We start from the raw sequence: 56,929 nt of genomic DNA on the forward strand, positions 1-56,929 counted from the left end.
TACACGATGCGCGGCGAACCGTCCATGCGCGCACCCCTTGCGCGCATCGAACGGCGATCTGGTTCACACCACGCCCCCGGCCGCGTGGCCGCTGGCCCAGGCCCACTGGAAGTTGTAGCCGCCCAGCCAGCCGGTCACATCCAGCACCTCGCCAACGAAATGCAGGCCGGGCACGCGCTTGGATTCCATCGTCGAGGACGACACCTCAGCGGTATCCACGCCGCCCAGGGTGACTTCGGCGGTGCGATAGCCCTCGGTGCCGCTGGCCACCAGCGGGAACGCGCCCAGCAGCTGCGCGGCCTGGCGCAGCACCGGCTCGTCCAGCTGGCGCACGGGCCGGTCGGGCAGCCAGTGTTCGCACAGGCGCTGCGCCAGTCGCTTGGGCAGCACCTCACCCAGTACCGTGCGCAGCTCGGCGGCCGGGCGCTCGCGCTTCATCTGGCGCAGCCACTCGCCGGCATCCTGGCCGGGCAGCAGGTCCAGCTCCAGCGCGTCGCCGGGTTGCCAGAACGAGGAGATCTGCAGGATCGCCGGTCCACTCACGCCGCGATGGGTCAGCAGCATGAAGTTCTGGAAGCTCTTGCCGTTGCAACGCGCCTCGATCGGCAGGGCGACACCGCTCAGATCGGCCAGCCGCTCCTGGTGCTTGCCGCTGAGTGTCAGCGGCACCAGGCCGGCGCGGGTCGGCAGCACCTGATGGCCGAACTGGCGGGCAATTTCGTAGCCGAAGCCGGTGGCACCCATGCTCGGAATCGACAGGCCGCCGGTGGCCACCACCAGCGAGGCGCAGTGGAACAGGCCATCGGTGGTGTGCACGCGGAAACCGTCGCTGCCGTGCTCGATGCGCTGCACGCTGCACCCGGTGCGGATCTGCGCGCCGGCCGCCTGGCATTCCTCCACCAGCATCTTCACGATCTGCTTGGACGAGATGTCGCAGAACAGCTGGCCCAGTTCCTTCTCGTGATAGGCGATGCCGTGCTTGCTGACCAGCTCGATGAAGTGCCAGGGCGTGTAGCGCGCCAGCGCCGACTTGCAGAAGTGCGGGTTGGCCGACAGGAAGTTGGCCGGGCTGGTGCCGGTGTTGGTGAAGTTGCAGCGGCCACCGCCGGACATCAGGATCTTCTTTCCGACCTTGTTGGCATGGTCGATCACCTGCACCTGGCGGCCGCGCTGGCCAGCCGTGATCGCGGTCATCAGCCCGGCCGCGCCGGCGCCGATGACCACCACGTCGCAGCGGGTCGTGCTCATGCCTTGGCGCGCTTGCGCCAGTTCGGGATCACGTCGAGCTGCATCTGATCGTTGAGCAGCTGCACTTCACCGTCCTGGATCAGCACGCTCCAGCGCATCGCGCGCTGGACCTGCTGGCCCCAGCGTTCGACGAACTCACCGTCCAGATCAACTACCGACAGGTTGTCGAAGCGCGCCAGGCTCTTGCCCTGCTTGCCCCACCAGATGTCCGAGGCATTGCCGCCGTAATTGATCACCTGCACCTGGCGGCTGCGGTTGCTGGCCTTGCGGATGCGGGATTCGTCGGGATGGCCCAGGTCGATCCACTGCAGGATGTCGCCGGTGTAGTCGTGTTCCCACAGGTCCGGCTCATCGTCGGTGCTCAGGCCACGGCCGAACTCCAGGCGGTCTCCCGCATTGAGGGCGAAGGCGAGCAGGCGCACCATCAATCGTTCGTCGGTCTCGGACGGGTGCTGGGCCAGGGTCAGGTTGTGGGTCGCGTAGTAACCGCGATCCATGTCGCTGATCTGCAGCTCGGCCTTGCGGATGGTGGCGGTAAGAGCCATGGGGGATCCGTGGACTAAAGACGACAATGATAGAGGTTTGATCCTGGGGTGTCCGTTGCAGGGCTGTCTGCGCGACGTCAACGTGGCACGCTTGCATGCTTTCCCGCCGCAGGAATGGACCCGATGACCCTGCCCAGCCGCCTGCAGCTGCCGCCCGGCCACTGGCCCAGCCTGCTCGAAGGCCTGTGCGCACGTTTCCCACGCATCGACCGTGCGCAGTGGCAGGACCGCTTCGCGCGTGGCCGCGTGCAGGACGTGCAGGGCAGGGCGCTGTCGCCGGACATGCCCTGGCAGGTGGGGCTGGAGATCCAGTACTTCCGCGAGGTGGCTGACGAACCGGTGATTCCCTTCGCCGAGACCATCCTGCATCTGGATGAGCACCTTCTGGTGGCCGACAAGCCGCACTTCCTGCCGGTGACGCCGGCCGGACGCCATGTGCGTGAAACCCTGCTGGCGCGCTTGATCGCACGTACGGGCAATACCGGGCTGGTACCGCTGCACCGGCTGGACAGGCTGACTGCTGGCCTGGTGCTGTTCTCGGCGAAGGCGGCTACGCGCGATGCCTACCAGCGGCTGTTCCGCGAGCGCCGCATTGAAAAGATCTATGAGGCGCTGGCACCGGCGCTGCCGGGGCTGGAGTTCCCGCTGCAGCGGCACAGCCGGCTGGCGCCGGACGAGCCGTTCTTCCGCATGGCCGAAGTGCCGGGCGAGCCCAATGCGCGCAGCCTGATCGAGCCGATCGAGGCCGAGGGGCCGATCTGGCGCTACCGGTTGAAGCCGGAAACCGGCCGCAAGCACCAGTTGCGCGTGCACATGGCCGCGCTGGGCGCGCCGATCGAGGGTGATGACCTTTACCCGCAGCTGCAGTCGCGGCCGGAGGGCAGCGCCGAGCCACCGCTGCAGCTGCTGGCACAGGCGCTGGCCTTTGACGATCCACTCACCGGGGAGCCGCGGCGGTTCAGCAGCCAGCGGCGCCTGCGCCGAATGGACCCGGGCGGCTAGCGCGGGTCAGCGGGCCGGGCGCCGCGCCAGCCAGCGGTCCAGTTCGGCGGCGAACAGCTGCCGGTCGCGCGGCCCCAGCGGGGGCGGTCCGCCGGTCTGCACTCCGGCACCGCGCAGCTCCTCCATGAAATTGCGCATCGACAGCCGCTCGGCCATGTTGTTCGGTGTGTACAGCTGGCCGCGCGGGTTCAGCGCCACGGCCTTCTTCTCCAGCACCAGTGCAGCCAGCGGGATGTCCTGGGTGACCACCAGGTCGCCGGCGGCCACCCGTTCGACGATGGCACTGTCGGCCACGTCCAGGCCTTGCGGCACCTGGATCGAGCGCAGCCAGCGCGACGGCGGGGTGCGGATCCACTGGTTGGCGACCAGGGTCAGCTCGATCCCGACCCGTTCAGCGGCACGGAACAGGATGTCGCGAATGACGGTGGGGCAGGCGTCCGCGTCCACCCAGATGCGGGGGAGGGCGGGTTCAGCTTGGGTTTCAGCTTCAGTCATTTACCCAGTGTAGGGTAGGAAAAACCTGAATGGGGACTCGGAGTTAGGCTTGATCGGCTGCCAAGCCTTGTCACGCCTAGCGGGCGGGGTTTGCCCATGAACGTCCGGGCTATCGCTTTTTGCAGAAAACACGCGTATCGTTCGACCCACTGTGTTTGCTAGGGTCACCGTGAATCGTGGCCTGGTGCAGTTGATCTCACGATCCGCTCATCGATCCGCTTTACCAACGCCTGCAACTCAGTCTCGGCCCCGATACCCGGTGGCTGCGATTTTTTTCAACATGTGTTTCAGGAGTTAGTCAAATGTCTGATCGTCAGACCGGCACCGTCAAGTGGTTCAACGACGCCAAGGGCTTCGGCTTCATCACCCCGGAAAGCGGCCCGGACCTGTTTGTGCACTTCCGTGCCATCCAGGGCACCGGCTTCAAGACCCTGCAGGAAGGCCAGAAGGTTACCTTCATCGCCGTCCAGGGTCAGAAGGGTATGCAGGCTGACCAGGTGCAGGCGGTCTAATCCGTCTGCTACCGTTGGGTAGCCAGAACGCCGGAAGCGAAAGCTTCCGGCGTTTTTTATTGCCTGCCGTTTTGTAGAGTCGAGCATGGCTCGACTCTACAAAGGGCATGCAGCCGCCGCGGTAGGATGAGGGCCTCCCCAAGGATCATCCTCATGCGCATCGTCCATCACCTGGAAAACTCCCGTTCCCTGCGCGTGCTGTGGATGCTGGAGGAGCTGGGGCTGGACTACGAGCTGCGCCGCTATCCGCGCGATCCAAAGACGCTGCTGGCACCGCCGGAGCTTCGCAATGTGCATCCGCTCGGCAAGTCGCCGGTACTGCAGGATGGCGGACTGGTGCTGGCCGAGTCCGGTGCCATCCTCGACTACCTCGCCGACCGCTATGACACCCAGCGCCAGCTGTCGCCGTCACCGATGCCGGCCGATGGCGCCGAGCGCATCGCCTACCGCTATTGGCTGCACTACGCCGAAGGCTCGGCGATGCCGCCGCTGCTGCTGACCCTGGTGATGGGCCGCATCCGCAACGCGCCGATGCCGTTCTTCGCCCGTCCGATCGCGCGCAGCATTGCCGACAAGGCCGAGCGTGGCTTCATCGGCCCACAGCGGCGCCTGCACCTGGACTGGATGGAGCGTCGGCTGACCGAAAGCCCATGGTTCGCCGGCGAGCGCTTCAGTGCGGCCGACATCCAGATGAGCTTCCCGATCCAGGCGGCCGCCGCGCGCGGTGGTGGCCTCGACGACAAGCCGGCACTGCGTGGCTTCCTCAAGCGCATCAGCGAGCGTCCCGCCTACCAGCGTGCCGAGGCCCACGGCGGCCACCTGCAGGCGCTCAGCGGCAATTGAGGAGGGCCGCCGTCGTCCCCATCTTCAACCCCATGGATACCGACAGCCCCCGTTTCGACAACCGCCTGCTGCATGCCTTGCCGGGCGACCCCGAATCCGGCCCGCGCAGGCGTGAAGTGCTGGGCGCCGCCTGGTCGCCGGTGATGCCGACGCCAGTGGCCGCTCCCACGCTGCTGGCCTGGGCGCCGGACGTCGCCGCGATGCTCGGCTTCAACACCACTGAGGTCGAGAGCGAGGGCTTTGCGCGCGTGTTCGGCGGCAATGCGCTGTACGCCGGCATGCAGCCTTGGGCAGCCAACTACGGTGGCCATCAGTTTGGTCACTGGGCTGGCCAGCTCGGCGATGGCCGTGCGATCTCGCTGGGTGAACTGGTTGCGCCGGATGGCCGCCACTGGGAGCTGCAGCTGAAGGGCGCCGGCCCCACGCCGTACTCGCGCGGCGCCGATGGACGCGCAGTGCTGCGCTCATCCATCCGCGAATTCCTGTGCAGCGAGGCCATGCACCACCTGGGTGTGCCGACCACGCGCGCGTTGTCGCTGGTCGGCACCGGCGACGACGTGGTGCGTGACATGTTCTATGACGGCCATCCGCGTGCCGAGCCTGGCGCCATCGTATGCCGGGTGTCGCCGTCCTTCCTGCGCTTCGGTTCCTTCGAGCTTCCGGCATCGCGCGGGGAAACCGCCTTGCTGCAGCAGCTGGTTGATGCCTGCATCGCCCGCGACTTCCCCGAACTGCAAGGGCAGGGCGAAGCGCTGTACGGCGACTGGTTCGCGCAGATCGCGGTGCGCACCGCCGAGATGATCGCGCACTGGATGCGTGTCGGCTTCGTGCATGGCGTGATGAACACCGACAACCTGTCCGTGCTCGGCCTGACGCTGGATTACGGTCCCTATGGCTGGGTCGAGGACTTCGATCCGGACTGGACGCCGAACACCACCGACGCGCAGGGGCGTCGCTACCGCTTCGGCACGCAGCCGCAGGTGGCGTACTGGAACCTGAGCCGATTGGCGCAGGCACTGTCGCCGTTGTTTGCCGATGTGGCGCCGCTGCAGGCTGGATTGGCCGCATACCAGTCGACCTTCGTGGCCTGCACGCGCCGCGATGCTGCCGCAAAGCTCGGCCTGGCCGCAGCCGACGATGACGACCTGCAGCTCTTCCTGCGCTGGCAGCAGCTGATGCAGGACGGCGGCATGGACATGACCCTGGCCTGGCGCGCGCTGATGCGCATCGATCCGTTGGCACCGGACACAGCAGTGCTGGAGGCGGTGTACTACGACGAGGCACGCCGGCAGACGGTGCAGGCACCGTTGCAGCAGTGGCTGCAGGGCTACGCGGCGCGGCTGCAGGCCGATCCGCTGTCGGCGACTGAGCGCGCGGCGAAGATGGCCGCAGCCAATCCGCTGTACGTGCTGCGCAACTGGCTGGCGCAGGAGGCCATCGATCGCGCCGAGCAGGGCGACCTTGGCGGTGTACATGCGTTGCAGGACGTACTGCGTGATCCATACACCGAGCGCGCCGGGCTCGAGCACTTTGCCGGCAAGCGCCCGGCCTGGGCCGACAATCGTGCCGGCTGTTCAATGCTGTCCTGCAGTTCCTGAGGGTGGGTTTCGGCAGGGCTGCGCCCTGCACCTGCAGAGGCCAGGTCAACAGCCAGAGCAAAAGCTGGATTCCGTGGCTTGGCGGGGCGGTGTGGGAGTGCGGGGACGCCGCAAGTACGTCCCTGTAGGCTTGGCAGCCGCATCCATGCGGCTGACACCCCGCACTCCCACACCGCCCCACCTCCGACAGATTCCCGCTGCTGTGGGTAGGTGTCGACCTTGGTCGACACGGTAGATCCACGCCATGCGTGGATGCTCTTCGTTCAATTCTTGAAATATTCGATTTCGATGGAGATTCATCCACGCATGGCGTGGATCTACGACAGATCGCAGGAAACTGTCGAAGGCGGGATGGGTCCGGTTGCGGGAGTGTCCGCGGCATGGGCCCGAGGCATGCCTCGGGCGGGTTGGGCAGGACGCCCAACCCCGGTCTTGCCGTGTGCGCAGGACAGCGCACACGAGCAAGCCGCGGCCAAGCCCCCATGGGTGAGGGCGCTTTGCTTGCGAAGCACTGCTTCGCAAGCGCCCGAACGCACAGCCGCCAGCGGCTGGGCCGGACCCCGGAGGGGGGGTTACGGCGTCTCCCGCAACCGGACCCACCCCGCCATCCCACAGGAAACCCGCTGTTGCTCTTGCTGTTGCCGTTGAAGTTGCCGGCCAGCGGCCGGCACTACCGCAGGTGCCGGGCGCAGCCCGGCCGAGCACCCCCGACAGGCAGGCGGCGCCCGGAACAGGTACCCTATGCCGCCATCAGATAGCCAACGTGACATGACCGACGCCATCGTCGCTCCGCAGTGGGCCTCACGCCTGCGCGACATCGCCGACTTCCCCAAGCCCGGCATCCTCTTCAAGGACATCATGCCGCTGCTCGCCCACGGCGAGGACTTCCGTGGTGCGATCACCGCGATGGCCGACCGTTGGCGCGACCAGAAGCTGGACGCGGTGATCGGTATCGAATCGCGTGGTTTCATCCTTGGCGCCGCGATGGCGCTGGAACTGGGTGTCGGCTTCGTGCCAGTGCGCAAGCCGGGCAAGCTGCCGGGCCAGGTGCTGCGCGAGGAATACACGCTGGAATACCGCAGCGACTGCATCGAAGTGCACGCCGATGCGCTGCCGGCCGGTGCCCGCGTGGCGATCATCGACGACGTGCTGGCCACTGGCGGCACGCTGGTCGCTGCGCTGTCGCTGGTGCGCCGCCTGGGCGTTGACGTGGTCGGTGCCGGCGTGCTGGTCGAACTCGACGGCCTCGGCGGCCGTGCGCGCTGGGAAGCAGACCTGCCGCTGCACACCGAACTGGTGTTCTGATCGAAGGGCAGGTGCCAACCAAGGTTGGCATCTACCAGAGCGAATGGCCGGGAACCGGTAGTTGCCAACCTTGGTTGGCAGCGCTTTTCGCGACTGACGCCACGGAGTGGGCCAACCACGGTTGGCCACTACCAGGTCAGATCGTTGCCAACCGTGGTTGGCAACGCTGCTTCAATCACATCATCCGCACGCGGAACCGGCGGCCCTTGATCTTGCCGGCTTCCAGCTTGGCCACGGCCTTGTTGGCCTGCTCACGCGCGATCGCCACATAGGAACGGGTCGGGAAGATCGCGATCTTGCCGATGAACTTGCTCGACAGGCCGGCATCACCGGTCAGTGCACCGAGGATGTCGCCCGGGCGCAGCTTGTCGGTCTTGCCGCCGTCGATGCGCAGCGTGCGCATTGCCGCCTGTGGCAGCTCGGCCGGGCGCGCGGTCGCCAGCGGCGTCTTCTGCCAGTCCAGCGGCTGCCCCATCTGCGCTTCGATGGCTTCGGCGCGGGTCTTTTCGCGGCCGGCCACCAGGCTGATCGCCAGGCCGCTGGCACCAGCACGGCCGGTGCGGCCCACGCGGTGCTGGTAGCTCTCCACGTCGGTCGGCAGTTCGTAGTTGATCACCGCCGCCAGTTCTTCCACGTCCAGGCCGCGCGCGGCCACGTCGCTGGCGACCAGCACGTTGCAGCTGCGGTTGGCCAACAGCAGCAGCACTTCCTCGCGGTCGCGCTGCTCCATGTCGCCGTGCAGGGCGAGTGCGGAGAAGCCGAACTGCTGCAGGGAATTCGCAACCTCGTCCACATCCTTGCGGGTGTTGCAGAACACTACCGCCGATTCCGGCGTGTACTTCAGCAGCAGGCCGGCCAATGCCTTCTGGCGGTGCGCCGGTTCCACCTCGCAGAACATATGGCGGATCGCGGGTGCCTGGTCGGCGCCCTCCACGGTCACTTCCACCGCATCGCGCAGCAGGTCACGCGCCATGGCGCGGATGCTGTCGGGGAAGGTGGCGGAGAACAGCAGGCTCTGGCGGTCCTTGTGGGTGCGGCCGGCGATCTCGCGGATCGGTTCCTCGAAGCCCATGTCGAGCATGCGGTCGGCTTCGTCCAGCACCAGCGTGCGCACCGCGCCAAGATTCAGCGCGCGCTTGCGCGCCAGCTCCTGCACACGGCCGGGGGTGCCGACGACCACGTGCGGGTCATGGCCTTCCAGCGATGCCAGCTGCGGACCGAGTGGCACGCCGCCGACCAGCAGCAACAGCTTCAGGTTGGGGATGCCGGTGGCCAGCTTGCGGATCTGCTTGCCGACCTGGTCGGCAAGTTCGCGGGTCGGGCACAGCACCAGCGCCTGCACGCGGATCACGCTGGGGTCGATGGACTGCAGCAGGCCCAGGCCGAAGGCGGCGGTCTTGCCGCTGCCGGTCGGCGCCTGTGCGATCACATCGCGGCCATCGAGGATGGCCGGCAGGCTCTGCGCCTGCACGGGGGTGAGAGTGGTGTAGCCGAGGGCATCCAGGCCGGGCTGCAGGGCCGGGCTCAGCGGCAGGGTCGAGAAGTCAGTCATGGCGCATTGTACCCGTCCGGAAGGCAGCTCCCGCCTAATGGGGCGGGGGCGCCATCCACGCGTGGCGTGGATCTACCGGAGGACATCGACGCGCGGGGCGGATCCATCGGGCGCCGTTCAGTAGATCCACGCCATGCGTGGATGACGCTGTCCAAGCGCTCAGCCCAGCACCGCCAGCACACCCTGGTGGATCGCCAGGCCGCCGAACAGCAGCCAGGCGAACAGGATCAGTGCCAGCAGCAGCGGCTTCAGGCCCGCCTGGCGCAGCGCCGAGACGTGGGTGGTCAGGCCCAGCGCGGCCATCGCCATCGCCAGCAGCACCGTATCCAGCTGCACCAGCCCCGCCTGCAGGCCGGCCGGCAGCAGATGCAGCGAGTTGAACCCGGCCACCGCCACGAAACCGAACGCGAACCACGGCACCACGATGCGCGCCTTGCTGCCGTCGGCGCTGGTCTTGCCGCCACGGGCCAGCCACAGTGACAGCGCGATCAGGAACGGCGCCAGCAGCATCACCCGCACCATCTTGGTGATCACCGCCGTGTCGGCCGCTGCTTCGTTGACCGCACGGCCGGCCGCCACCACCTGTGCCACTTCATGCACCGTCGCACCGGTGAACAGGCCGTACTGCCGCGCGTCCATCGCCAGCCAGCCGTGCGACTGCACCAGTGCATACAGCGCCGGGTACAGGAACATCGCCAGCGTGCCGAACACCACCACCGTCGAGACCGCGACGGTGACATGCGCAGCGCGGCCACGCACCACCGGTTCGGCAGCCATCACCGCTGCCGCACCGCAGATCGCGCTGCCAGCACCGATCAGCATGGCTGCCTCGCGCTCCATCTTGAACACGCGCACGCCCAGCCAGCAGGCCAGGCCGAAGGTGCTGGCAACCACCAGCACGTCCATCAGCACGCCAGTGACGCCGACATGGCCGATGTCCTGGAAGGTCAGGCGCAGCCCGTACAGCACGATGCCGGCGCGCAGCAGCCAGTGCTTGGAAAAGCCGACACCGGCCGCGCTGCTCGGTGCCAGCCGCGGGTAGAACGTGTTGCCGACCACGATGCCGGCGACGATGGCGACGGTCAGCGCGCTCAGGCCATGTGCCTGCAGCCACGGCAGCTCGGCCAGGTACAGCGACGCCGCCGCGATCAGGCCCACCAGCAGAAGGCCGGGCAGGCGTGGCTGCCAGCGTTGGCGCAGGGCGGGCAGGGACCAGGGGGAGAGGGCAGGGGCGTTCATGGCAGGAGCAGGGCTGGAGTGATGGGGCAAGCGTGCGCCAGGGACGATGACCTGTAAAACGAATAATATTGGTGAAACCTACCCATCAAGAAGGTAAGTGCCATGCGCCTGACTTTGCGCCAGCTGCAGGTCTTCGTCGCCATCGCCGATCACGGCAGTACTACCGCCGCGGGCCAGGCCATCGCGCTTTCGCAGTCGGCCAGCAGCGCCGCCCTGCAGGAACTGGAGGCGCACTTCGGCACCCCGCTGTTCGACCGCATCGGCCGCCGCCTGGCGCTGAACGGGCACGGCCGCGCACTGCTGGAGCCGGCGCGTACCCTGCTGGTCAACGCCGCCGATCTGGAGCGGCAGCTGGCTGCCGGCAGCGACCCATCGCAGGGCGCACCGCTGCGGTTGGTGCTGGCCGCCAGTACCACCATCGGCAATTACCTGCTGCCGCCGCGCATTGCCGAACTGCTGCGCCAGGCGCCACAGGCCGAGGTCGACCTGCGCATCGACAACAGTGCCGGCGTGGTCGCTGCCGTGCAGCGTCTGGACGTGGACGCCGGCCTGATCGAAGGCCCGTGCCACGAGCGTGGCCTGCAGGTCACGGCCTGGCAGCAGGACCCGCTGGTGATCGTCGCTGCCGCCGACGCCCCCGCGCGCTGGACGCTGGATGAACTTCGCGCCGCACGCTGGCTGCTGCGTGAGCCCGGCTCCGGCACCCGCGAAGCCGTCGAACAGGCCCTGTTGCCGCACCTGCGTGGCTTCGCCCAGACCCTGCAGCTGGGCAATACCGAAGCGATCAAGCAGGCCGCCATCGCCGGCCTCGGCCTGGCCTGTCTTTCGCGTCACGCGCTGGAAGAGCCCCTGGCCCTCGGCCGCCTGCGCGTGCTCGAGACTCCGCTGCCCGCCCTGCAGCGCACGCTGTGGCTGGTACGTCACCCGGGCAAGCAATGGCTGCCGGGGTTGCAGGCGTTGCTGGGGGAGGTGGGGTAATCCATCAGAACCCCAGTCGATCCCATCCATCGACAGTCCCTCCAGCGTTCATCCACGCATGGCGTGGATCTACCGTGTCGACCAAGGTCGACACCCACCAGAGCAGAATGCCGTTCCGACAGATCGCGGGAAACTGTCAGAGGCGGGGTGATGTGGGTCTGCAGGACCGTTGGCGCCATGGATGGCGCCATCGAGCCCCCAAGGATGGGTTTACGGCGTGTCCTGCAGACCCACACCGCCCCGCCATCCCACAGGAAACGAGCTTTGGCTGTTGCTTCGGCAGCAGCAGTGGCCTCTGCGGGTGCCGGGTGCAACCCGGCCGACGCCCCCAACCCGTACAATATCCGGATGCCTCTGATTACTCTGCAGAACGTCGACTTCAGCGTCGGCGGCCCGTTGTTGCTGGAAAAGGCCGAACTGTCGATCGAGCCGGGCGAACGCATCGCCCTGATCGGCCGCAACGGCGCCGGCAAATCCACCCTGCTCAAGCTGCTGTCCGGCGACCACAAGCCCGATGACGGCGAAGTCCGCGTGCAGCAGGGCGTGCGCGTCACCCGCCTGGAGCAGGAAGTGCCACACGGCGCCGCCGGCTCGGTGTTCGACGTCGTCGCCGATGGCCTCGGCGAACTGGGCCAGTGGCTGGCCGAATTCCACCACCTCAGTCATGCCGAAGTATTCGATGGCGAAGCCCTCGGCAACGTGCAGGCCAAGATCGACGCCGCCAACGGTTGGGGCCTGGACCAGCGCGTCAGCGAAACCCTGACCAAGCTCGACCTGGACGGCGAGGCCGAGTTCGGCCGCCTGTCCGGCGGCATGAAGCGCCGCGTGCTGCTGGCCCGTGCACTGGTGTCCAGCCCCGACGTACTGCTGCTGGACGAACCGACCAACCACCTGGACATCGAAGCCATCGACTGGCTCGAAGCATTCCTGAAGGGCTGGAGCGGCAGCGTGGTGTTCGTCACCCACGACCGTCGCTTCCTGCGTGCACTGGCCACCCGCATCGTCGAGATCGACCGCGGCCAGGTCACCAGCTGGCCGGGCGACTGGGCCAACTACGAGCGCCGCCGCGAGGAACGCCTCAACGCGCAGGCGCAGGAAAACGCGCGCTTCGACAAGCTGCTGGCGCAGGAAGAAGTGTGGATCCGGCAGGGCATCAAGGCCCGTCGTACCCGCGACGAAGGCCGCGTGCGCCGCCTGAAGGCGATGCGCACCGAGCGTTCGCAGCGCCGCGACCTCAGCGGCAACGTCAAGATGGAAGCCGCGCAGGGCGTCAGCTCCGGCAAGAAGGTGATCGACGTCAAGGACATTTCGTTCGCCTTCGGCGAGCGCACCATGGTCCGCGACTTCACCACCACCATCCTGCGCGGGGACCGCATCGGCCTGATCGGCCCCAACGGCAGCGGCAAGACCACGCTGCTGAAGCTGCTGCTGGGCGAACTGCAGCCGGCCAAGGGTGAGGTCAACGCCGGCACCAACCTGCAGATTGCCTATTTCGACCAGTACCGCGCGGTGCTGCGCGAAGACTGGAGCGCGATCGAGAACGTGGCCGAAGGCCGCGATTTCCTCGAGTTCAACGGCAAGCGCAAGCACGTGCATGCCTACCTGCAGGACTTCATGTTCACCCCGGAACGTGCGCGTGCGCCGATCACCCGCCTGTCCGGTGGCGAGCGCAACCGCCTGCTGCTGGCCAAGCTGTTCGCGCAGCCGTCCAACCTGCTGGTGATGGACGAACCGACCAACGACCTGGACGTGGAAACCTTGGAGCTGCTGGAAGAGTTGCTGGGCGACTACACCGGCACCCTGCTGCTGGTCAGCCACGACCGTGACTTCATCGACAACGTGGTGACCTCCACGCTGGTGATGGAAGGCGATGGCGTGATCGGTGAGTACGTCGGCGGCTACAGCGACTGGCAGCGTTACGCGGCAAGTGTGGCGACGCCTGCTGCCGCTCCGGCAGCCAAGCCGGCGGCAGCTGCACCGGCCGCTACGGCCGCTGCTCCGGCTGCGCCCAAGCGCAAGCTGGCCTACAAGGAAGCGCGCGAACTGGAGCAGCTGCCGAAGACCATCGAGAAGCTGGAAGGCGATGTCGAAGGCCTGACCTCGGCGATGAACGATCCGTCGTTCTACACCCGCAGCAGCGCCGAAGTGACCGCGCACACCCAGCAGCTGGCCAAGGTGCAGGCCGAGCTGGATGCCGCTTACGCGCGCTGGGAAGAGCTGGAAGGCTGAGTATCGGTCGGCGCCAGCAGTGCGCCGATTGATCGGGTGGAGAATCAGTAGATCCACGCCATGCGTGGATATCCGGATCTGTGCGGACCAACGGTCCGCACCCACCAATCAACGGTCCGTGCAGACCAAGGTCCGCACCCACCGGGGGCCGGTGGTCATTTGACCCCGTGCAGATCCCGCAGCTGGCTCGGCCGGCTGCCGAAGTACGCCGCCAGATCGGCGATGTCCTGATCGCTCAGGTCCTTCGCCTGCGGCGTCATCAGCATGTGCTGGCGGTCGCCGGCGCGGTAGGCCTGCAGCGCATGGGCCAGGTAATCGCCATACTGCCCGCCCAGCTTGGGGTAGGTCGGGTCGATCGGCGCATTGCCGTCGGCCCCGTGGCAGTCGATGCAGCTCTGGTTGGTGGCCTTGCCCTTCACCTTGGCGCGGGCTTCACCGGCGGCCTCGCGGCCTGCAGGCAGGCCGGCCGAAGAAGAAGAACCGTGTTCGCCGCTGGCATGGCCCGGGTCGGCGGCGGACTTCTCGCTGTTTTCCACCTGCGACTGCGAACAGGCGGCCAGCAGCAGGGCAACGGACAGGGCGATGGCATGACGCATCGGATGCGCGGCTTTCGACATGGGCGGGCCTTACTTGACGGTGGACAGGTAAACAGAGAGATCGGCGATCTCCTGTTCGCTGAAGCTCATCGACTGCGCCTGCATCGTTGGATGCCGGCGCTTGCCCTGGCGGTACTCCGTCAGGGCCTGGGCCAGGTACTGCTGGGTCTGGCCGCCGATCTTCGGCACCCGGTAGCTGGGGTAGGCGTTCTTGTAGCCGGTGATGCCGTGGCACCCCTGGCAGGTGTAGGCCAACACGCGGCCATTGTCGAAGTTGCCGGTGGGCGCGGCAGGCGCCGGCGCGGCGGCAGGAGCCGGGGCCGGAGCGGGTGTGGCAGGAGCAGGAGCGGGCTGTGCGGCGGCCCCAAGGGGCAGGAGGACGGCCAGAGCGAGACAAGCGGCGAGCGGCTGCGGGCGCATGGTGTCGTTTCCGGGGATTCGGGTCTGGTCGTTCCGGCGTGGGGTACGGAACGACCCGAGTATAGCCCCAGGTTTCATCTAGCTGAAATGGGGTCGGTCCGACCGGTGGCGTGAAGGCACCATGACCTTTGGGATATGGTGTGGCCGTGAAGTGGTGCATTACTTTGCTACCACACCTGTCCACGCATCCTCCAGGGACCTGACGATGTCGCACCCAACCTTCCTGTCCGGCCGTCGCAGCGGAATCTGCGCTGCCGCACTGCTGATCTCCACCTCCCTGCTGCTGGGCGGTTGCGCCGCAGGGCCCAATTCCGAAGCCAAGGCTGCCGAGACCAAGGAGGAGAAGAAGGTCGACGCGGTCCCGGTCGAGGTGGCAGTGGCCAGCCACCGTGCCGTCGCGGCCAGCTACACCGGTACCGCTGCACTGGAACCGCGCGCCGAATCGCAGGTCGTCGCCAAGACCTCGGGCGTGGCGCTGGCGGTGCTGGTCGAGGAAGGCCAGCGGGTGAGCGCCGGCCAGCCGCTGGTGCGCCTGGACCCGGACCGCGCACGCCTGGCCGTTGCCCAGAGCGAAGCGCAGATGCGCAAGCTGGAAAACAACTACCAGCGCGCCCAGAAACTGGTTGGCCAGCAGATGGTCAGTGCCGCCGATGTCGACCAGCTGCGCTTTGACCTGGAGAACGTCCGCGCGCAATACCGCCTGGCCACGCTGGAGCTGTCCTACACCACGGTGGTGGCGCCGATCTCCGGCGTGATCGCCTCGCGCTCGATCAAGACCGGCAACTTCGTGCAGATCAACACGCCGATCTTCCGCATCGTCGACAACTCGCGCCTGGAAGCCACCCTCAACGTGCCCGAGCGCGAACTGGCCACGCTGCGCGCCGGCCAGCCGGTGACCTTGGCTGCCGATGCGCTGCCGGGCCAGAGCTTCACCGGCACCGTCGATCGCATCGCGCCGGTGGTGGATTCGGGCAGCGGCACGTTTCGCGTGGTCAGTGCCTTCGATGGCGCCGCGCACGCGCTGCAGCCCGGCATGTTCGGGCGCATCCGCATCGATTACGACCAGCGTGCCGATGCGCTTGTGGTGCCGCGCCTGGCGCTGCTCGACGACGGTGAGCCGGCGGTGTTCCGGGTGCGCGAAGGCAAGGTCGCACGCGTTCCGGTCAAGCTGGGTTACGCCGAGGGCCCGTGGGTGGAGATCCGTGATGGCCTGGCGGCCGGTGATCAGGTGGTCACCGCCGGCAAGGTCGCACTGCGCGACGGTACCGCGGTGCAGGTGATCGCCGATCCGAAGGCCAAGGCGAAGACGGTCGCAGCGGCCCCCACGCCGGCAGACAAGGCCGGGAGCAAGCAATGACCGCCCCGGGCCACGACCACGGTGCCTCGCCGGCGAGCGACGGCGCCGCCGCCGGCATGCGCGGCGGCCTGGTGGAATTCGCCACCCGCCGCCGCGTGACCATCGCCATGTGCACGGTCACGCTGCTGCTGTTCGGCCTGATCGCGCTGGGCAACCTCAAGGTCAACCTGCTGCCTGACCTGAGCTACCCGACGCTGACCGTGCGCACCGAATACACCGGTGCGGCGCCGACCGAAATCGAAACCCTGATCACCCAGCCGGTCGAAGAAGCGGTCGGCGTGGTCAAGAACCTGCGCAAGCTGAAGTCGGTCTCGCGCACCGGCCAGAGCGATGTGGTGCTGGAGTTCGCCTGGGGCACCAACATGGACCAGGCCAGCCTGGAGGTGCGCGACAAGATGGAAGCGCTGAACCTGCCACTGGAGGCCAAGGCCCCGGTGCTGCTGCGCTTCAATCCGTCCACCGAGCCGATCATGCGCCTGGTGCTGTCGAGCAAGGACGCGCCGGCCACCGATGCCGATGCGATCCGCGAGCTGACCGGCCTGCGCCGCTATGCCGATGAAGACCTGAAGAAGAAGCTGGAGCCGGTTACCGGCGTGGCGGCGGTCAAGGTCGGTGGCGGCCTGGAGGATGAGATCCAGGTCGACATCGACCAGCAGAAGCTGGCCCAGTTGAACCTGCCGATCGACACCGTCATCAAGCGCCTGAAGGACGAGAACATCAACATCTCCGGCGGTCGCCTGGAGGAGGGTTCGCAGCGCTTCCTGGTGCGTACCGTCAACCAGTTCGCCGATCTGGAGGAAATCCGCAACCTGCTGGTCACCACCCAGGCGTCGAACGGCAGTGCGGCGGACTCGGCACTGCAGCAGATGTTCAACATCGCCGCGTCGACCGGTTCGGCGGCCGCCATCGCGGCGGCCTCGGCGGCGCAGAGCGCATCGTCCGGTGGTGGCTCCAGCGTGGTCGCCAACGGTGTGCCGGTGCGCCTGAAGGATGTGGCCACCGTGCGCCAGGGCTACAAGGAGCGCGAAGCGGTGATCCGCCTGGGCGGCAAGGAATCGGTCGAACTGGCGATCTACAAGGAAGGCGACGCCAATACCGTGTCCACCGCCGAAGCGCTGCGCAAGCGCCTGGAGCAGATCAAGGCCACGTTCCCCTCCGATGTCGAGTTGACCACCATCGAGGACCAGTCGCGCTTCATCGAGCACGCCATCGCCGACGTCAAGAAAGATGCGGTGATCGGCGGCCTGCTGGCGATCCTGATCATCTTCCTGTTCCTGCGCGATGGCTGGAGCACGTTCGTGATCAGCCTGTCGCTGCCGGTCTCGATCATCGCCACGTTCTTCTTCATGGGCCAGTTGGGCCTGAGCTTGAACGTGATGTCGCTGGGTGGCCTGGCACTGGCCACCGGCCTGGTGGTGGACGATTCGATCGTGGTACTGGAGAGCATCGCCAAGGCCCGCGAGCGTGGCCTGGGCATCCTGCAGGCGGCGATTGCCGGTACCCGCGAAGTGAGCATGGCGGTGGTCGCCTCGACCCTGACCACCATCGCGGTGTTCCTGCCGCTGGTGTTCGTCGACGGCATCGCCGGCCAGCTGTTCCGCGACCAGGCACTGACAGTGGCGATCGCCATTGCGATCTCGCTGCTGGTATCGATGACACTGATCCCGATGCTCAGCTCGCTGAAGGGGCGGCCGCCGCTGGCGTTCCCGGAAGAAGCACCGAACGAACCGTGGCAGCCGCAGAACCGCTGGCAGAAGCCGGTGGCACTGGGGCGTCGTGGTGCCGTCGCAACCGCGCGCTGGAGCTTCTATGCGCTGGCCTGGCTGGTCGTGCGTGCGTGGCGTGGCGTGGTGGCGGTGGTCGGCCCGGTGATGCGCAAGGCCAGCGATCTGGCGATGAAGCCCTACGCCGGTGCCGAGCGCGGCTATCTGCGCCTGCTGCCGAGCGCGTTGGCGCATCCGGGCAAGGTACTGGGCGTGGCCACCATCATCTTCGTGGCGACCATGGCGCTGGTGCCGATGCTCGGTGCCGACCTGATCCCGCAGCTGGCGCAGGATCGTTTCGAAATGACGGTGAAGCTGCCGGCCGGCACGCCGCTGAAGCAGACCGATGCGCTGGTGCGAGAGCTGCAGCTGGCCCACGGCAACGGCGAGGGCGTGGCCTCGCTGTACGGCGTCAGTGGCAGCGGCACCCGCCTGGATGCCAGCCCGACCGAGAGCGGCGAGAACATCGGCAAGCTGACCGTGGTGATGGAAGGCGGTGGCAACGCGCGTACCGAAGCGGAGATCACCGAGCGCCTGCGTGACACAATGGGCCAGCATCCGGGTGCACAGGTCGACTTCGCGCGGCCGGCGTTGTTCAGCTTCTCCACGCCGCTGGAAATCGAGCTGCGCGGGCAGGACATGGCGACGCTGGAAGTGGCTGGCCAGCGCCTGGCGGCGATGCTGCGTGGCAATGCGCACTACGCCGACGTGAAGTCCACGGTGGAAGAGGGCTTCCCGGAAATCCAGATCCGCTTCGACCAGGAACGCGCCGGTGCACTGGGCCTGACCACCCGCCAGATCGCCGATGTGGTGGTGAAGAAGGTGCGTGGTGATGTCGCCACCCGTTACAGCTTCCGTGACCGCAAGATCGACGTGCTGGTGCGTGCGCAGGAAGGTGATCGTGCCAGCGTGGAAAGCATCCGTCGGCTGATCGTCAATCCGGGCAGCACCCGCCCGGTGACGCTGGACGCGGTGGCCGATGTGGTGGCCACCACTGGCCCGAGCGAGATCCATCGCGCCGACCAGACCCGCGTCGCTGTCGTGTCGGCCAACCTGCGCGATATCGATCTGGGCGCGGCCATGCGCGAAGTACAGCAGATGGTGGCCGAGCAACCGCTGGGCGCGGGTGTCGGCCTGCACATCGGCGGCCAGGGCGAGGAACTGGCACAGGCGGCGAAGTCGCTGATCTTCGCCTTCGGCCTGGCGATCTTCCTGGTCTACCTGGTGATGGCCTCGCAGTTCGAATCGCTGCTGCATCCGTTCGTGATCCTGTTCACCATCCCGCTGGCGCTGGTCGGCGCGATCCTGGCGCTGATGCTGACCGGCAAGCCCATCTCGGTGGTGGTGTTCATCGGCCTGATCCTACTGGTCGGCCTGGTCACCAAGAACGCGATCATCCTGATCGACAAGGTCAACCAGCTGCGCGAGGCCGGTGTGGCCAAGCACGAGGCGCTGGTGGAAGGTGCGCGCTCGCGCCTGCGGCCGATCATCATGACCACGCTGTGCACGCTGTTCGGCTTCCTGCCGCTGGCGGTGGCGATGGGCGAGGGCGCTGAAGTGCGTGCACCGATGGCGATCACCGTGATCGGCGGCCTGCTGGTATCGACCCTGCTCACCCTGCTGGTGATCCCGGTGGTCTACGACCTGATGGACCGCCGCGGCGACGCCTACTACCGCGAGCGCGGCCGCAAGCACGCCGGCGAAATCGAGCCGGGCGCAGCAGGCAGCGCGGCGGGCACGGAGGAACCGGCATGAGTGTTGCCGAGTTCTCCATCCGCCGCCCGGTCACTACCATCATGTGTTTCGTGTCACTGGTGGTGATCGGCCTGATCGCCTCGTTCCGGCTGCCGCTGGAGGCGCTGCCGGACATCTCCGCGCCGTTCCTGTTCGTGCAGATTCCCTATACCGGGTCGACCCCGGAGGAAGTGGAGCGGACCATCATTCGACCGGTCGAAGAGTCGCTGGCGACGATGACTGGCATCAAGCGCATGCGCTCGTCGGCCACCTCCGAAGCGGCGCTGATCTTCATCGAGTTCAGCGACTGGGACCGCGACATCGCCATCGCCGCCTCCGATGCACGCGAGCGCATCGATGCGATCCGCAGCGACCTGCCCGATGACCTGCAGCGCTACAACGTGTTCAAGTGGTCCAGCAGCGACCAGCCGGTGCTGAAGGTGCGCCTGGCCAGCACCACCGACCTGACCACCGCCTACGACATGCTCGACCGCGAGTTCAAGCGGCGCATCGAGCGCATTCCCGGCGTGGCCCGCGTTGACATCACCGGCGCACCGCCGAATGAGGTGGAGATCGCCATCGATCCGAACCGGCTCAATGCGCACGGGTTGAGCATCAATGAGCTGAGCGAGCGCCTGCGCACGCTGAACTTCTCGATCTCGGCCGGGCAGATCGATGACAACGGCCAGCGCGTGCGCGTGCAGCCGGTAGGTGAGATCACCGACCTGCAGGAGATGCGCGACCTGGTGATCAACGCCAAGGGCCTGCGCCTGGGGGATATCGCCGACGTGCGCCTGAAACCGGCGCGGATGAATTACGGGCGTCGCCTGGACGGCAACCCGGCCGTCGGCCTGGACATTTTCAAGGAGCGCAGTGCCAACCTGGTCGAGGTGTCGCGGGCGGCTCTGGCCGAGGTCGAATCGATCCGCGCGGAGCCGTCGATGCGCGACGTGCAGATCAAGGTGATCGACAACCAGGGCAAGGCGGTGACCTCCTCGCTGCTTGAGCTGGCCGAGGCCGGTGCGGTCGGCCTGATCCTGTCGATCACGGTGCTGTTCTTCTTCCTGCGCCATTGGCCGTCCACGCTGATGGTGACCCTGGCCATTCCGATCTGCTTCACCATCACCCTGGGTTTCATGTACTTCGTCGGGGTGACGCTGAACATCCTGACCATGATGGGCCTGCTGCTGGCGGTGGGCATGCTGGTCGACAACGCCGTGGTGGTGGTGGAGAGCATCTACCAGGAGCGCGAGCGCATGCCCGGGCAGCCGCGGCTGGCCTCGATCATCGGCACCCGCAACGTGGCCATCGCGCTCAGCGCCGGCACGCTGTGCCACTGCATCGTGTTCGTGCCGAACCTGTTCGGCGAGACCAACAACATCAGCATCTTCATGGCGCAGATCGCGATCACCATCTCGGTCTCGCTGCTGGCCTCGTGGCTGGTTGCGGTCAGCCTGATCCCGATGCTGTCCGCGCGCATGGCCACGCCCAAGCTGGTGCACTCGCAGACCGGCCTGATCGCGCGGCTGCAGCGCCGCTACGCCAAGCTGCTGGACTGGTCGCTGCACCATCGCGGCTGGAGCCTGCTTGGCATCGTGCTGGTGGTGCTGGTCAGCCTGGTGCCAATGAAGCTGACCAAGGTCGACATGTTCGGCGGGGATGGCGGCAAGGACATCTTCATCGGCTACATGTGGAAGGGCGCATACACCTATCGGCAGATGTCCGAGGAAGTGGCGCGTGTGGAGAACTGGATCGACGCCAACCGCGAACGCCTGCACGTCAAGCAGGTGTACTCCTGGTACAGCGAGCAGGAAGGCAGCTCGACCGTGGTCACCCTGGACGAGAAGTACGCCAAGGACATCAAGGCGCTGCAGGAAGAACTACGCAAGGGCCTGCCGAAGTCGGCGCGTACCGATTATTTCGTCGGCAACCAGGGCGGCGATGGCGGTGGTGGCGGCAACCAGGGCGTGCAGGTGCAGCTGGTCGGCGACTCAAGTTCGATGCTGCAGGAGATCGGCCAGGAAGTGGTGCCGCTGCTGGCCCAGCGTGCCGAGCTGCGCGACGTGCGCATCGACAATGGCGAGAAGGGCGGCGAGCTGAAGGTACGCGTCGACCGCGAGCGTGCGGCGGCGTTCGGCTTCAACGCCGAACAGGTGGCCAGCTTCGTCGGCTTGGCCCTGCGCGGTGCACCGATGCGCGAGTTCCGCCGTGGCGACAACGAAGTGCCGGTGTGGGTGCGTTTCGCTGGTGCCGAGCAGAGCAGCCCGGAAGACCTGGCTGGCTTCAGCGTGCGTACCGGCGATGGCCGCAGCGTGCCACTGCTGAGCCTGGTCAGCGTTGATGTCGGCTCCTCGGCCACCCAGATCGGACGCACCAACCGCCAGACCACGCTGACCATCAAGGCCAACCTGGCCGAGAAGGTCACCGCGCCGGATGGCCGCAAGGCGATGGAGTCCGTGCTCAAGCCGATGAACTTCCCGGCCGGCTATGGTTTCACCTTCGATGGCGGCGACTACGGCAACGACGACGAAGCGATGCAGCAGATGGTGTTCAACCTGCTGATCGCGCTGGTGATGATCTACGTGGTGATGGCGGCGGTGTTCGAGTCGCTGCTGTTCCCGGCGGCGATCATGAGCGGCGTGCTGTTCTCGATCTTCGGCGTGTTCTGGTTGTTCTGGATCACCGGCACTTCGTTCGGGATCATGTCCTTCATCGGCATCCTGGTGCTGATGGGTGTGGTGGTGAACAACGGCATCGTGATGATCGAGCACATCAACAACCTGCGGCGCGGCGGCATGGGCCGAACGCAGGCACTGGTTGAAGGCTCGCGCGAGCGCCTGCGGCCAATCATGATGACGATGGGCACGGCGATCCTGGCGATGGTGCCGATCTCGTTGACCAATACGCAGATGTTCGGCAACGGCCCGGAGTACGCACCGATGGCGCGCGCCATTGCCGGCGGCCTGGCGTTCTCGACCGTGGTCAGCCTGCTGTTCCTGCCGACGATCTACGCGGTGCTCGATGATCTGCGCAATGCCGTGACGCGGCTGATCCGTCGCGCGCGTGGAGTGGAGATGGTAGAGCCGGGCGCTGCCCGGCTGTAATGCGCGACAACGTGTTGTGGTGTGGGGGAGGCCGGTCGTAGTGGGGCGGCCTCCCCCTTTTTCCGGTCGGGTCAGGCCCTGCGCAGGAACCAGGTCCGGCGCGTGTACTCGTGACCGAAATCCACCTGCCCGAACCGTGCGATCTCACGCTGGCCACGCCGGTAATAGCGCCAGGGCGCTTTGGCCAGCGGAGGGGTTTGCCCGTAGAAAACATCCATGTGGCCCACGGGCATCGACTTCGGGGTCACGTGCATGACCACGCTGCGACGGGTTCCGGCAGAGGGATGCGGGGCACCGCCATGGAACAACTGCGGGTGCCAGACGATCACATCGCCCGGTTGCACGTGCACCGACTGCGGCTTCAGGCCAGCGTCTTCGCACTGGCGCGCAACCGCATCCTGATAGGCGGTCCAGCCCTCCGGCGACATGGCGCTGATCGGGCCGTAGCCGAAGACCTCGTGTCGCAGCGCCTGTACATCAATTGGCGGCAGCAGGTGGCTGCCCGGGACCACGCGCAATGGACCATTGCTTTCATCAACCGGATCCAGCGCGGTCCACACCCCCATGTAGCGCTCGCCCGGGGAGGTGCAGAATACTGGCGTATCACGATGCAACGGCTGTTCCGATCCGCGCTCGTAGTAGAGGCTGGTGTAGAGCGTGGTCGGTTCGCCGAGGAAGCGATCGCAGACGTCGATGGCCGGATTGTCAGTGAGCAGGCGGGTCATCGCATCCACCGCAAGGTGCAGGTTGACGATCCGATACATGCGCTTGTGATCGTCAAGGTTTCGCGACACCGCCTTTGGATTGCGCTGCTTGAAGCGCGCGATGCGCTCGTTGATGTCCTGGACCAGTGCGGGTGCAATCGCCTGGCGCACCACCACGAAACCATCGCGCATCAGCGCATCGTATGCATCCATTGGGGTGTTCCTTCCTTAAACGCCAAGTATAGCCACGAGTGTTGGGGGGGGTTATCCCGCCACCTTGCCCCACACCTTGAACGTGGTCAGCCACAGGCCGAGCATGCTGCCGATGTTGGTCAGCATGAAGGTCAGCACCACGCGGGTGACGCGGTTGCGGTACCAGCCCTTCAGGCTCTGCGCATCGTCGCGCAGCTTGAGGAAGTCCTCGTACGCCGGCTTGCGCAGGCGTGCTTCCACCAGCGCCGAGAACGCGCCGGTCGGGATGCTCAGGCGGAACGGCTTGAACGGGGCCACCGCGATCGCGGTGAGGATGCTCAGCGGATGGCCGCCGGCCAGCAGGCAGCCCAGGCCCGCCAGGCCGCCGGTATACATCGCCCAGGTCGCCAGCAGTTCGGTGCCCACGCCCAGCCCGCCGCGGTAGAAGCCCACGCCGATACCGGTCGCCACGATCGCCAGGATGCCCAGCGTGAACCACGGAATGTTGCGCTTCTTCGGCACCGCTTCGAGCTCGGCGCGTAGCGGTGCCGGTGCCTCGGTATCGGTTTCCAGGTAGCGCGCCAGGCCTGCAAGGTGACCCGCACCGACAACCGCCAGCACTTCACGCTGCTGCGGGTCGTGTTCCTCGCGCAGGCGCGTGGCCATGTAGAGGTCGCGCTCGCCGATGATGGTCTCGTACAGCGCCGGGCTCTCGCTGGCGAACTCGCCGAAGCTCGACTCCAGCATGTCGCCCTGCTTGAGCTTCTCGATTTCGTTTTCGCCCACTTCCTCGGACGAGAACAGGCCGGCGCCAAGCCCGGCGACCAGCTTCAGCTTGCCGAAGAAGCCCAGCCGCTGCGAGGCACGACGGAAGGTCAGGCCGACTTCGCGGTCGATCAGGTGCACCGGCAGGTTGCGTTCGCGCGCCAGCTCCACCGCACGCTTCAGCTCGGCGCCGGGCTCAATGTCGAGCTGTTCGGCCAGGCGGCGCTGGTAGGCGGACAGGGCCAGGTTGGCGGCGAACAGGGCGACGCGGCCCTTGCGGATCACCTCGACCAGGTCGAGCTTGGCCAGCGTGTCCGGATCGCTCAGCGCCTGCAGGCGTTGCGGGTCCAGTTCAACGGCCACCGCATCGAAACGGCCACTGTCGATCGCTTTCTCCACGGCTTCAACGCTGGCGCGCGAAACATGGGCGGTGCCCAGCAGGGTGTAGCGTACGCCGTCGCGTTCGACGACGCGCACCGGCTGGCCGGCGAACAGGTCGTCGCCGGTCTCGGAAAGGGTTTCGGTCATGGGTTCATTCATTGGAAGGTGCGGTGTCGGCGCCATCGCCGAGCGCGCGCTGCATCTGCACGGTATCCAGCCAGCGGCCATGCTTGCGGCCGAGGCCACGGAACACGCCCACCAGCTCGAAGCCGAAGCGTTCGTGCAGCTTGATTGAAGCGGTGTTGGTCGGTTCGCCGATCACGGCCACCATCTGCCGGTAGCCACGCGCCACGCAGGCATCGATCAAGGCCTGCAGCAGGCCCGTGCCGACGCCTTTGCCCTGGAACGCGGCATCGACGTAGACCGAGTTCTCCACGGTCCACTGGTAGGCAACGCGGGTGCGGTAGGTGTTGGCGTAGGCATAGCCGGCCACCTGGCCGTCGATCTCGGCAACCAGGTAGGGGAAGCCGCGGTCGATGATGTCGCGCATGCGGCGCAGCATCTCGGACGCGTCCGGGATGTCGTACTCGTAAGTGTTGACGAAGTCGGTCACTTCCACCGCGTAGATTGCGGTGATCGCGGCGATGTCGGCCGGGCCGGCATCACGGATGAGGACGGCCATGCGCGGGCTCCGGCTCAGTCGATGTAGCGCTTGAGCAGGTCACCGTACGCGTCGATGCGACGGTCGCGCAGGAACGGCCAGATGCGGCGCACGTGCTCGCTGCGCTGCAGGTCGACATCGCACAGCAGCACGGTGGCATCGGTGCCGGCTTCGGCCAGGAACTCGCCCTGCGGGCCCAGCACGTGGCTGTTACCCCAGAACTGGATGCCCGACGCGCCCAGCGGCGAGGCCTCGTGGCCGACGCGGTTGCAGCTCAGCACCGGCAGGCCGTTGGCCACGGCGTGGCCGCGGTGGCTCAGCACCCAGGCGTCGCGCTGGCGGGTCTTCTCGTCCTGCACATCGTCCGGGTCCCAGCCGATCGCGGTGGGGTAGAGCAGCAGCTCGGCACCGGCCAGCGCCATCAGGCGCGCCGCTTCCGGGTACCACTGGTCCCAGCACACCAGCACGCCAAGGCGACCGACCGAAGTATCGATCGGCTTGAAGCCGATGTCGCCCGGGGTGAAGTAGAACTTCTCGTAGAAGCCCGGATCGTCCGGGATGTGCATCTTGCGGTACTTGCCGAGCAGCGTACCGTCTTTCTCGAACACCACCGCGGTGTTGTGGTACAGGCCGGCAGCGCGGCGCTCGAACAGCGAGCCGACCAGCACCACGCCATGCTTCTTCGCCAGCGCACCCAGGCGCTCGGTGCTCGGGCCCGGAATCGGTTCGGCCAGGTCGAATTCGTCCACCGATTCGTGCTGGCAGAAGTACGGACCGTTATGCAGTTCCTGCAGCAGCACCAGTTTCGCGCCCTGCGCAGCCGCCTCGGCCACGCGTGCTTCGATCACCGCCAGGTTGGCGGCGGCATCACCGTGGTTGCGCTCCTGGATCAGGGCGACGGTAAGGGGGCTGCGCGAGTTCATGCGGGGCGTTCCTGCGGGGGAAAACCAGCATGTTAGCGCGGATGGACGGCGACGGCGTGTCGCGCGCTGAATGGGTGCTGGGTAGTGCCGGCCGCTGGCCGGCAATCCCGTGGATCCATCAGGCAGTGCAGGGTTGCCGGCCAGCGGCCGGCACTACCAATCCTCAGGCCTTCAACAACCCTGCCGGCAGCTGCATGGTGATGCAGTGCAGGCTGCCGTTCTGCCAGATCAGCGAACGGCAGGGCACCTGCACGATCTCGCGGCCCGGGTGCGCCTGGGCCAGCACGTCGCGGGCCAGGTCGTCGGCCGGATCGCCGTAGGCCGGCATCAGCACTGCGCCATTGACGATCAGATAGTTCGCGTACGACGCAGCCAGGCGGCGGCCTTCGTCGATCACCGGCTGTGCCCACGGCAGCGGGAACAGGCGGTACGGCTGGCCATCCTTGGTACGCAGCGCCGCAAGCTCATTGCCCATCGCCTGCAGTTCGGCGTAGTGCGAGTCGCTCTCGTCGTCGCAGGCCTGGTAGACGATGCTGTCAGCCGAGGCGAAGCGGGCGAGGGTGTCGATATGCGCGTCGGTGTCGTCGCCTTCCAGATAACCGTGGTCCAGCCACAGTACGCGGTCCTGCTGCAGCCAATCGGCCAGGTCGGCGCTCAGGCTGGCGCGGTCGCGGTCCGGGTGGCGCTCGTGCAGGCACTTCCAGGTGGTCAGCAGGGTGCCTTCGCCGTCGGTTTCGATGCCGCCGCCTTCCAGGGCGAACGGAATGCTGCGCACCGGCGCATCGTTGAACACACCGGCCTGGTCGAGCACGCCCACCAGCTGGTCATCCAGGGTGGCGTCGAACTTGCCGCCCCAGCCGGTGAAGCGGAAATCCAGCAGCTGGAACCCGCCGTCGGCACGGCGCAGGGTGATCGGGCCGGAATCGCGCAGCCAGGTATCGTCGTAGGCCGCCGTGGTGAAGTGGACCTTGTCCATGTCGATGCGGTTGGAGCGCAGCCGCATCTCGGCGTAGGTCTCCACATCATCGTCGGCCACGCAGATCAGCACCGGCTGGAAGCGGGTGATGGCCGCGACCAGGGCGATGTAGGTCTCTTCCACCTGGCCCAGGCGGTCAGCCCAGTCGGTATCGGCGGTGGGCCAGGCAATCAGGACGCCGCTCTGGGCTTCCCACTCGGCAGGAAAACGAAGGGTCTGGTTCATGGTCTCGCTACACAGGCCCGCCCACGGCGGGTAAAGGGATCAACGGATCGGCGGTTTCGGGCCGATTTCGTTCGGGTCCGCCTGGTTGGCCACCACGTCGATCACCTTCTGCTTCTCGAAGTAGACGGTGAACTGCGGGTACACCCAGCGGTTGATGGTCGGCCATTGCCGCTTCTGCCCGCCACGCGGCTGCAGCTGCTCGCTCGGCGCGCCGAACTGCGCCTGCACCTGCTGCATGCTCTGGCCGCGCACGGGCAGGGTACCGGCCGGCTTCTCGCGGGCGCGGTCGACAAGCAGGGTATCGGCCAGCGCCGGCGTGGCGGCGGCCAGGGTGGCCATCACGGCCAGGGCGGACAGGTAACGCTTCATCTCGATCTACTCCCCAGTGGTCAAGAAAGGCGATTACAGCAAAAACGGCAGGAAAAAGCCGCATAAACAAAAAACCGCCCGAAGGCGGCTTTTTGCATCGGGTCGGCCCCGCGTAGGGCCAGCCGCAGCCGCGAAGGCTGTTGGGCTTAGCGCTGACGCGCCTTGAAACGCGGGTTCGACTTGCAGATGACGAAGATCTTGCCACGACGACGCACGACCTTGCAGTCACGGTGACGGGCCTTCGCCGACTTCAGGGAGGACAGGACTTTCATGGCATACCTCGGCGTAAACAGTAGTTGTTCGGGTGGAGCGTGGCCGCGATATGCGAAAGACAATCGGCAGTTGACGCTCGTTCAAGCCCGCCATTCTACCGGGCTTTTCCTCGTGGTTTCAAGTGGTTGCACAAAAGATCCCGCTGGGGGCGTCTGGCGGGGGCTAGAATGACCCCTTTACACGCTCTGGGAACCCCATGAATCCACTCGCTCCCGTCCTGACCATCGACGGCCCTTCAGGGGCTGGCAAGGGTACCATCAGCCGCATCATCGCGCGCCGGATGGGCTGGCATTACCTGGATTCGGGCGCGCTGTACCGCGCAGTGGGCGTGGCCGCGAGCTGGGCAGACATCGACACCTCCGACGCCTCGGCGCTGGTACGCTGCACCTTCGATACCCACGTTCAGTTTGTCGAGCAGGGTGAAGCCATGCGGGTCATGGTGAACGGCACCGATGCCACCGACGAGCTGCGCCTGGAGACCACCGGCGCACTGGCCTCGGCCATCGCCGCCATTCCCGAGGTCCGGGCCGCCCTGAAGGAGCGCCAGCGCGCATTCAGGGAGCTGCCCGGCCTGGTTGCCGACGGTCGCGACATGGGCACGGTGATCTTCAAGGACGCCCCCTACAAGGTCTTCCTGACCGCCAGTGCCGAGGAGCGCGCCGAGCGCCGGCATAAGCAGTTGAAAGACAAGGGGGTTTCTGTTAACTTTGATGACCTCCTGCGCGAGATCATGGCCCGCGACGCCCGTGATGCTCAGCGTACCGTGGCGCCCCTGAAGCCGGCAGACGATGCTGTCCTCATCGACACCACAGGCATCGGCATCGATGATGTCGTTGCCCGAGTGATGGATCTGCTTCCGGTTCCGGCTGCCTGATCCGTTCGCGCGGGAGCACTGCCAGCAGCATCAGTGGTGGTCGCGCAAAGCAGTGCTGTACCAGCTCCGTCGCGCAATGATGCGTGGCGGTTTTCCTACTACACACGACCTGCGTTTCCGGGGTCGACCAACAGGCGGGCGGTCGCCATTCCCCTGAAGGGGACGCCACCGACCCATGTGTCCAACAGAGTAAATCTAATGACCGAATCATTTGCCGAACTGTTTGAAGCCAGCCAGGCCAACCTGGCCAAGCTGAAGCCGGGCGCCATCGTCAGCGGTACCGTTGTTGAAGTCCGCGGCGACGTCGTGGTGATCAACGCTGGCCTGAAGTCCGAAGGCATCGTGCCGATCGAACAGTTCCGTAACGACGCTGGCGAAATCGACGTCGCCGAAGGCGACATCGTCAAGGTCGCCCTCGACTCGATCGAGAACGGCTTCGGCGAAACCGTCCTGTCGCGCGAGAAGGCCAAGCGCGCGATGGTGTGGGACGAGCTGGAAGAAGCGTTGGAAAAGAACGAAACCATCACCGGCCGCATCAGCGGCAAGGTCAAGGGTGGTTTCACCGTGGACATCAAGGATGTCCGCGCCTTCCTGCCGGGTTCCCTGGTCGATGTGCGCCCGGTGCGCGATCCGGCCTACCTGGAAGGCAAGGAACTCGAGTTCAAGCTCATCAAGCTGGACCGCAAGCGTAACAACGTCGTGGTCTCGCGCCGCGCTGTCGTCGAAAGCGAGCACTCGGAAGAGCGCGAGCAGCTGATGGACAAGCTGCAGGAAGGCGCGATCCTGAAGGGTGTCGTCAAGAACCTGACCGATTACGGCGCGTTCGTGGACCTGGGCGGTATCGACGGCCTGCTGCACATCACCGACATGGCGTGGAAGCGCGTGCGTCACCCGTCGGAAGTCGTGAACGTCGGCGACGAGCTGGACGTCCGCGTGCTGAAGTTCGACCGCGAGCGCAACCGCGTTTCGCTGGGCCTGAAGCAGCTGGGCGAGGATCCGTGGGACAACATCGGCCGTCGTTACCCGGCCAACAGCCGCGTCTTCGGCAAGGTCTCCAACGTCACCGATTACGGTGCGTTCGTTGAGATCGAGCCGGGCGTCGAAGGCCTGGTGCACGTCTCCGAGATGGATTGGACCAACAAGAACGTCAACCCGTCCAAGGTTGTCCAGGTTGGTGATGAAGTCGAAGTGATGGTGCTGGACGTCGATGAAGAGCGTCGCCGTATCTCGCTGGGCATGAAGCAGGTTGCCGCCAATCCGTGGGAAACCTTCGCTGCCACCCACAAGAAGGGTGACAAGGTGTCGGGCCAGATCAAGTCGATCACCGACTTCGGCATCTTCATCGGCCTGGACGGCGGCATCGACGGCCTGGTCCACCTGTCCGACATCAGCTGGAACACCACCGGCGAAGACGTCGTTCGCAACTTCAAGAAGGGCGATACCCTGGACGCCGTCGTCCTGGCTGTCGATCCGGAGCGCGAGCGCATCTCCCTGGGCGTGAAGCAGCTGGAGCAGGATCCGTTCGGCCAGTACATGGCTGCCAATCCGAAGGGCTCCAAGGTCGAAGGCGTGGTGAAGGAAGTCGACGCCAAGGGCGCGATCATCGAGCTGGCTGACGGCATCGAAGGTTACGTCTCGGCCCGCGACATCGCCAACGAGCGCGTTGACGACGCCACCCAGCACCTGAAGGTCGGCGACAAGATCGAAGCCAAGTTCGTGGGCATGGACCGCAAGGGCCGTACCCTGCAGCTGTCGATCAAGGCCAAGGATGACGCGGAAATGCGCGAAGTGCTGGAGGAATACCAGTCCTCTTCGGCTTCCAGCGGCACCACCCAGCTGGGCGCGCTGCTGCGTGCACAGCTGAACGGCAACAAGTCCGAGTAATCGGCCTTACGCTGTTTGTTGTTTCCTGGACGGCCCGGGCTTCTGCCCGGGCCGTTTCAGGCTGAGATGCCCCTGATGTGAGCCGGTAATGACCAAATCCGAACTGATCGAAATCCTTGCGCGCCGCCAGGCGCACCTGAAGGCCGATGATGTCGATCTGGCGGTGAAGTCGTTGCTGGAAATGATGGGCGGTTCGCTGTCCGCCGGGGATCGCATCGAAATCCGTGGTTTTGGCAGCTTCTCGCTGCACTATCGTCCGCCGCGCCTGGGTCGCAACCCGAAGACCGGCGAATCGGTTGCCCTGCCGGGCAAGCACGTCCCCCATTTCAAGCCGGGCAAGGAACTGCGCGAGCGGGTCAGCAGTGTGCTGCCGCTGGACGCCGATCCGGCCTGAGCCTCCGTCGCGCCACCGCGTGCGAATCCAGCCGCGGGTCGGATAAGCTACGGACTCCTGCCACTGGAGCTGTCGCATGAAGGTCTTTCGTCTGCTGGTCCTGCTGGCGGTCCTGATCCTTGGGCTGATCATTGGTGCGGTCAACATGACCGCGATGTCGATCAACCTGCTGTTTACCCAGTTGAATACCTCTGTCGGCGTGGCGCTGATCGCGGCCCTGCTGATCGGAGTCATCGTCGGTGCCGGCCTGGTACTGGTGAGCGTGGTCATTCCGCTCTACGGTCAGCTGCGCCGTGCCAACAAGTCCGTAGCGGCAACGCCGGCCGCGGGTGTTTCCCCCCAATCTTTTGATGGACGCTGATCGAAGATGGATTTCGTCACCGAGTGGCTGTGGTTTTTCCTGTTCGTTCCGCTGGCCGCACTGGCCGGGTGGGTGATCGGCCGGCGTGGTGGCCAGCGCCACGGTGACAACCAGGTCAGCCGCCTGTCCAGCACCTACTTCCGTGGCCTGAACTACCTGCTCAACGAGCAGCCGGACAAGGCCATCGAACTGTTCCTGCACATCGCCGAGCTGGACAAGGAAACCTTCGAGACCCAGGTCGCGCTGGGCCACCTGTTCCGCCGCCGCGGTGAAGTCGACCGCGCCATCCGCCTGCACCAGGGGCTGGTCAACCGCCACGACCTGAGCGACGCGCAGCGCGTGCAGGCCCTGCTGGCGCTGGGCGAGGACTACATGAAGTCCGGCCTGCTGGACCGCGCAGAGACTGTGTTCACCGAGCTGGCACAGCTCGACCAGCGCGCCCCGCAGGCGCTCAAGCACCTGATCGGCATCTATCAGGCCGAGCGTGACTGGGAAAAGGCGATCGACAACGCCACCCGCTTCGAAGACGTCACCGGCGAGCCGATGGGCAAGCTGATCGGGCAGTTCGAATGTGAACTGGCTGAACGCTTCCGCGGTGCCGGCAAGCTGGAAGAGGCGAGGGCGGCGATCGCCCGCGCCTACCAGGCCGACGCCATGTCGGTGCGCGCCGGCATCATCGAAGGTCGCCTCGAGACGGATGCGGGCAACGCTGAAGCCGCGGTGCGTGCATTCGAGCGTGCCGCGCGCAACGACCCGGAGTACCTGCCCGAGCTGCTGCCGGCGTTGATGGAAAACTATCGCAAGGTCGGCGACCTGGGCGGCGCACGTGCGTTCCTGTCGGAAATGACCGAACACTACCGTGGCATCGCCCCGGTGCTGGCCCTGACCCGGCTGATGGAAGAGCAGGAGGGCGTGGCTCCGGCCCGGGCCTACCTTGGCCGCCAGCTCAAGGATCGTCCGTCGGTGCGTGGCGAATCCGCGCTGATCGACCTGACCCTGGCCGAGGGCGCCGATTCCACTGCGACCCTGCATGACCTCAAGCACATCACCGACCAGCTGCTGGTGCGCAATCCCGCTTACCGCTGCACCCGTTGCGGGTTCGGTGCGCGCACCCACCATTGGCAGTGCCCGAGCTGCAAGGAATGGGGCACGGTCAAGCCACTGCTGAACTACGCGGTGCTCTGATCCATGCCGTGGCTCGTGATGGGCGCGCTGCTGGGGCTGGCCCTGCTGAGTGCGGGGCTGACCTGGGCGGCACGGGGTTATGCCCTGCGCCAGCAACTGATGGATCAGCCCGGCGAGCGTCGCAGCCATAGCGTGGCGACGCCGCGCGGTGGTGGTATCGCCATCGTCATCAGCCTACTGGTCACCGCCGGTGCAGCGATGTGGGTCTGGCCTGAATCGACACCGAGCCTGCTGGTGGCCAGCCTGGGCCTGGTACTGGTGGCGGGCATCGGCTGGTGGGACGACCACCGGCCGTTGCCGGCCATGCGCCGCCTGCTGGTGCACTTCATTGCCGCCGCGCTGCTGGCCGCCCTGGTCAAGGTGCACGGTGGAAGCTGGTTGCTGGCCGGGCTGGTGCTGGTATTCACCGCCTCGTTGATCAACATCTGGAACTTCATGGATGGCATCAACGGTATTGCCGCCAGCCAGGCCATTGTTGTCGCACTGGGCCTGGCGCCGGTGCTGCCCTGGCCGTACTCGCTGGCGGCGGTGGCACTGGGCCTGGCCTGCCTGGGTTTTCTGCCATTCAATTTCCCGCGGGCCCGGATCTTCATGGGGGATGTCGGAAGTGGCGCGCTGGGCTATGCAGTCGCCGTCGTCCTGGCCATCGCCGCGGTGCGTACCGACATCAACTGGATCCTGCTGCTGGTGCCGGCTTCGGCGTTCCTCGTGGACGCGGGCTTCACACTGGCGGCGCGCATCATTTCCGGACAACGCTGGATGGAACCCCATACCCAGCACGTCTACCAGCGGGCGGTGCAGGCAGGAGCCAGCCACGCCCAGGTGACAGGGATGTACTTTGCTTTGGGCCTGTTCAGTATTACAGTGCTTAATGTCTGCTCCAATTTACAGCCGAGGTGGGAGGCTGTCCTGGCGGTCGCGTGGTTTCTCGCGCTGAGCGTCCTCTGGCTCCTCCTGCGCAATGGATTGCGTCACCGACAAGGAAATACCTGACTTATGGCTTCACCCTGGCGGGACAGAATCCTCGGCCTGATGCCGCGTTCGGCCATCGTCTGCCACGACCTGTTCATGGTCTGGGCATGCTGGCAGCTGCTCCATGCCGGGCGGTACTCGATCCTCCCCAACGCGCCCGCGCTTCCGCTCTGGAATGTCGACACCACGCTGGTGCTGCTGCTGCAGGGCCTGGTGTTCTGGCGCGTGGGCCTGTATCGCGGGCTGTGGCGTTTCGCCAGCGTCAGTGACCTGCTGAACATCTTCAAGGCCAGCTTCATCGGCCTGGTCGGCATCGTGCTGGTCCTGATGTGGAAGCGTTTCGACGGCGTGCCGATGTCGGTGCTGGTGATCTATCCGTTCGCGCTGTCGGCGCTGCTGGGCGCGCCGCGCCTGCTGTACCGGGCCTGGAAGGATTACCAGGCACTGCAGTCGGATTCGAGCGCGCGCCGCGTGCTGATCCTGGGTGCCGGGCAGGCCGCCGAGACCCTGGTCCGCGATCTGCGCCGCTCCGGCAACTTCGAGCCGGTCGGTCTGCTGGACGACGCACCGCACCTGCGCGGCGCCAAGCTGCAGGGCCTGCCGATCCTGGGCAGCCTGGATGATGCCCCGGCCGTGGTCCGCGAGACTGCGGCCAAGTTGCTGGTGATCGCCATGCCCTCGCTCGATGCCGCAGGCATGCAGCGGGTGGTCGCCATCTGCGAAAGCACCGGTGTGCCGTTCCGCACCGTGCCCAAGCTGAGCGACATCCTGCAGGGCCAGTCGCTGCCTGGCCAGCTGAAGGAAGTGGCGATCGAGGACCTGCTCGGCCGCAAGCCGATCACCCCGGACTGGAACCTGATCCGCGGCTGGTTGGGCGGGCGCACCGTGATGGTTACCGGTGCCGGTGGCTCGATCGGCTCGGAGCTGTGCCGCCAGTGCGCGCGCCATGGCGCCGGCCGCATCATCCTGCTGGAGATCAGCGAACTGCTGCTGCTGACCATTGAAGGTGAGCTGCGCCGCAGCTTCCCCGATATCGAGATCGAAGCGGTGCTGGGCGATTGTGGCGATCCTGCGGTGATCCGCCATGCGCTGTCGCTGCATCCGGTCGACACCACGTTCCATGCTGCGGCGTACAAGCATGTGCCGGTGCTGGAGCGGCAGCTGCGCGAAGCCGTGCGCAACAACATCCTGGCGACCGAGAACGTGGCCCGTGCCTGCCTGGAGGCCCGCGTCGAGCATTTCGTGTTCATCTCCACCGACAAGGCGGTCGACCCGGTCAACGCGCTGGGTGCCAGCAAGCGCTATGCCGAGATGATCTGCCAGAGCCTGGACCAGAAGTCCACGCACACCCGTTTCGTTACCGTGCGCTTCGGCAACGTGCTGGCCTCGGCCGGCAGCGTGGTGCCGCTGTTCCGCGAGCAGATCCTGCGTGGTGGGCCGGTCACGGTCACCGACCCGGAAGTCACCCGCTACTTCATGACCATCCCCGAGGCCTGCCAGTTGATCCTGCAGGCAGCGGCCTCGGCCTCGCACGGTGCGATCTACACGCTCGACATGGGCGAGCCGGTGCCGATCCGACTGCTGGCCGAGCAGATGATCCGTCTGGCGGGCAAGCAGCCGTACAAGGACATTCCGATCATCTACACCGGCCTGCGTCCGGGTGAGAAGCTGCACGAGACGCTGTTCTATTCGGACGAGGACTATCGGTCCACCGCGCACCCGAAGATTCTCGAGGCTGGCGTGCGCATGTTCTCGCGCGATCTGGTGCTGGGCAACGTCCCGCGCCTGCGCGAGGCGGTGTGCAGCTATGACGCGGACAGCATCAAGGAAGTCCTGTTTGCAACAATGCCGGAGTTCTCGCCAATCGAACAGGATGCTTACATTTCATCCGCTAAAGTCGTGCCCTTTCCGGCACGCGAGGCCAACAGGCACCAATGAGCAAGCGAATTCGCAAAGCGGTTTTCCCGGTCGCAGGGCTGGGGACGCGTTTTTTGCCAGCAACCAAGACCGTGCCGAAGGAGATGTTGCCGATCATTGATCGGCCGCTGATCCAGTACGCGGTGGATGAAGCAATCGAGGCGGGCTGTGACACGCTGGTGTTCATCACCAACCGTTACAAGCATGCAGTCGCCGACTATTTCGACAAGGCCTACGAGCTGGAACAGAAGCTCGAGCGCGCTGGCAAGCAGGAGCAGCTGGAACTGATCCGTCACGTGCTGCCCAATGGCGTGCGTGCGATCTTCGTGACCCAGGCCGAGGCGCTGGGCCTGGGCCATGCGGTGCTGTGTGCCAAGGCCGTGATCGGTGACGAACCGTTTGCGGTGCTGCTGCCGGACGACCTGATCTGGAACCGCGGCGACGGTGCGCTGAAGCAGATGGCCGATCTCAACGAAGCCAGTGGTGCCAGCGTGATCGCCGTTGAAGACGTGCCGCACGACAAGACCGCCAGCTACGGCATCGTCGCGACCGAGGCCTTCGATGGTCGCAAGGGCCGCATCTCGCAGATCGTGGAGAAGCCCAAGCCGGAGGACGCACCGAGCGACCTGGCGGTGGTCGGCCGCTACGTGCTGAGCCCGAAGATCTTCGAGCTGCTGGAACAGACTGGCAGCGGCGCGGGTGGCGAGATCCAGCTGACCGATGCGATCGCGCAGCTGCTGAAGACCGAAGAGGTCGATGCCTACCGATTCGAGGGCACTCGTTTCGACTGCGGCACGCACCTGGGGCTGGTGGAGGCGACGATCCGCTTCGCGCTGGACAACCCGAAGCTGGCTGGCCCGGCGCGGGAGAAGCTGACGGCGATGTTGGCGGAATAAGGTTTATCAAGCGCTCCGTTCGCGCTTTGATTGATACGTGATGGGCGGGACGGGTGGGCCTTTGCAGGACACGCCGTAAACCCGTCCATGGGGGCTCGGTCGCCGCATCCATGCGGCGAACGGTCCTGCAAAGGCCCACCCGCCCCGCCTGTCATGTTTCCTGCGGGCGCGGACGGGAAGGGCGGAATCAAAGGCAGAAGCACAAGCAAAAAAGGCAGCCTATGGCTGCCTTTTTCGTTTCCAGAGCAGAGGCATCCACGCATGGCGTGGATCTACTGCCTTTGCTCATCCCTCCGCCGCGGGGAGGCTGGAAGGGCCGGGTTGGCAGGGCTGCCCGGGACCGTTGGCGCCATGGATGGCGCCATCGAGCCCCCATGGATGGGTTCACGGCGTGTCCCGGGCAGCCCTGCCAACCCGGCCCACGCCATGAAGCCCAACGAGGCAACGCTTTGAACCTTACAGCGCCTCGAAAATACCCGCTGCGCCCATGCCGGTGCCGATGCACATCGTCACCATGCCGTACTTCTGCTGGCGACGACGCAGGCCGTGCAGCAGGGTCGCGGTACGGATCGCACCGGTTGCACCCAGCGGGTGGCCCAGGGCGATCGCGCCGCCCAGCGGGTTGACCTTGCTCGGGTCCAGGCCGCAATCACGGATCACCGCCAACGACTGCGCGGCGAATGCTTCGTTCAGCTCGATCCAGTCCAGCTGGCCCTGGGTCAGGCCGGCCTGCTTCAGGGCCTTCGGGATCGCGGCGATCGGGCCGATGCCCATCACTTCCGGGCGCACGCCGGCCACCGAGAAGCTGACGAAACGGGCCAGCGGGGTCAGGCCGTAATCCTTGATCGCCTGCTCCGAGGCCAGCAGCACCGCGCCTGCACCATCGCTCATCTGCGACGAGTTACCGGCGGTGACGGTGCCGCCGAACTGGCCGTTGCGGAACACCGGGCGCAGCTTGGCCAGGCCTTCAGCGGACGAATCCGGGCGCGGGCCTTCGTCTGTGTCGGCGATCTTGTTGCGGGTGATGATGCGCTGGCCATCGGCCAGGTCCGGCAGGTGCGAGACGATCTCGTACGGGCTGATCTCGTCCTTGAACTCGCCGTTCTGGATCGCGGCCATCGCCTTCTGGTGCGAGGCCAAGGCGAAGGCGTCCTGGTCTTCGCGCGAGACCTTCCACTCTTCGGCGACCTTCTCGGCGGTGATGCCCATGCCGTAGGCGATGGCCACGTGGTCGTTGTCGAACACGCTCGGTGCCATCGCGATCTTGTTGCCCATCATCGGCACCATCGACATCGACTCGGTGCCACCGGCCAGCATCAGGTCGGCGTTGCCCAGGCGGATCGCGTCGGCGGCCTGCGCGACGGCCTGCAGGCCGGAGGAGCAGAAGCGGTTCACGGTCTGTGCGGCGATGGTGTTCGGCAGGCCAGCCAGCAGCACGCCGATGCGCGCCACGTTCATGCCCTGCTCGGCTTCCGGCATGGCGCAGCCGATGATCGCGTCATCGATGCGGTTGACGTCCACGCCCGGGGCCTGCGCGACGACGCTGCGCAGCACGTGCGCAAGCATGTCGTCGGGGCGGGTGTTGCGGAACATGCCCTTGGGCGCCTTGCCGACCGGGGTGCGGGTGGCGGCGACGATGTAGGCGTCCTGGATTTGCTTGGTCATTGCAGTGATCTCTCGAATAGGTTTTGCCGGTGTGCCCACCAGGGTGGGCATCTACCAGAGGCAGTGGGATGCCGGCCGCAGCCGGCACCCGCCATCAATCAGTTACGCAGCGGCTTGCCGGTCTTCAGCATGTGCGCGATGCGGGCCTGGGTCTTTTCCTGCTGGGCCAGTTCGACGAAGTGCTTGCGCTCCAGGGTCAGCAGCCACTCTTCGTCCACCAGGGTGCCGCGGTCGACCTTGCCGCCGCACAGCACGGTGGCGATGCGCTCGGCGATCTCGTAGTCGTACGGGCTGATGAAGCGACCTTCCAGCATGTTGACCAGCATCATCTTGAAGGTGGCGATTCCCACGTCACCGGCGACCTGGATGCGGCGTGCCGGCAGCGGCGGGCGGTAACCGGCTTCGGCCAGGGCGCGGGCTTCAGCCTTGGCGATGTACAGCGCCTCGTAGCTGTTGAATACCACCTTGTCGGTGCTGCGCAGCAGGCCCAGTTCCTTGGCGTTGACGGCCGAGTTGGACACCTTGGCCATCGCCACGGTCTCGAAGGTCTTCTTCAGTTCGGCGAACACGTCACCGCCCGGACCGGCTGCCTGCGAGGCACGCACGGCCAGTTCCTTCAGGCCACCACCGGCCGGCAGCAGGCCGACGCCGGCCTCGACCAGGCCGATGTAGCTTTCCAGGAAGGCCACGGTCTTGGCGCTGTGCATCTGGAACTCGCAGCCGCCGCCCAGGGCCAGGCCGCGCACCGCAGCCACCACCGGCACCAGCGAGTACTTGATGCGCTGGCTGGTGCGCTGGAAGTTGGCGACCATCTCTTCGAACTGGTCGACCTTGCCGGCCTGCAGCAGGCCGAGCGCACCGGCCAGGTCGGCACCGGCGGAGAAGGGTTCCTTCTGCTGCCAGATCACCAGGCCCTGGAAGTCCTTCTCGGCGCGGCTGACGCATTCCTGCAGGCCATCGAGCACCTGGTCGGACACGGTGTTCATCTTGGTCTTGAAGCTGACCACGGCGATGCCGTCGCCGTCGTGCCACATGCGCAGGCCGTCGTTCTCGAACACGGTCTCGCCCGGCGCGAACTTTTCGCCCAGCAGCGGATCCGGGAAGCGCTGGCGCTGGTACACCGGCAGCGACGAGCGCGGCAGCTTGGCGTTGCGCGACGGGCTGTAGCTGCCTTCGGCGGCATGCACGCCGTCGCGGCCATCGAACACCCAGTCCGGCAGCGGCGCGTTGCTCATGCTCTTGCCGGCCACGATGTCATCGGCGATCCACTGCGCGACCTGCTTCCAGCCGGCGGCCTGCCAGGTTTCGAACGGGCCGAGCGACCAGCCGTAGCCCCAGCGGATGGCCAGGTCCACGTCGCGTGCGGTCTCGGCGATGTCGGCCAGGTGGTAGGCGCTGTAGTGGAACAGGTCGCGGAAGGTCGCCCACAGGAACTGCGCCTGCGGATGCTGGCTCTCGCGCAGCTTGGCGAACTTCTCGGCCGGGTTTTTGATCTTCAGGATCTCGACCACTTCCGGCGCGGCAGCGCGATCAGCCGGACGGTAGTCCTGCTTCTCCAGGTCGAGCACGACGATGTCCTTGCCGACCTTGCGGAAGATGCCAGCGCCGGTCTTCTGGCCCAGCGCGCCCTTGGAAATCAGCGCGTCCAGCCACTTCGGCGACTTGAAGAACTCATGCCACGGGTCGCTCGGCAGGGTGTCGCCCATGGTCTTGATGACGTGGGCCATGGTGTCCAGGCCGACCACGTCGGAAGTGCGGTAGGTAGCCGACTTCGGGCGGCCCACCAGCGGGCCGGTCAGGCCGTCCACTTCATCGAAGCCCAGGCCGAACTGCTGGGTGTGGTGGATGGTGGACAGGATCGAGAACACGCCGATGCGGTTGCCGATGAAGTTCGGGGTGTCCTTGGCGTACACCACGCCCTTGCCCAGGGTGGTGACCAGGAATGCTTCCAGGCCTTCCAGCACGGCGGCATTGGTGGTGGTGGCCGGGATCAGCTCGGCCAGGTGCATGTAGCGCGGCGGGTTGAAGAAATGTACGCCGCAGAAGCGGTGGCGCAGCTGCTCGGGCAGCACGTCGGCCAGCTTGTTGATGCCCAGGCCCGAGGTGTTGGAGGCCAGCACCGCGTGGTCGGCCACGAACGGGGCGATCTTCTTGTACAGGTCCTGCTTCCAGTCCATGCGCTCGGCGATGGCCTCGATGATCAGGTCGCAGTCCTTCAGCTGCTCCAGGCCGGACTCGTAGTTGGCCGGGGTGATGGCTTCGGCCAGCGACTTGCTGGCCAGCGGCGCCGGGCTCAGCTTGCCCAGGTTGGCGATCGCCTTCAGCACGATGCCGTCGGCCGGACCTTCCTTGGCAGGCAGGTCGAACAGCACGGTGTCGACGCCAGCATTGGTGAGGTGGGCGGCGATCTGGGCACCCATGACGCCGGCACCCAGCACGGCGGCGCGGCGGACTAGCAGGGAATTGGACATGGTGTAGGGCCTTTGTTGGTCAGCAGTTACTGGGTGGGTCACACCCGGTGGAATCACGGGGAAGCGGGCAGGGCGCTGGCGCGTGCGGCGGCGCGGAACCCGGCTTCGGCGAAATGGATCAGTTCGTGGGCGGCATGGGCACGATGCGCCGCTTCGGTGACACCGGCGGGACGCTTGATCAGCCCGAAGTCGGCCATGGCATAGGTGAGCGAGCCGGCCAGGAAATCCAGGCGCCAGTACAGCTCTTCCTTGCTCAGGTCCGGCACGCATTCGGCAATCGCCTTGCCGAACGCACGCAGCACGTGGCCGTAGTGGTCGGACAGGAACTTGCGCAGGTTGTCGTTCTTCTCGGCGTAGGCGCGTGCGATCACGCGCACGAAGGCGCCGCCGTTCTGGCGGTCCTGGGCCAGTGCCAGCGCCGGCTCGACAAAGGCGGCCAGCACCGGGCGCAGTTCGCCGGGGTGTTCGCTGCGGGCGCGCTCGAGCTGCGACAGGCGGGCACCGGTCATCTCGTCCATGCGGCGGCGGAACACCTCGTTGACCAGGTTTTCCTTGGAACCGAAGTGGTAGTTGACCGCGGCGATGTTGACGTCGGCCTGGCTGGTCACCTGGCGCAGCGAGGTGCCGGCGAAGCCGTGCTGGGCGAACAGCTCCTCGGCGGCACCGAGGATCCGGTCCTTGGTCGAGAAGTGGGCGGGCTTGGCCATCGGTGGGCGGACCTTAATCAAACGATTGTTTGATACTAGAACCAGACGGTGGCGTATGGCATTTTGCAGTGCAGCAAAATGGCCGTGGCGGTTACAGGGGATTCAGTAGTGCCAGCCCATGGCTGGCAACCCACAATCCTGAATGGGAGCCCCGGGACCGCAAACGCCGGGCATCAGGCCTGCCAGCCATGGGCTGGCACTACTGAGTGGGATCTCTTACAATTCGCCTACGTTTATCAGGCTAAGCCCGCGTCCCGACGCGGGTTTTTTTCATGTTACCCTTCGGGCCATCAGCGGCCCGATTCCATTGGAGACATCCCATGGCGCTGGAGCGCACCCTTTCGATCATCAAGCCGGACGCCGTTGCCAAGAACGTCATCGGCGAAATCTACGCCCGCTTCGAGAAGGCCGGCCTGAAGGTCGTGGCCGCCAAGTACAAGCAGCTGTCGCGCCGTGAAGCCGAAGGCTTCTACGCCGTGCACCGCGAGCGTCCGTTCTTCAACGCGCTGGTCGAGTTCATGATCTCCGGCCCGGTGATGATCCAGGCCCTGGAAGGCGAGAACGCCGTCCTGGCCCACCGCGACCTGCTGGGCGCCACCAACCCGAAGGAAGCCGCTGCGGGCACCATCCGCGCCGACTTCGCCGAATCCATCGATGCCAATGCCGCCCACGGCTCGGACTCGGTCGAGAATGCCGCGATTGAAATCGCCTACTTCTTCGCCGCCACCGAAGTCGTTTCGCGCTGAGAGTAATGCCGTGAACGAGGTCGTACAGTCCCCCGCCATCCAGCCGCTGCCGAAGACGGCACCCACGGCTGGCAAGCAGAACCTGCTCGACCTCGATCGCGCGGGCCTGGAGAAGTTTTTCGTCGAGGTTCTTGGCGAAAAGAAGTTCCGTGCCCATCAGGTGATGAAGTGGATCCACCATCGCTACGTCACCGATTTCGATGAAATGACCGACCTCGGCAAGGTCCTGCGCGCCAAGCTGCAGGCCCATGCCGAGGTGCTGGTTCCCAACATCGTGTTCGACAAGCCCTCCGCCGACGGCACCCACAAGTGGCTGCTGGCGATGGGCGTGGATGGCAAGAACGCGATCGAGACCGTGTACATCCCCGACAAGACCCGCGGCACGCTGTGCGTGTCCTCGCAGGTCGGTTGCGGCCTGAACTGCACGTTCTGCTCCACTGCTACCCAGGGCTTCAACCGCAACCTGACCACTGCCGAGATCATCGGCCAGGTGTGGGTTGCCGCACGCCACCTGGGCAACGTGCCGCACCAGATGCGCCGCCTCACCAACGTGGTGATGATGGGCATGGGCGAGCCGCTGATGAATTTCGACAACGTCGTGCGCGCCATGAGCGTGATGCGCGACGACCTGGGCTACGGCCTGGCCAACAAGCGCGTGACCCTGTCGACCTCCGGCCTGGTGCCGCAGATCGACCGCCTGTCTGCCGAAAGCGACGTGTCGCTGGCGGTGTCGCTGCACGCGCCGAACGATGCGCTGCGCGAAACGCTGGTGCCGCTCAACAAGAAGTACCCGATCGCCGAGCTGATGGCCTCGTGCGCACGCTACCTGCGCGCCAACAAGCGCCGCGAATCGGTCACCTTCGAATACACCCTGATGAAGGGCATCAACGACAAGCCCGAGCATGCCCGCGAGCTGGCCCGCCTGATGCGCCAGTTCGACAACGCGGTGCAGGCCAAGGATTCGGGCAAGGTCAACCTGATCCCGTTCAATCCGTTCCCCGGCACCCGCTACGAGCGTTCGGAAGAAGCGCACATCCGTGCCTTCCAGAAGATCCTGCTCGACAGCAACGTGCTGACCATGGTCCGCCGTACCCGTGGCGATGACATCGACGCCGCCTGTGGCCAGCTCAAGGGCCAGGTAATGGACCGCACCCGCCGCCAGGCGGAGTTCAACAAGACGCTGCAGGCGGGGAAGGGGAGCGATGCCGCGGCCTGACCGCCTCTGGCTGGTTCTGTTCGCAGGTGTGCTGGCCCTCGCGGTCGGCGGCTGCAAATCCCATCCCAAGGCCAAGCTTGGCCCGAGCGAGGCGCCGGTCTACTCCGTCCGTGATCCGGAAGGGGTGCGACAGCAGGTGCGTTGGCGGGAGTTGCTGACCCTGGCCGGCCGCGACATCCAGGGCGGTAATCTCGATGCTGCCGAGCGCAAGGCGCGCGAAGCCCAGAAGCTGGTGCCGACGGCCCCCGACGGCCTGGTCCTGCTTGCGGGCATCGACGAGCGTCGCGGTCGCAGCCAGCAGGCCGGCGAGAACTTCCGCAAGGCTGCCGAGCTGGCGCCGCAACGCGGCGACGTGCTCAACAACTATGGTGCCTGGCTCTGCCAGCAGGGTCAGGCGGCCGAATCGCTGATCTGGTTCGATCGTGCCCAGCGGGCGCCGGGCAATCCCGCCGTAGCCGAAGCACAGGCCAACGCCGGCAGCTGTGCGCTGGATGCAGGCCAGTTCGAACGTGCCGGGCGCGACCTGCGCGCGGCGCTGGCGACACTGCCCGGCAACCCGGTCGCATTGGAGGCCATGGCCCAGCTCAGCTTCCGCCAGGGCCGCTACATGGAGGCCCGGGCCTTCGCCGAGCGTAGGATTACGGCTGCACCCGCAACGCGTTCCGTGTTACAACTTGCGTCTCAAATCGAAGCGCGGCTGGGGGATAGGGCGGCATCTGACCGCTATCTCCAGCGGATTCGACAGGAATTTCCGCAGGAAGCGGGCTCCTAACTCCAGGGTTGATGCATTGTGATTGATGACCAGACTGTGAGCGCTCTCGAGACTGCGGCCGGCTGCGGCACCCGCCTGCGCCAGGCCCGTGAAGCGGCCGGACTGACCCTTGAGGATGTCGGCTCGCGCCTGCGCATGCCGGTCCAGGTGGTCAAGTCGCTGGAAGAAGAGCAGTGGCAGAAGCTGGGGGCGCCTGTATTCGTGCGCGGCCAGCTGCGCAGCTACGCGCGCCTGCTTGATGTCGATGTGAGCCAGCTGCTCGAGCAGGCACAGGTGGGGCCGGTAGTGCCGCCCACCCTGGTCAGCCATACCCATACCCCGCGTGCGCGCCGCATTGCCGAGAATCTCGGCCGGCGCGTGCTGTACGTCGGCATCACCGCCGTGCTGGCCGTGCCGGTGTGGTTCGCCACCCGCGGCCATTTCGATGGCAGTGCCACGCCGTCGCCGAACACCGCCTCGCTGGACGCGATCCCGGCCGCTGTGCCGGTGGCCCCCTCCGCTGCGGGTGTCGAGCCGGCAGCCCCGGTTGAAGTCGCCAGTGCCCCGGCCAGCAAGCCGGCCGCAACCCCGTATGTCGCTTCGCTGTCGCCGGTGCCGCGTTCGGCACCCACTGCGCCCGTGTCCGCCAATACGCTGGAGATGCAGTTCAGTGGCGACAGCTGGGTCGATATCGGTGGTCCGGACGGCGCCACCGTCGAAAAGGCGCTGATCAAATCCGGCGAGAGCCGCAGCTTCACGCCGGGCCAGGTGACCCGGGTGACCCTGGGCAACGCCTCGGCGGTCCAGGTTCAGCAGAACGGCGCTATCGTCGATCTGACCCCCTACCAGCGAGCCAACGTGGCACGCTTTCAGGTATCCTCTGAAGGCTCCGTAGTCCCGGTTTCGCACTGAGGCGCGGTTTCACCACCTTCGATTAAACCCAATGGTCCCTCCCGATGGGCGGGGCGAGAGTACGCATGGCGATCGACGATCTGCTCGACGAGCACGAACAAAGTGAACGCGTCCGCAGCTGGCTGCGGAAGAATGGCGCCAGCATCCTCGGTGGCGTAGCCATCGCGATCGGTGCCATTGCCGGCTGGCAGTGGTACCAGAAGGATCAGGGCGGCAAGCTGGCCTCGGCCAACGTGGAGTACCAGAAGGCGCTGGTCGGTCTTCAGCAGAACAAGCTCGACGACGCTGCCAAGGCAGTGAAGGCGCTCGAAGCCGGCCCGTCCAGCATCTACGGCGACCTCGCGGCGCTGCAGCTGGCCAAGGCCCAGGTCGATGCCGGCAAGAACGAAGAAGCGCTGGCCACCCTGCGCGCCGTGAAGGTCGAAGGTGACCTGCAGCGCGTGGTCGACCAGCGTGTGGCCCGCCTGCTGGTGGCCACCGGCAAGAGCGACGAGGCGATCAAGCTGCTGGGCAGCGCGACCGACAGCAGCAGCCTGGAAATCCATGGCGATGCGCTGCTGGCGCAGGGCAAGCGCGATGATGCCCGCGCACAGTACGAGAAGGCGCTGAAGTCGCTGGACGTGGCAGCGCCGCAGCGGCGCCTGCTGGAAACCAAGGTTATGGATGCCGGCGGCACGGTCGCCGCCCCTGCGGAGTCGGTTTGATGAGTCAGAAGGTCATGATCACCCGTGTCGCCACCGTGCTCCTGATGGGCATGGCCCTGACCGGCTGCAGCACCGTCAAGGGCTGGTTCGCCGGCAAGGACGCGGCAGCGAAGAAGGCCCAGGAGCCGGCTGAGCTGGTCAAGTTCGAGCCGAGCGTGAAGGTCAACAAGGCCTGGTCGGTCAACCTCGGCAAGGGCGAGCGCCGCATCGGCGTGCGCCAGGGCCCGGCGGTGGCCAATGGCCACGTGTTTGCCGCGGCGATCACCGGTGGCGTGCACGCCATCGACCTGCAGACCGGCAAGAAGGTCTGGACCTGGGAGCCGCAGAAGGAAAAGAAGAAGCCGAAGCTGCGCCTGTCCGGCGGCCCGGGTGTCGGTGAGAACCTGGTCGTGATCGGCACGCTCGATGGCCAGGTCATCGCCCTGGACATCAATGACGGCAGCGAGAAGTGGCGCGCCCGTGTTCCGGGTGAAGTCATTGCCGCGCCGGCCGTGGCCCAGGGCCTGGTGTTCGTGCGCAGCAACGACGGCCGCGTCACCGCCTTCGATGCCGGCAATGGCACCCAGAAGTGGTTCAATCCGAGCGAACTGCCGGCGCTGACCGTGCGCGGCAACGCACCGGTGGTCACCGGTCCGGGCGTGCTGTTCATCGGCAAGGACGAAGGCGCGGTTGCCGCGCTGGCCATGCAGGATGGGCGTACCCTGTGGGAACAGAACCTTGGCAACGGCGAAGGCCGTACCGAGCTGGACCGCATGGCCGACGTCGACGGTGCTCCGGTGCTGGAGGGCAACACCCTCTTCGTGAGCAGCTTCAAGAACCAGACCATGGCCATCGAAGGCCCGACCGGTCGCCCGCTGTGGGCGCGTGACCATGGCGGTGCAGGTGGCGTGGCGGTGTCGTCGGGCAATGTGTTCGTTACCGACAACAAGGGTGGCGTGTTCGGCCTGGACAAGGCGACCGGCGCTGCCATGTGGTCGCAGACCGAGCTGGCGCGTCGTTCGCTGACCGGCCCGGCGCTGCACGGTGATTACGTGGTCGTCGGCGACTACAAGGGATACGTGCACTGGTTGAAGACCTCCGATGGTGCGATGGCGGCACGGGCGAAGAGCGGCGGTGACGCCCTGCTGGCCCAGCCGGTCGTCGTCGACGGGGTGCTGCTGGTGCAGAACGTGGATGGCAAGCTGACCGCCTTCCGGTTGGCAAATTAAAAATTGGAGTAATCGCGATGCTGCCTTTGGTCGCCCTGGTTGGACGGCCGAACGTCGGCAAGTCGACTATTTTCAATGCGCTTACGCGCACCCGCGACGCGCTGGTCCATGACCAGCCCGGCGTCACCCGTGACCGCAACTACGGCGTCTGCCGCCTCGACGAGGACAACCATTTCCTCGTCGTGGATACCGGCGGTATCGCCGGTGAGGACGAAGGCCTGGCGGGCGCCACCACGCGCCAGGCCCGGGCTGCCGCGGCTGAGGCCGATCTGATCCTGTTCGTCGTCGACGCCCGCGAGGGCACCTCGGCGCTGGACGACGAGATCCTGGCCTGGCTGCGCAAGCTGTCGCGCCCGACGCTGCTGCTGATCAACAAGATCGATGGCACCGACGAGGACAGCGTGCGTTCGGAGTTCGCCCGTTACGGCTTCGGCGAGATGCTGACCGTCTCGGCCGCGCATCGCCAGGGTCTGGACGACCTGCTGGACGAAGTGATCCAGCGCCTGCCGGAAGAAGGCAGCGGCGAAGAGCTGGACAACGACCCGAACCGCATCCGCATCGCCTTCGTCGGCCGCCCGAACGTGGGCAAGTCGACTCTGGTCAACCGCATCCTCGGCGAGGAGCGAATGATCGCCTCCGACGTGCCGGGCACCACCCGCGACTCGATCGCCGTGGACCTGGAGCGCGACGGCCGCGAGTACCGCCTGATCGATACCGCCGGCCTGCGCCGCCGTTCGCGCGTGGACGAGGTCGTCGAGAAGTTCTCGGTGGTCAAGACCATGCAGTCGATCGAGCAGTGCCAGGTGGCCGTGCTGATGCTGGACGCCACCGAAGGCGTGACCGATCAGGACGCCACCGTGCTCGGTGCCGTGCTCGATGCCGGCCGCGCGCTGGTCATTGCCATCAACAAGTGGGATGGCCTGACCGAGTACCAGCGCGAGCAGGCCGAAACCATGCTGTCGCTGAAGTTGGGCTTCGTGCCGTGGGCCGAATCGGTCCGCATCTCGGCCAAGCACGGTTCGGGCCTGCGCGAGCTGTTCCGTGCGGTGCACCGGGCGCACGAATCGGCGAACAAGACCTTCACCACCAGCGAAGTGAACAAGGCGCTGGAAGTGGCTTACGAGACCAATCCGCCGCCGACCATCCGCGGCCACGTCTCCAAGCTGCGCTACGTGCACCCGGCCGGCGCAAACCCGCCGACCTTCATCGTGCACGGCACGCGCCTGAAGGAGCTGCAGGAATCGTACAAGCGCTACCTGGAGAACTTCTTCCGCAAGCGTTTCAAGCTGATCGGTACGCCGGTGAGCTTCATCTTCCGCGAAGGTACCAACCCGTACGAGGGCAAGAAGAACGTCCTCACCGAGCGGCAGGTCAAGGCCAAGCGGCGCTTGATGAAGCACGTCAAGGGCAAGTGATTCACGAGAAGGCGGCCGCAGGGCCGCCTTTTTCGTTTGAACGCACCATGATGGAGCACTTGCCCAAGGAAATCTGATGGGCGTTGAAACGGGCAGTGGGCTTGGAGCTTTGGGTCGCGTTGCCTGTCTGGGACGGGCGGCTGGATACTGGTGATCGACGCCTTAAATCCTGCTGTTCGCCGGTTCCAATGGCGCAGGGATGCGCGGCAATGTGCAGTACGCGGAGCTTGGGTCGCGGGTATGCAATTGCCCAGTCATGTTGCTTCGTCGAACGTTTCATCCTTCATTGAGCTCATAAGCAAACAGCTCACAAGTAAACAGAGGGAGTATGGACGCGCATGTCGCAGCCAAGCATGGATATGGAGCTTTCGAATGTGTCTATCGTGACCAAGGTCTACAGTTGGCGCGGTGTGCATGTCGCTTATCGGGCCAATAGTTCCTGGATTCCTTGCGCCGAAGGAAATCGGCATTTTCAGGCTCTCCGTGAAAGAATTGCAAACAAGATCTGCGAAGAAGTAGAGCCTCATATCACGTGTGCTACTAAGGTCTATTCTTCTGATGGGCGCGTCACAGGATATGACTGGGACGGGGGCTTTATTCCTCATGAATCCCAGAATCATCTGTTCCAACTTCTTCGTGCAGCGATCGAATCTGGCGTTTGCCGGGTAAATGAACCCCTAGTGGTCGATGCGCGTATCTCAAAGATCGATAGCCTTATTTTTTGCGTCGTTCTGGAACGGGGGTGGCAGCATCTGGCAGGTCGCCTGGAGACGTTGATTGAACATCGAGCCAGCCCCGAAAGTGATCCAGTCGCATTGCAGGTGCGGCTCCACAATCTGCCGGCCGAAGCGGGTGATGTATTTCCCTTGGTCTGCGAAGCAGTGGGAGCCGAGCTGCCGGAGCATCCGATTCCTCTGAGAGTCCTCAAGGCAGCGATGATCGAGATAGAGATCTCTGCTAAACAGTTACTCAAGATTTTCAGGGGGGAGCTTGCGCGCATCGAGGAGCGGGTCGCGCCTTTTGTGAGTGATCAGTTAGAGCAGCATTTGGCGCGCTCGGGAAGAAGCAAGGCAAGGGGGCCATCAATCGATTGGCTGATTCATATGGCTCCCTATTACCTCACTTACGTCATCGCTGATGCAGCCAATGTTGCGCTTCAAGCGTTCGCACTTGAGTATGGGGGGAACGTGCCTGGGCACGTAACAGAAGATGCGCTGTTACGTTCTAATCTCACATTTGCGAGACTCGACGACGGCCAGATAAGGATTCAGGGGTTTGCGAGCCAGAACGATGCTTCGTTTCAGGTTCAAGGGCGCTGGGAGGGGAGAGCGGCTTTATCAACCGTATCCGGCGAACATGGCCGCAGGGTTGTCGATCTTGGATTCGTTTCTTCTCGGGCTCGGCAGCTCTTCCAGTCAGGGTTTGCGGCGGAGGCTTTGGTCGTCGTGAACGCAGCCTTTGAAGTAGTGGTCGAGCGTTATCTTGTCCTTGCCGTGGCGAGCGACATCGGTGCAGTAGAAGAGGTGAAAATCCAAGGGCACCGGCAACACCTCAGATTGCTACATAAGGTCGTTTCAGCCGAAACAGAGCCGAACTTGCGAGGCGCGGAATTTAAGGAGTTCGTTTCGGTGATGATTGAGGTGAATGCGATGCGCAATGACTACCTCCATCAGCTGGTGCCTCCCAGCCGAGATCCTTGGAAGCTTGCAAAGCTTGATCGAATTGTGGGTCGCGTGCTGCCGTTTCTAACGGATCCGTTTCGCACAATGAGTACTCTCGGTTGTCTTCTTCAACATGGTGTACCGCAACAGGAGACAACAAGCCTTCTTCTGGCCGAGCTCAAATAGTTGAGGCGGTCAGGTGCATGGGCAGCTGTTGCCGCCAGTCCACGAGGGTATCTCCTCAGCCGGCTTCGGCTCTCGTTGGTGCCGGATACAGAACGCTACTGAATTCGCCCAGCGCCTAATGGACATCGCCAGGGTAGCAATTCCCAAAGTGGATAATGGGCGGAAGTCCAGCGGCTGCATGCAGGACCGCCAGTGCGACCCGCGTGGTTTCCGCAGCCGGAGAAGGCAGGTGGCGCATCATGGCGTATCTTGGGGTCCGAACCCTCTTATGTGAACAGGGTTCGGACCCTGTGCTTGGCCGTACTTTTGCGATAATTCGTGCATGAGCATCCAAGAGCTTTCCCCCACGCAGGCACGCGAGCGCCTGGCCCACGGCGCCGTGCTGATCGATGTGCGCGAGGCGCATGAGCGGGCCGGGGGCATGGCCGAGGGCGCGCGTGGCGTGGCCAAGGGTGAGCTGCAGGCCGACCCGGCCGTGCATCTGCCGGCGCAGCACCAGGAAATCCTCCTCATCTGCCAGAGCGGCAAGCGCTCTGCCGATGCCGCCCAGTTCCTGCTGGAGGCTGGCTACACAAACGTCGCTTCCGTGACGGGCGGCACCGTGGCCTGGCGCGAGCAGTCGCTGCCGTTGGTGCAGCCGCTGGCCAGCGCTGCCGACCGCGATTTCTACGACCGTTATTCGCGCCACCTGCTGCTGCCGCAGGTGGGCGAGGCGGGCCAGCGCCGGCTGCAGCAGTCGCGCGTGCTGGTGCTGGGCGCGGGTGGGCTGGGCGCACCGGCTGGCTTCTATCTGGCTGCGGCCGGGGTAGGGCACCTGCGCTTCGCCGACCATGACCGCGTAGAGCGCAGCAACCTGCACCGGCAGATCGTGCATACCGAAGCCAGCGTCGGCCAGCTCAAGGTCGATTCCGCGCGCGAGCGATTGCTGGCGCTGAATCCGTCGATCGAGGTTGAGGCGGTGCCCGAGCGGGTCACCTCCGACAACGTGGATGCCCTGCTGGAGGGCGTGGACGTGGTGCTGGATGGCTCGGACAACTTCCCCCTGCGCTACCTGCTCAACGACGCCTGCATCAAGCACGCGATACCGCTGGTGTACGCCGCCATCGAGCGCTTCGATGGCCAGGTAAGCGTGTTTGACGCCGGCCGCCAGCGCGGCGTGGCGCCGTGCTACCGCTGCCTGTTCCCGGAACCGCCGCCGCCGGAGTTCGCGCCGAATTGTTCCGAGGCCGGTGTGCTGGGCGTGCTCCCCGGCTTGGCCGGCGTGCTGCAGGCCACCGAGGTGCTGAAGCTGCTGCTGGGCATCGGCGAGCCGCTGGTCGGCCGGCTGCTGCGCTTCGATGCGCTGGGCATGCGCTTCCGCGAGACCGGCATCCGGCCGGACCCGCACTGCCCGGTGTGCGCACCGGGCGTGTCGTTCCCGGGGTATATCGATTACGCCGCGTTCTGCCGGGGTGGGTGAGGCTGGCCTGGCAATGCCTTGGTAGATGTCGACCTTGGTCGGCGTTTTCGTGCCAACCAAGGTTGGCACCCACCGAAGCGGGTGCATGGTTTCGGGATCCGGCATCCGGCCGGACCCGCACTGCCCGGTGTGCGCGCTGGGCGTGCCGTTCCCGGGGTATATCGATTACGCCGCGTTCTGCCGGGGTGGGTGAACCCGGCCGGGGAATGCCTTGGTAGATGTCGACTTGGTCGGCGTTTTCGTGCCAACCAAGGTTGGCACCCACCGAAGCGGGTGCATGGTTTCGGGATCCGGCATCCGGCCGGACCCGCACTGCCCGGTGTGCGCGCCGGGCGTGCGGTTCCCGGGGTATATCGATTACGCCGCGTTTTGTCGGGTTGGGTGAGGCTGGCCGGGGATTCATCCACGCATGGCGTGGATCTACTGTAGAGCCGAGCCCGTGCTCGGCTGCTTCTGGCCTCGGCACGAAGAGCAGCCGAGCGTGGGCTCGGCTCTACAGGTTGTGGTTTCGGATTGTGCCAACCAAGGTTGGCGCCTACCGAGGCGGGTGCATGGTTTCGGGATGATGCTGGGGGTCGCTCCCTGCATCGTTCCACCTTCAAGACAATCCGGCGCAACATGCGTGCTATTGCCGTCATCGGCATTGCTCTATTGTTGAACCCGATTCTGGATCTTGGGGAAAACACCGCATGGCGGTAGAAGCAGCGACCAGCGAGCTGGTCAAGGTCGTCGCCCTGTTGGGCGCGGCGGTGGTGATGGTGCCTTTGTTCCGCCGGGCCGGCCTGGGCTCGGTGCTGGGCTACTTCGCCGCTGGCCTGGCGATCGGACCGTTCGGGCTGGGCTGGTTCTCCGACCCCCAGGCCATCCTGCATACCGCCGAGCTCGGCGTGGTGATGTTCCTGTTCGTGATCGGGCTGGAGATGCGGCCCTCCCACCTGTGGAGCCTGCGCAAGGAAATCTTCGGGCTGGGCACCCTGCAGATCGTCACCTGTGCGCTGGTGCTGACCAGCATCGCCAAGCTGTTCGGCCTGCCGTGGCAGGTGGCCTTCATCGGCGCCACCGGCTTCGTGCTCACCTCCACCGCGGTGGTGATGCAGCTGCTGGCCGAGCGCGGCGATATCGCGCTGCCGTCGGGGCAGAAGATCGTCTCGATCCTGCTGTTCGAAGATCTGCTGATCGTGCCGTTGCTGGCGCTGGTGGCCTGGATGGGCCCGAGCGCAGGCAGTGCCGATGGCGAGGGCTCGCGTTGGCTGTCGGTGGCGATCGGCGTGGGCGCCATCGTTGGCCTGGTGTTGGTCGGCCGCTTCCTGCTCAACCCGCTGTTCCGCCTGCTGGCCGAATCGAAGGCGCGTGAGGTGATGACCGCCGCCGCGCTGCTGGTGGTGCTGGGTGCCGCGCTGCTGATGCAGCTGTCCGGCCTGTCGATGGCGATGGGTGCGTTCCTGGCCGGCGTGTTGCTCAGCGAGTCGACCTTCCGCCACCAGATCGAGGCGGACATCGAGCCGTTCCGCGGCATCCTGCTCGGCCTGTTCTTCCTCAGCGTGGGCATGGCGCTGGACCTGGGCGTGGTGGCTGGCAACTGGCAGCTGATCCTCGGCCTGGTGCTGGCGTTGATGGCGGCCAAGGCGCTGTGCATCTACGTGGTCGCGCGCATCATGGGTAGCGACCACGCGCAGGCGCTGGATCGCGGCGTGCTGATGGCGCAGGGCGGCGAGTTCGCCTTCGTGCTGTTCTCTGCCGCCGCATCGGCCGGCGTGATCAACCTGGAGATCAATGCCAACTTCACCGCCGTGGTGGTGCTGTCGATGGCGCTGACCCCGCTGGTGGTGCTGGTCTACAAGCGCGTGGCGCCGAAGCCGACGGTGAACATGGATGGTGTGGACGAAGCCGATGGCCTGTCCGGCAGCGTGCTGCTGATCGGCTTCGGTCGCTTCGGCCAGGTCGCCAGCCAGTCGCTGCTGGCGCGCGACGTGGACGTGACCATCATCGACAACGATGTGGAGATGATCCAGAGCGCGGCGCGCTTCGGTTTCAAGATCTATTACGGTGATGGCACCCGCCTGGATGTGCTGCATGCTTCGGGTGCCGCGACCGCGCGTGCGATTGCAGTGTGCGTGGACAAGGCCGAGGCCGCCGACCGCATCGTGGAACTGGTGGCGCACGAGTTCCCGCAGGCCAAGCTGATGGTGCGTTCGTTCGACCGCGAACATTCGCTGCGGCTGATCCATGCCGGTGTCGATTTCCAGATCCGCGAGACGTTTGAGTCGGCGGTGTTGTTTGGCCAGGCCGCGCTGGTGGAGCTGGGTGCGGACGAGGACGATGCGATCGAGATTGCCGAGCAGATCCGTCGCCGCGATGCCGAGCGCTTCGAGCTGGAGATTGCCGGTGGTGGTTTGAATGCCGGCGCGCGGATGATCTACGGCAACAGCCCGCAGGGCGTACCGACGCCGACCCCGTTCACCGCACCGAAGCGGGAGAGCAAGACGCTGAACCCGCAGGATGTGCCGGAAGAGGAAGAATAAAGCCCGGTAGTGCCGGCCGCTGGCCGGCAACCTCAGCGCACCATCCGTCGGTAGTGCCGGCCGCTGGCCGGCAAATACGTAAACGTTCCGACGTTATCGGGTTGCCGGCCAGCGGCCGGCACTACCGGTGCGCGGTGTCGGCGCGCGGCGGTGGGCGAGGGGGCCTGAATCAGGGACAATAGCGTCCCCGCCGCCCCACGCCCGCTCCCGATGACCGATTCCGCCTCCCAGCTTCCTGCCCGCATCCTCGATGGCCGCCGTATCGCCGAGGACCTGCTCGACAGCCTGAAGGTGCGCGTCGACGCCCGCGTGGCCGCTGGCGGCAGCCGCCCGGGCCTGGCCGTGGTGCTGGTCGGTGGCGACCCGGCCTCGACCGTGTACGTGCGCAACAAGCGCCGTGCCGCGGAGAAGGTCGGCATCGAAGCACATGACTACGATCTGCCGGCCGGTACCACCGAAGCCGAGCTGCTCGACCTGATCGACCAGCTCAACGCCGATCCGAAGATCAACGGCATCCTGATCCAGCTGCCGCTGCCGGGCATCCCCGACGCACGCCGGCTGATCCAGCGCATCGACCCGCGCAAGGATGTGGACGGCTTCCACCCGGAAAACGTCGGCCACCTGGCCCTGCGCGAGTTCGGCCTGCGCCCGTGCACCCCGCGCGGCATCACCACGCTGCTCGGCCACACCGACCAGCCGGTGCGCGGCCGCAACGCCACCATCGTGGGCGTGAGCAACCACGTCGGCCGACCGATGGGCCTGGAACTGCTGATTGCCGGTTGCACCGTGACCAGCTGCCACAAGTTCACCCCCAAGGACGTGCTGGAACAGGCCGTGCGCAACGCCGACATCCTGGTGGTGGCGGTGGGCCGCCCGGGCATCGTGCCGGGCGAGTGGGTGAAGCCGGGCGCGGTGGTGATCGACGTTGGCATCAACCGGTTGGATGACGGCCGGTTGGTGGGCGACGTTGGGTTTGAAGCGGCTGCCCAGCGGGCGAGCTGGATCACCCCGGTGCCGGGTGGCGTGGGCCCGATGACCGTGGCCACGCTGATGCAGAACACCCTGGAAGCGGCGGAAGCGCTGAGCTGACCTGCGATTGGGAGATCTGCTGTTGGTGGGTGCCGACCGTTGGTCGGCACAATGCCGGGGCAGGCCGATGACCCGCTCCTGGTAGGTGCCAACCTTGGTTGGCACACAGCCATCGGGGCCATCGGCCCATCTGGGGTCCAGGTGCCGGACGGATCGTGCCAACCAAGGTTGGCACCTACCAAAGGCGCTCCAGGACTGGCCCGAGTGATCCTCTTAAGGTGGGTGCCGACCGTTGGTCGGCACAATGCAGGAGCACAGATGTCTGAAGGGTAGTGCGGACCAACGGTCCGCACCCACCAAAGGCAGGCCGATGACTCGCTCCTGGTAGGTGCCAACCTTGGTTGGCACACATCCATCGGGACCATCGGCCCATCTGGGGTCCAGGTGCCGGACGGCCCGTGCCAACCAAGGTTGGCACCTACCAAAGGCGGTATGCCGCCGGCCCGGATGGCCCCCTGAACCAATCACCGCCCGCGCGACACTGCGTCGCATCTACCCCCTGCCACACGGCGCGAAAAAGGGGTAAAATGTCGCGCTTCCCCACATCTCGGGTATGCCGATGCTGCGCATCCAGGCTGAAGCACTCACTTACGACGACGTCTCGCTCGTCCCCGCCCATTCGACCATCCTGCCCAAGGACGTCAACCTCGAAACGCGGTTGACTCGCGACCTGAAGCTCAAGCTTCCGATCCTGTCTGCAGCCATGGATACCGTCACCGAAGCCCGCCTGGCCATCGCCATGGCACAGCTCGGCGGCATGGGCATCATCCACAAGAATCTCAGCCTGGAACAGCAGGCCGCGGAAGTGGCCAAGGTCAAGAAGTTCGAGGCCGGTGTCATCCGCGACCCGATCACCGTTGGCCCGGAAACCACCATCCGCGACGTGCTGGCCCTGACCCAGGCGCACAACATCTCCGGCGTGCCGGTGGTGGGCAGCGACGGCCAGCTGGCCGGCATCGTGACCCACCGCGACATGCGCTTCGAGACCGAACTGGACGATCCGGTCCGCCACATCATGACCAAGAAGGATCGCCTGATCACGGTCAAGGAAGGCGCCGCGTCTGACGAAGTGCTGCAGCTGCTGCACCGCAACCGCATCGAAAAGGTGCTGGTGGTCAATGACTCGTTCGAACTGCGTGGCCTGATCACCGTCAAGGACATCCAGAAGAACACCGACTTCCCCAACGCTGCCAAGGATCTGTCGACCCGCCTGCTGGTCGGCGCTGCCGTCGGCGTGGGTGGCGATACCGATCGCCGCGTGGAAGCGCTGGTCGCCGCCGGCGTGGACGTGATCGTGGTGGATACCGCGCACGGCCACTCGCAGGGCGTGCTGGACCGCGTCAGCTGGGTCAAGAAGAACTTCCCGAACGTGCAGGTCATCGGTGGCAACATCTGCACCGGCGAAGCCGCACTGGCGCTGCTGGACAGCGGCGCGGACGCGGTCAAGGTCGGCATCGGCCCGGGCTCGATCTGCACCACCCGCGTCGTCGCCGGCGTCGGCGTGCCGCAGGTCACAGCCATTGATCTGGTGGCCGAAGCGCTGCAGGACCGCATCCCGCTGATCGCCGACGGTGGCATCCGCTACTCGGGCGACATCGGCAAGGCGCTGGCCGCCGGTGCCTCGACCATCATGGTCGGCGGCCTGCTGGCCGGTACCGAGGAATCGCCCGGCGAGACCGAGCTGTACCAGGGTCGTTCGTACAAGAGCTACCGCGGCATGGGTTCGCTGGCTGCCATGGAGAAGG

The 56,929-nt window shown here is 65.9% G+C and carries 47 protein-coding genes (1 of these 47 only partly in view); 30 read left to right on the forward strand and 17 right to left on the reverse strand.

Annotation, left to right across the window (positions count from 1 at the left end; all coding sequences use genetic code 11):
- Nucleotides 1-63: 63 nt before the first annotated feature.
- The gene (locus ACZK4H_RS09335; RefSeq protein ID WP_099552306.1) at nucleotides 64-1,248 is read right to left on the reverse strand and encodes a BaiN/RdsA family NAD(P)/FAD-dependent oxidoreductase; all 1,185 of its coding nucleotides are present in this window, start codon (nucleotides 1,246-1,248) and stop codon (nucleotides 64-66) included.
- Nucleotides 1,245-1,793 (reverse strand): YaeQ family protein, encoded by a 549-nt coding sequence (locus ACZK4H_RS09340; protein ID WP_099552305.1) that lies wholly within the window; start codon nucleotides 1,791-1,793, stop codon nucleotides 1,245-1,247. The genes ACZK4H_RS09335 and ACZK4H_RS09340 overlap by 4 nt, the downstream gene beginning before the upstream one ends.
- A 123-nt stretch (nucleotides 1,794-1,916) precedes the next feature.
- Between ACZK4H_RS09340 and ACZK4H_RS09345 the strand changes: the two genes are divergently transcribed.
- A complete protein-coding gene (locus tag ACZK4H_RS09345; RefSeq protein ID WP_099552304.1) occupies nucleotides 1,917-2,795 on the forward strand; it encodes a pseudouridine synthase in 879 nt (292 codons plus the stop codon).
- Between the two features lie 6 nt (nucleotides 2,796-2,801).
- Here the strand turns inward: ACZK4H_RS09345 and ACZK4H_RS09350 are convergent, their stop codons facing one another.
- Nucleotides 2,802-3,290 carry a YaiI/YqxD family protein gene (locus ACZK4H_RS09350; protein ID WP_059034065.1) on the reverse strand — a complete coding sequence of 163 codons (489 nt, stop codon included), beginning with the start codon at nucleotides 3,288-3,290 and terminating at the stop codon, nucleotides 2,802-2,804.
- 302 nt (nucleotides 3,291-3,592) lie between these two features.
- Between ACZK4H_RS09350 and ACZK4H_RS09355 the strand changes: the two genes are divergently transcribed.
- The 4 genes from ACZK4H_RS09355 (at nucleotide 3,593) to ACZK4H_RS09370 (ending at nucleotide 7,548) form a co-directional block, all read left to right on the forward strand.
- Complete coding sequence (locus tag ACZK4H_RS09355; protein ID WP_004153307.1) at nucleotides 3,593-3,802, forward strand: cold-shock protein; 210 nt, start codon at nucleotides 3,593-3,595, stop codon at nucleotides 3,800-3,802.
- 153 nt (nucleotides 3,803-3,955) lie between these two features.
- Nucleotides 3,956-4,645, forward strand: a complete 690-nt coding sequence (locus ACZK4H_RS09360) for a glutathione S-transferase family protein (protein ID WP_099552303.1) — start codon at nucleotides 3,956-3,958, stop codon at nucleotides 4,643-4,645.
- A 32-nt stretch (nucleotides 4,646-4,677) separates the two neighbouring features.
- The gene (locus ACZK4H_RS09365) at nucleotides 4,678-6,243 is read left to right on the forward strand and encodes a protein adenylyltransferase SelO (RefSeq protein ID WP_099552302.1); all 1,566 of its coding nucleotides are present in this window, start codon (nucleotides 4,678-4,680) and stop codon (nucleotides 6,241-6,243) included.
- A gap of 768 nt (nucleotides 6,244-7,011) precedes the next feature.
- Nucleotides 7,012-7,548, forward strand: a complete 537-nt coding sequence (locus tag ACZK4H_RS09370; RefSeq protein ID WP_032128313.1) for an adenine phosphoribosyltransferase — start codon at nucleotides 7,012-7,014, stop codon at nucleotides 7,546-7,548.
- 175 nt (nucleotides 7,549-7,723) lie between these two features.
- On the opposite strand, the gene dbpA is transcribed toward ACZK4H_RS09370, so the two are convergent.
- Nucleotides 7,724-9,100, reverse strand: a complete 1,377-nt coding sequence (gene dbpA, locus ACZK4H_RS09375; RefSeq protein WP_099552300.1) for an ATP-dependent RNA helicase DbpA — start codon at nucleotides 9,098-9,100, stop codon at nucleotides 7,724-7,726.
- 159 nt (nucleotides 9,101-9,259) lie between these two features.
- Nucleotides 9,260-10,339 carry a YeiH family protein gene (locus ACZK4H_RS09380; protein WP_099552299.1) on the reverse strand — a complete coding sequence of 360 codons (1,080 nt, stop codon included), beginning with the start codon at nucleotides 10,337-10,339 and terminating at the stop codon, nucleotides 9,260-9,262.
- Between the two features lie 102 nt (nucleotides 10,340-10,441).
- Here ACZK4H_RS09380 and ACZK4H_RS09385 point away from each other — a divergent pair, with 102 nt between their 5' ends.
- Nucleotides 10,442-11,317, forward strand: a complete 876-nt coding sequence (locus ACZK4H_RS09385) for a LysR family transcriptional regulator (RefSeq protein WP_099552298.1) — start codon at nucleotides 10,442-10,444, stop codon at nucleotides 11,315-11,317.
- Nucleotides 11,318-11,665: 348 nt separating this feature from the next.
- Nucleotides 11,666-13,546: an ATP-binding cassette domain-containing protein gene (locus ACZK4H_RS09390; RefSeq protein ID WP_099552318.1), complete on the forward strand. Its 1,881-nt coding sequence runs from the start codon at nucleotides 11,666-11,668 to the stop codon at nucleotides 13,544-13,546.
- A 155-nt stretch (nucleotides 13,547-13,701) separates the two neighbouring features.
- Here ACZK4H_RS09390 and ACZK4H_RS09395 read toward each other — a convergent pair whose 3' ends face one another.
- A complete protein-coding gene (locus ACZK4H_RS09395) occupies nucleotides 13,702-14,163 on the reverse strand; it encodes a c-type cytochrome (protein WP_019661289.1) in 462 nt (153 codons plus the stop codon).
- A 9-nt stretch (nucleotides 14,164-14,172) separates the two neighbouring features.
- A complete protein-coding gene (locus ACZK4H_RS09400; RefSeq protein ID WP_005413034.1) occupies nucleotides 14,173-14,562 on the reverse strand; it encodes a c-type cytochrome in 390 nt (129 codons plus the stop codon).
- Nucleotides 14,563-14,767: 205 nt separating this feature from the next.
- On the opposite strand from ACZK4H_RS09400, the gene ACZK4H_RS09405 reads away from it, so the two are divergent.
- The 3 genes from ACZK4H_RS09405 to ACZK4H_RS09415 are packed head-to-tail and all read left to right on the forward strand — an operon-like array spanning nucleotide 14,768 to nucleotide 22,520.
- Nucleotides 14,768-15,919, forward strand: a complete 1,152-nt coding sequence (locus tag ACZK4H_RS09405) for an efflux RND transporter periplasmic adaptor subunit (RefSeq protein ID WP_099552297.1) — start codon at nucleotides 14,768-14,770, stop codon at nucleotides 15,917-15,919.
- Nucleotides 15,916-19,437 carry an efflux RND transporter permease subunit gene (locus tag ACZK4H_RS09410; RefSeq protein WP_164145983.1) on the forward strand — a complete coding sequence of 1,174 codons (3,522 nt, stop codon included), beginning with the start codon at nucleotides 15,916-15,918 and terminating at the stop codon, nucleotides 19,435-19,437. The genes ACZK4H_RS09405 and ACZK4H_RS09410 overlap by 4 nt, the downstream gene beginning before the upstream one ends.
- Nucleotides 19,434-22,520: an efflux RND transporter permease subunit gene (locus ACZK4H_RS09415; RefSeq protein ID WP_099552296.1), complete on the forward strand. Its 3,087-nt coding sequence runs from the start codon at nucleotides 19,434-19,436 to the stop codon at nucleotides 22,518-22,520. Before ACZK4H_RS09410 ends, ACZK4H_RS09415 begins: the two co-directional genes overlap by 4 nt.
- Before the next feature lie 71 nt (nucleotides 22,521-22,591).
- Here the strand turns inward: ACZK4H_RS09415 and ACZK4H_RS09420 are convergent, their stop codons facing one another.
- The 7 genes from ACZK4H_RS09420 to ykgO all read right to left on the reverse strand — a co-directional run bounded on the left by ACZK4H_RS09420 (nucleotide 22,592) and on the right by ykgO (nucleotide 27,988).
- Nucleotides 22,592-23,437, reverse strand: a complete 846-nt coding sequence (locus ACZK4H_RS09420; RefSeq protein WP_099552295.1) for a phytanoyl-CoA dioxygenase family protein — start codon at nucleotides 23,435-23,437, stop codon at nucleotides 22,592-22,594.
- A gap of 51 nt (nucleotides 23,438-23,488) precedes the next feature.
- Complete coding sequence (locus ACZK4H_RS09425) at nucleotides 23,489-24,721, reverse strand: TraB/GumN family protein (RefSeq protein ID WP_478473077.1); 1,233 nt, start codon at nucleotides 24,719-24,721, stop codon at nucleotides 23,489-23,491.
- Nucleotides 24,714-25,244: a GNAT family N-acetyltransferase gene (locus tag ACZK4H_RS09430; protein ID WP_005409279.1), complete on the reverse strand. Its 531-nt coding sequence runs from the start codon at nucleotides 25,242-25,244 to the stop codon at nucleotides 24,714-24,716. The genes ACZK4H_RS09425 and ACZK4H_RS09430 overlap by 8 nt, the downstream gene beginning before the upstream one ends.
- A gap of 14 nt (nucleotides 25,245-25,258) precedes the next feature.
- Nucleotides 25,259-26,146, reverse strand: coding sequence for a carbon-nitrogen hydrolase (locus tag ACZK4H_RS09435; RefSeq protein ID WP_005409280.1), 888 nt, complete (start codon nucleotides 26,144-26,146; stop codon nucleotides 25,259-25,261).
- A 163-nt stretch (nucleotides 26,147-26,309) separates the two neighbouring features.
- On the reverse strand, nucleotides 26,310-27,347 hold the full coding sequence (locus tag ACZK4H_RS09440; protein ID WP_032130076.1) for an agmatine deiminase family protein: 1,038 nt from the start codon (nucleotides 27,345-27,347) through the stop codon (nucleotides 26,310-26,312).
- A 39-nt stretch (nucleotides 27,348-27,386) separates the two neighbouring features.
- Nucleotides 27,387-27,686: a hypothetical protein gene (locus ACZK4H_RS09445; protein WP_428843477.1), complete on the reverse strand. Its 300-nt coding sequence runs from the start codon at nucleotides 27,684-27,686 to the stop codon at nucleotides 27,387-27,389.
- Between the two features lie 176 nt (nucleotides 27,687-27,862).
- Nucleotides 27,863-27,988: a type B 50S ribosomal protein L36 gene (gene ykgO / locus ACZK4H_RS09450; protein ID WP_005409283.1), complete on the reverse strand. Its 126-nt coding sequence runs from the start codon at nucleotides 27,986-27,988 to the stop codon at nucleotides 27,863-27,865.
- A gap of 197 nt (nucleotides 27,989-28,185) precedes the next feature.
- Here ykgO and cmk point away from each other — a divergent pair, with 197 nt between their 5' ends.
- The 8 genes from cmk to galU all read left to right on the forward strand — a co-directional run bounded on the left by cmk (nucleotide 28,186) and on the right by galU (nucleotide 36,472).
- Nucleotides 28,186-28,863 carry a (d)CMP kinase gene (cmk, locus tag ACZK4H_RS09455; protein WP_049447856.1) on the forward strand — a complete coding sequence of 226 codons (678 nt, stop codon included), beginning with the start codon at nucleotides 28,186-28,188 and terminating at the stop codon, nucleotides 28,861-28,863.
- A 198-nt stretch (nucleotides 28,864-29,061) separates the two neighbouring features.
- Nucleotides 29,062-30,747, forward strand: a complete 1,686-nt coding sequence (gene rpsA, locus ACZK4H_RS09460; protein ID WP_005409285.1) for a 30S ribosomal protein S1 — start codon at nucleotides 29,062-29,064, stop codon at nucleotides 30,745-30,747.
- Nucleotides 30,748-30,835: 88 nt separating this feature from the next.
- A complete protein-coding gene (locus tag ACZK4H_RS09465) occupies nucleotides 30,836-31,141 on the forward strand; it encodes an integration host factor subunit beta (RefSeq protein WP_005409286.1) in 306 nt (101 codons plus the stop codon).
- Between the two features lie 76 nt (nucleotides 31,142-31,217).
- Complete coding sequence (locus tag ACZK4H_RS09470; RefSeq protein WP_076739220.1) at nucleotides 31,218-31,502, forward strand: LapA family protein; 285 nt, start codon at nucleotides 31,218-31,220, stop codon at nucleotides 31,500-31,502.
- A 6-nt stretch (nucleotides 31,503-31,508) separates the two neighbouring features.
- On the forward strand, nucleotides 31,509-32,687 hold the full coding sequence (gene lapB, locus ACZK4H_RS09475) for a lipopolysaccharide assembly protein LapB (RefSeq protein WP_049428020.1): 1,179 nt from the start codon (nucleotides 31,509-31,511) through the stop codon (nucleotides 32,685-32,687).
- 3 nt (nucleotides 32,688-32,690) lie between these two features.
- Nucleotides 32,691-33,680, forward strand: coding sequence for an MraY family glycosyltransferase (locus tag ACZK4H_RS09480; protein ID WP_099552293.1), 990 nt, complete (start codon nucleotides 32,691-32,693; stop codon nucleotides 33,678-33,680).
- A gap of 3 nt (nucleotides 33,681-33,683) precedes the next feature.
- Nucleotides 33,684-35,597, forward strand: a complete 1,914-nt coding sequence (locus ACZK4H_RS09485; protein ID WP_164145981.1) for a polysaccharide biosynthesis protein — start codon at nucleotides 33,684-33,686, stop codon at nucleotides 35,595-35,597.
- The gene (gene galU, locus ACZK4H_RS09490) at nucleotides 35,594-36,472 is read left to right on the forward strand and encodes a UTP--glucose-1-phosphate uridylyltransferase GalU (RefSeq protein WP_024956143.1); all 879 of its coding nucleotides are present in this window, start codon (nucleotides 35,594-35,596) and stop codon (nucleotides 36,470-36,472) included. The genes ACZK4H_RS09485 and galU overlap by 4 nt, the downstream gene beginning before the upstream one ends.
- A gap of 456 nt (nucleotides 36,473-36,928) precedes the next feature.
- On the opposite strand, the gene ACZK4H_RS09495 is transcribed toward galU, so the two are convergent.
- From ACZK4H_RS09495 to ACZK4H_RS09505, 3 genes are all read right to left on the reverse strand, one after another.
- Nucleotides 36,929-38,137, reverse strand: coding sequence for an acetyl-CoA C-acyltransferase (locus ACZK4H_RS09495; protein WP_099552925.1), 1,209 nt, complete (start codon nucleotides 38,135-38,137; stop codon nucleotides 36,929-36,931).
- A 98-nt stretch (nucleotides 38,138-38,235) separates the two neighbouring features.
- Nucleotides 38,236-40,608, reverse strand: coding sequence for a 3-hydroxyacyl-CoA dehydrogenase/enoyl-CoA hydratase family protein (locus ACZK4H_RS09500; protein WP_099552924.1), 2,373 nt, complete (start codon nucleotides 40,606-40,608; stop codon nucleotides 38,236-38,238).
- A 53-nt stretch (nucleotides 40,609-40,661) separates the two neighbouring features.
- Nucleotides 40,662-41,315, reverse strand: a complete 654-nt coding sequence (locus ACZK4H_RS09505; RefSeq protein ID WP_099552923.1) for a TetR/AcrR family transcriptional regulator — start codon at nucleotides 41,313-41,315, stop codon at nucleotides 40,662-40,664.
- A 320-nt stretch (nucleotides 41,316-41,635) separates the two neighbouring features.
- On the opposite strand from ACZK4H_RS09505, the gene ndk reads away from it, so the two are divergent.
- From ndk to guaB, 12 genes are all read left to right on the forward strand, one after another.
- Nucleotides 41,636-42,061, forward strand: coding sequence for a nucleoside-diphosphate kinase (ndk, locus tag ACZK4H_RS09510; protein WP_008265389.1), 426 nt, complete (start codon nucleotides 41,636-41,638; stop codon nucleotides 42,059-42,061).
- A 10-nt stretch (nucleotides 42,062-42,071) separates the two neighbouring features.
- On the forward strand, nucleotides 42,072-43,277 hold the full coding sequence (rlmN, locus tag ACZK4H_RS09515; RefSeq protein WP_099552922.1) for a dual-specificity RNA methyltransferase RlmN: 1,206 nt from the start codon (nucleotides 42,072-42,074) through the stop codon (nucleotides 43,275-43,277).
- Nucleotides 43,264-44,049 carry a tetratricopeptide repeat protein gene (locus tag ACZK4H_RS09520; protein WP_478473078.1) on the forward strand — a complete coding sequence of 262 codons (786 nt, stop codon included), beginning with the start codon at nucleotides 43,264-43,266 and terminating at the stop codon, nucleotides 44,047-44,049. The genes rlmN and ACZK4H_RS09520 overlap by 14 nt, the downstream gene beginning before the upstream one ends.
- Before the next feature lie 18 nt (nucleotides 44,050-44,067).
- Nucleotides 44,068-44,940 carry a RodZ domain-containing protein gene (locus tag ACZK4H_RS09525; RefSeq protein WP_099552920.1) on the forward strand — a complete coding sequence of 291 codons (873 nt, stop codon included), beginning with the start codon at nucleotides 44,068-44,070 and terminating at the stop codon, nucleotides 44,938-44,940.
- 65 nt (nucleotides 44,941-45,005) lie between these two features.
- On the forward strand, nucleotides 45,006-45,644 hold the full coding sequence (locus tag ACZK4H_RS09530) for a YfgM family protein (RefSeq protein ID WP_043884373.1): 639 nt from the start codon (nucleotides 45,006-45,008) through the stop codon (nucleotides 45,642-45,644).
- Complete coding sequence (gene bamB, locus ACZK4H_RS09535; RefSeq protein WP_099552919.1) at nucleotides 45,644-46,852, forward strand: outer membrane protein assembly factor BamB; 1,209 nt, start codon at nucleotides 45,644-45,646, stop codon at nucleotides 46,850-46,852. The genes ACZK4H_RS09530 and bamB overlap by 1 nt, the downstream gene beginning before the upstream one ends.
- Nucleotides 46,853-46,869: 17 nt before the next feature.
- A complete protein-coding gene (gene der / locus ACZK4H_RS09540) occupies nucleotides 46,870-48,267 on the forward strand; it encodes a ribosome biogenesis GTPase Der (protein WP_012479950.1) in 1,398 nt (465 codons plus the stop codon).
- Between the two features lie 338 nt (nucleotides 48,268-48,605).
- Nucleotides 48,606-50,114: a hypothetical protein gene (locus tag ACZK4H_RS09545; RefSeq protein ID WP_158230216.1), complete on the forward strand. Its 1,509-nt coding sequence runs from the start codon at nucleotides 48,606-48,608 to the stop codon at nucleotides 50,112-50,114.
- Between the two features lie 322 nt (nucleotides 50,115-50,436).
- The gene (gene moeB, locus ACZK4H_RS09550) at nucleotides 50,437-51,573 is read left to right on the forward strand and encodes a molybdopterin-synthase adenylyltransferase MoeB (RefSeq protein ID WP_099552916.1); all 1,137 of its coding nucleotides are present in this window, start codon (nucleotides 50,437-50,439) and stop codon (nucleotides 51,571-51,573) included.
- 689 nt (nucleotides 51,574-52,262) lie between these two features.
- Nucleotides 52,263-54,095, forward strand: coding sequence for a monovalent cation:proton antiporter-2 (CPA2) family protein (locus tag ACZK4H_RS09555; protein ID WP_099552915.1), 1,833 nt, complete (start codon nucleotides 52,263-52,265; stop codon nucleotides 54,093-54,095).
- Between the two features lie 210 nt (nucleotides 54,096-54,305).
- Nucleotides 54,306-55,184, forward strand: coding sequence for a bifunctional methylenetetrahydrofolate dehydrogenase/methenyltetrahydrofolate cyclohydrolase FolD (gene folD, locus ACZK4H_RS09560; RefSeq protein WP_005409307.1), 879 nt, complete (start codon nucleotides 54,306-54,308; stop codon nucleotides 55,182-55,184).
- Between the two features lie 559 nt (nucleotides 55,185-55,743).
- Nucleotides 55,744-56,929, forward strand: the 5' portion of a protein-coding gene (gene guaB / locus ACZK4H_RS09565) for an IMP dehydrogenase (protein ID WP_005416248.1). The gene runs 272 nt beyond the window's last position; only the first 1,186 of its 1,458 coding nucleotides appear in the window; the start codon lies at nucleotides 55,744-55,746; its stop codon lies beyond the right edge, outside the window.

It is taken from the genome of Stenotrophomonas sp. 78350_Sma (assembly GCF_056482105.1).

Bases quoted from the DNA above. Each gene is read 5' to 3' on its own strand.
- ACZK4H_RS09335 (WP_099552306.1), bottom strand. From the start codon at position 1,248: ATGAGCACGACCCGCTGCGACGTGGTGGTCATCGGCGCCGGCGCGGCC.
- ACZK4H_RS09340 (WP_099552305.1), bottom strand. From the start codon at position 1,793: ATGGCTCTTACCGCCACCATCCGCAAGGCCGAGCTGCAGATCAGCGAC.
- ACZK4H_RS09345 (WP_099552304.1), top strand. From the start codon at position 1,917: ATGACCCTGCCCAGCCGCCTGCAGCTGCCGCCCGGCCACTGGCCCAGC.
- ACZK4H_RS09350 (WP_059034065.1), bottom strand. From the start codon at position 3,290: ATGACTGAAGCTGAAACCCAAGCTGAACCCGCCCTCCCCCGCATCTGG.
- ACZK4H_RS09355 (WP_004153307.1), top strand. From the start codon at position 3,593: ATGTCTGATCGTCAGACCGGCACCGTCAAGTGGTTCAACGACGCCAAG.
- ACZK4H_RS09360 (WP_099552303.1), top strand. From the start codon at position 3,956: ATGCGCATCGTCCATCACCTGGAAAACTCCCGTTCCCTGCGCGTGCTG.
- ACZK4H_RS09365 (WP_099552302.1), top strand. From the start codon at position 4,678: ATGGATACCGACAGCCCCCGTTTCGACAACCGCCTGCTGCATGCCTTG.
- ACZK4H_RS09370 (WP_032128313.1), top strand. From the start codon at position 7,012: ATGACCGACGCCATCGTCGCTCCGCAGTGGGCCTCACGCCTGCGCGAC.
- dbpA (WP_099552300.1), bottom strand. From the start codon at position 9,100: ATGACTGACTTCTCGACCCTGCCGCTGAGCCCGGCCCTGCAGCCCGGC.
- ACZK4H_RS09380 (WP_099552299.1), bottom strand. From the start codon at position 10,339: ATGAACGCCCCTGCCCTCTCCCCCTGGTCCCTGCCCGCCCTGCGCCAA.
- ACZK4H_RS09385 (WP_099552298.1), top strand. From the start codon at position 10,442: ATGCGCCTGACTTTGCGCCAGCTGCAGGTCTTCGTCGCCATCGCCGAT.
- ACZK4H_RS09390 (WP_099552318.1), top strand. From the start codon at position 11,666: ATGCCTCTGATTACTCTGCAGAACGTCGACTTCAGCGTCGGCGGCCCG.
- ACZK4H_RS09395 (WP_019661289.1), bottom strand. From the start codon at position 14,163: ATGTCGAAAGCCGCGCATCCGATGCGTCATGCCATCGCCCTGTCCGTT.
- ACZK4H_RS09400 (WP_005413034.1), bottom strand. From the start codon at position 14,562: ATGCGCCCGCAGCCGCTCGCCGCTTGTCTCGCTCTGGCCGTCCTCCTG.
- ACZK4H_RS09405 (WP_099552297.1), top strand. From the start codon at position 14,768: ATGTCGCACCCAACCTTCCTGTCCGGCCGTCGCAGCGGAATCTGCGCT.
- ACZK4H_RS09410 (WP_164145983.1), top strand. From the start codon at position 15,916: ATGACCGCCCCGGGCCACGACCACGGTGCCTCGCCGGCGAGCGACGGC.
- ACZK4H_RS09415 (WP_099552296.1), top strand. From the start codon at position 19,434: ATGAGTGTTGCCGAGTTCTCCATCCGCCGCCCGGTCACTACCATCATG.
- ACZK4H_RS09420 (WP_099552295.1), bottom strand. From the start codon at position 23,437: ATGGATGCATACGATGCGCTGATGCGCGATGGTTTCGTGGTGGTGCGC.
- ACZK4H_RS09425 (WP_478473077.1), bottom strand. From the start codon at position 24,721: ATGAATGAACCCATGACCGAAACCCTTTCCGAGACCGGCGACGACCTG.
- ACZK4H_RS09430 (WP_005409279.1), bottom strand. From the start codon at position 25,244: ATGGCCGTCCTCATCCGTGATGCCGGCCCGGCCGACATCGCCGCGATC.
- ACZK4H_RS09435 (WP_005409280.1), bottom strand. From the start codon at position 26,146: ATGAACTCGCGCAGCCCCCTTACCGTCGCCCTGATCCAGGAGCGCAAC.
- ACZK4H_RS09440 (WP_032130076.1), bottom strand. From the start codon at position 27,347: ATGAACCAGACCCTTCGTTTTCCTGCCGAGTGGGAAGCCCAGAGCGGC.
- ACZK4H_RS09445 (WP_428843477.1), bottom strand. From the start codon at position 27,686: ATGGCCACCCTGGCCGCCGCCACGCCGGCGCTGGCCGATACCCTGCTT.
- ykgO (WP_005409283.1), bottom strand. From the start codon at position 27,988: ATGAAAGTCCTGTCCTCCCTGAAGTCGGCGAAGGCCCGTCACCGTGAC.
- cmk (WP_049447856.1), top strand. From the start codon at position 28,186: ATGAATCCACTCGCTCCCGTCCTGACCATCGACGGCCCTTCAGGGGCT.
- rpsA (WP_005409285.1), top strand. From the start codon at position 29,062: ATGACCGAATCATTTGCCGAACTGTTTGAAGCCAGCCAGGCCAACCTG.
- ACZK4H_RS09465 (WP_005409286.1), top strand. From the start codon at position 30,836: ATGACCAAATCCGAACTGATCGAAATCCTTGCGCGCCGCCAGGCGCAC.
- ACZK4H_RS09470 (WP_076739220.1), top strand. From the start codon at position 31,218: ATGAAGGTCTTTCGTCTGCTGGTCCTGCTGGCGGTCCTGATCCTTGGG.
- lapB (WP_049428020.1), top strand. From the start codon at position 31,509: ATGGATTTCGTCACCGAGTGGCTGTGGTTTTTCCTGTTCGTTCCGCTG.
- ACZK4H_RS09480 (WP_099552293.1), top strand. From the start codon at position 32,691: ATGCCGTGGCTCGTGATGGGCGCGCTGCTGGGGCTGGCCCTGCTGAGT.
- ACZK4H_RS09485 (WP_164145981.1), top strand. From the start codon at position 33,684: ATGGCTTCACCCTGGCGGGACAGAATCCTCGGCCTGATGCCGCGTTCG.
- galU (WP_024956143.1), top strand. From the start codon at position 35,594: ATGAGCAAGCGAATTCGCAAAGCGGTTTTCCCGGTCGCAGGGCTGGGG.
- ACZK4H_RS09495 (WP_099552925.1), bottom strand. From the start codon at position 38,137: ATGACCAAGCAAATCCAGGACGCCTACATCGTCGCCGCCACCCGCACC.
- ACZK4H_RS09500 (WP_099552924.1), bottom strand. From the start codon at position 40,608: ATGTCCAATTCCCTGCTAGTCCGCCGCGCCGCCGTGCTGGGTGCCGGC.
- ACZK4H_RS09505 (WP_099552923.1), bottom strand. From the start codon at position 41,315: ATGGCCAAGCCCGCCCACTTCTCGACCAAGGACCGGATCCTCGGTGCC.
- ndk (WP_008265389.1), top strand. From the start codon at position 41,636: ATGGCGCTGGAGCGCACCCTTTCGATCATCAAGCCGGACGCCGTTGCC.
- ACZK4H_RS09520 (WP_478473078.1), top strand. From the start codon at position 43,264: ATGCCGCGGCCTGACCGCCTCTGGCTGGTTCTGTTCGCAGGTGTGCTG.
- ACZK4H_RS09530 (WP_043884373.1), top strand. From the start codon at position 45,006: ATGGCGATCGACGATCTGCTCGACGAGCACGAACAAAGTGAACGCGTC.
- bamB (WP_099552919.1), top strand. From the start codon at position 45,644: ATGAGTCAGAAGGTCATGATCACCCGTGTCGCCACCGTGCTCCTGATG.
- der (WP_012479950.1), top strand. From the start codon at position 46,870: ATGCTGCCTTTGGTCGCCCTGGTTGGACGGCCGAACGTCGGCAAGTCG.
- ACZK4H_RS09545 (WP_158230216.1), top strand. From the start codon at position 48,606: ATGTCGCAGCCAAGCATGGATATGGAGCTTTCGAATGTGTCTATCGTG.
- moeB (WP_099552916.1), top strand. From the start codon at position 50,437: ATGAGCATCCAAGAGCTTTCCCCCACGCAGGCACGCGAGCGCCTGGCC.
- ACZK4H_RS09555 (WP_099552915.1), top strand. From the start codon at position 52,263: ATGGCGGTAGAAGCAGCGACCAGCGAGCTGGTCAAGGTCGTCGCCCTG.
- folD (WP_005409307.1), top strand. From the start codon at position 54,306: ATGACCGATTCCGCCTCCCAGCTTCCTGCCCGCATCCTCGATGGCCGC.